This is a genomic window from Paenibacillus rhizosphaerae (assembly GCF_014192015.1).
In the GTDB taxonomy this organism is placed as follows: Bacteria; Bacillota; Bacilli; order Paenibacillales; family Paenibacillaceae; genus Paenibacillus_AQ; species Paenibacillus_AQ rhizosphaerae.
Window position 1 is genome coordinate 1 of sequence record NZ_JACHXJ010000009.1, and the last position, 57,671, is coordinate 57,671.

A 57,671-nucleotide genomic window follows, 5' to 3' on the forward strand; every position below is an offset into this window, starting at 1 on the left:
AGGACGCGCGTCAACATCTACCTCTGTGGCGGGCCGAAGGCACGCTTTTTAAATCGGGATGTTGAGTATTCCCATCACCCGCTCCATACATAAAAAGATAACGCCGAAAGGCGTTTTTTTGTTTTTGAGTGGGTGTGTGGGAGAGAAGCCAGGCAGCGTGGGTACGACCGTCCGTGCTTCCGTGAAGGAACCCGTTCAGGACGCGCGTCAGGATCTCCTTCAGAAGGCTGCGACGATGACCCAGAGCACATCCCTTTGGTTTCATCTAGTTGGCCTTAAAACAGCCTTTCTGCGCCTCTGGCCCTTTAAAGGGGGAGTGTTAATACCCCGCATATTTCATTCTAAAAAAGCCTATCAAGCTTAACTAGCAAGTAAGACACTATACAATGATAGACAGTAAAGTTCCTTCAAGTGTGTTCTATGTTGATCAATGAACGATCATTTGTAAATTAACAAGAGAGCAGAGTTAAATCAGCCGCCGTAATGAGAAAAGTCCAAACGACATTTTCCGGTAACTTGAACTCATATTTAATATTAATCGGATGATTTGTTTAATGAATTAACCTTTGAGGTAAATAGTGGATATACGATCTGCGATATGCATAAATAAACCTAATGCGGTATTTTATTAAGACTGAAAAAGGACATATTATCTATATAACTTCTGGTAAACCATATGTCAGGAATTAGGCATGACTGAATGAAAATACATATTTTACATCGTGTTTTTACGCGAAAATCTGCGCTTTATTTAATAAAAGTGCAGATTTTCGATGTGTTTTATTGTATGATGTTAAGAAAGTATGAACAAAGAGAAAGCAATACAAACGGGATAGAGACGGGAGGAGTAGCATGACTGAACTTACGGTAACCGCAAACAAAAGCAACTCAAACAACTTGCTGCGGCGTGACGTGCGATTCTTGGGGAACATACTCGGGGAAGTGCTTGTCCATCAAGGGGGCAATGAACTCTTAGATATCGTTGAGAAGATCCGTGAAACGAGCAAATCTTTACGATCTGTTTTTTTGCCTGAATTGTATGAAGAATTCAAAAAGATGGTTGAAACCCTTGAGCCGGATATTCGCCATCAGGTGATTCGTGCTTTTGCGATTTACTTCCAGCTTGTGAATATCGCCGAGCAAAATCACCGGATCCGCAGAAAACGGGACTATGAGCGCTCGGCTGGAGAAAGCGTTCAGCCTGATTCGATCGAGATGGCCATCAAGGAACTGAAAGAGCGGAACTTTACGGTCGAAGAAGTTCAGGACATTATTGAGAGCCTGTCCTTGGAACTGGTTATGACCGCCCATCCAACGGAAGCAATGCGCAGAGCGATTCTGGATATTCATAAACGGATTTCCGAAGATGTCATGCTGCTGGACAATCCGACTCTTACGTTCCGCGAGCGCGAACAGCTTCGGGAGAAGCTGCTGAACGAAGTCATTACACTGTGGCAGACGGATGAGCTGAGAGCCCGTAAGCCTACGGTACTGGATGAGGTCCGGAACGGAATGTATTACTTCCATGAGACGCTGTTCCACGTTCTGCCTGATGTCTATCAGGAATTGGAACGCTGCTTGACCAAGTATTATCCGGGACACCTCTGGCACGCTCCTACGTACCTGAAATTTGGCTCATGGATTGGCGGCGACCGTGACGGTAACCCATCGGTGACGGCTGAAATCACTTCGCAGACGCTGCGTATGCAGCGCAGGCTGGCTATTCGGGAATATCAGCGCATTTTAGTTGAATATATGCAGTACTTGAGCTTCAGCACTTCCATAGTAGAAGTTTCCAAAGAACTTCAGGATTCCATTGAACGGGACCGTGCAAATGTAACCGTTACAAAAAGGGATATTTGGAACAATGAGAAGGAACCATACCGTATCAAGCTGGTTTATATGATGGAGAAAATCGCGAACGTTCTGGACGACAGTAAAAAAGGAACTGCCGAGTCCTACGCTACGCCAGCGGAGTTCATCGAGGACCTGAGTATTATTGACCGCAGTCTTCGCTTCCATTTTGCGGACTATGTAGCAGATACTTATATCAAAAAACTGATTCGTCAGGTTGAGCTGTTTGGCTTCCATACGGCGGCGCTGGATATCCGTCAGCACAGCCAAGAGCATGAGAATGCGATGAAAGAGGTCCTGGCGAAGAGCAACATTACGCCGGACTATGCAGCGCTTTCCGAAGAGGAGAAGATTGAGCTGCTCACGAAGCTGCTGAACGAACCGAGACCGATCTCATCGGTATACCAGGACTACAGCCCAAGCACTAAAGAGTGCCTGGACGTATTCCGGGTAGTCAAGGAAGCACAGCAGGATTACGGTAAGGATTGCATTACCAGCTATCTGATCAGTATGGCTGAGGGTGCCAGTGACATTTTGGAAGTCATGGTCTTCGCCAAAGAAGTCGGGCTGTTCCGGCAAATTCCGGACGGTACCGTAGAATGTACATTGCAGGCGGTTCCGTTGTTCGAGACCATAGAGGACCTGCACGCCGCTCCGGAAATTATGGGACGGCTTTTCAAACTGCCGATCTATCGTCAGAGTATTACGGCCCGGAACGACCTTCAAGAAATTATGCTGGGTTACTCCGACAGCAATAAGGACGGCGGCGCGGTTACAGCAAACTGGGAACTGCGAGTTGCTCTGAAAGAGCTGACGGCTGTCGCCAGCGAGTTCGGCATCAAGCTGAAATTTTTCCACGGACGCGGCGGATCGTTGGGACGCGGTGGCATGCCGCTGAACCGCAGCATTTTGGCGCAGCCGGCTTCGACGATCGGCGGAGGCATCAAGATCACCGAGCAGGGTGAGGTCATTTCCTCGCGCTATTCGCTGAAGGGCATTGCTTACCGCAGTTTGGAACAGGCAACATCGGCACTGGTAACTGCAGCGATCAACGCGCGTTCGCCGGAAGAGGATGACGTGAACGAAGCCCAATGGGATGACATCGTGCGCGAGATGTCCGAGGTTTCCCGGAATAAGTACCAGGATCTGATCTTCCGTGATCCGGATTTCCTAGCGTTCTTCAAGGAATCCACGCCGCTTCCTGAAGTGGGAGAGCTGAACATCGGTTCACGTCCTTCCAAGCGGAAGAATACCGACCGTTTTGAGGATCTGCGGGCCATTCCATGGGTGTTCTCATGGACCCAAAGCCGTTACCTGCTTCCTGCGTGGTACGCCGCGGGTACGGGTCTTCAGAGCTTTTATCAGGACAAGGAAGAGAATCTGAAAGTGATGCAGGAGATGTACGAGAAGTTCTCCTTCTTCACTTCGCTGATCGATTCCCTTCAGATGGCGATCGCCAAGGCGGATATGGTCATTGCCAAGGAATATGCCGGCATGGCCCGCAACGATGAAGCACGACGCCGCATCTTTGGACTGATTGAAGAAGAGTTCAAGCTGACGTCAGAGCTGATTTTGAAAATTACAGGACAAAAAGAAATTCTGGATAATGTGCCTGTCATTCAGGAATCGATTCGCCTCCGCAACCCTTATGTGGATCCGCTCAGCTATTTGCAGGTACAGCTGCTCAGCGAGCTCCGCGGACTGCGCGAACAGGATGAGGATAATGCGGAATTGCTGCGTGAGGTTCTGCTCACGATCAACGGCATTGCCTCGGGACTCCGGAACACAGGCTGATGATACAGTTACTTCAATAAGCATCCCTGAAGCCAGAATAGGAAAGCTCAGCGCCTGAACCCCAGGTGCTGCGGCTTTCCTATTGTTCTGTTATACGGCTTGTCTTGCTTTTTAGAGAGACTTCATTTACGATTTGAATGGAAAAATAAATTGTTGTCGTACCCATCAGCAAGTCTGGGGGAATCTTGATGGAAAATATAGAAAACCGGCTGACGAAACTGGCTCTGAAAGGAGACCAGCGGGCGTTTGCCGAAATTGTGGAACTGTACAAGGACAAAATTTATCATCTGGCTTACAGGATGCTGAACAACCGCCACGAAGCGGAGGACGTCGTTCAGGAGACTTTTCTGCGCGTATATAAAAACTTGGACCGGTATGACCAGAATCAGAAATTCTCCACCTGGATTTACCGTATCGGAACCAATCTATGTATCGACCGGCTGAGGAAAAGGAAACCGACCTATTCCCTCGATGCTGAGATGAACGACCAGGAAGGTATGGACGGGTATTCAATGATTCCGAGCGATAACCGGACGCCTGAGAGCGAGACGCTGATCTCCGAAACGCAGCAGATCATTTACGAAGCGATCGAGAGCCTTCCGGCGAAGTATAAGTCGGTCATGGTCCTCCGGTATTTGCAGGATTTGTCGCTGCAGGAAATTAGCGATGTGCTGGGCATGCCCGTAACAACGATTAAAACGAGGGTGCACCGGGGACGCGAATTTCTGCGCAAAAAATTAGAGCCCAAATTGTAGCAAACGAGCTTCGGTTTTGAAACTTCTTCAGAACCTGTACGTATTACAAATGAAACTGACCTATGCCCCTGAAGCGGGAAGATTGAATACATTCATATTAATGAAAGGATTGGCTCAGAATGGATTGCAAATTAGCCGTCTCTTTAATGCATGATTATTTAGATGACGACTTGTCCAAGGAGCAGCAGTTGGAGCTTAAGACCCATATGCTGTCCTGCCCTGACTGTCGGATGCAGTTTAAAGAGCTGGAACAGACGGATATGCTGATGTACTCGCTGACGCACCATACGCCGTCTGCATCTCTTGAGCTGACTGAGCGGATCATGAGTTCTCTCCCGAAGCAGAAGAAGCAGCAGCTATGGCTTACATGGGTCAAGAGACATCCGGCCATTACAGCCGCGGCTATATTTGTCTTGGTGATGCTGTTTAGTACTGTGAGCTTCTGGGATCAGGATACCCAACTAGTGGTTAAAGGCAGTGATCTGGATCAGGTTGTCATTGAAGGGAACACGGTCATCGTGCCTGAAGGCAAGAGTATTGCGGGCAATTTGACGGTGGAAAATGGAAAGACTCAGATCTATGGTGACGTCGAGGGCAATTTGACGGTCATTGATGGATCGCTGTACCAAGCCTCAACCGCCCATATTTCGGGTCAGGTGAAGAGCATTGATCAGGCGATGGACTGGATATGGTATAAAATCACAAACATGTTCTCTGATGTCGCCTATCGTTAGTAAATCTTGATATTTGTGGATATTGGCGCCTCTTTGGGACAAAGCAGGCGTCTTTTTTGTTGGCAATATTTATAAATGGTTCCAATTTGAAACCGCGGCCGCTTGCAACCTGAGGGTGTACGTTATAACCTAGGTAATATAGGGGAAATTAAATGACATAGAGACCCATCATCATGAAGGGGAGTATGGGGGCCTAAGTATGAGTTATTTTGCGGACTTAACATGGAAAGAGTCCATTAAAGATATCATTGACATCGCCATCGTTACATATATCATTTATCAGGTCATTTTGCTTGTCAGGGGGACCCGGGCTGTTCAGCTGTTGAAAGGGATATTGGTCCTGGTCATCATCTGGGCGCTCAGTACATGGTTTGATCTGTACACCCTCAAATGGCTCATGAATCAGATATTTAACTTTGGCATTTTGGCGATCTTTATTATCTTCCAGCCTGAGCTTCGGCGGGCGCTGGAGCAGTTGGGACGGGGCAAGATGTTTGGCCGCTCATCGGCGGAGGATGAACAGCTCAATAAGCTGATCGGTGAAGTCATTAAGGCCGTGAACTATTTGGCTCGAAGAAAGATCGGAGCGTTAATCGTATTTGAACGAGAAACAGGTCTCAATGAATATACGGAGTCCGGGATTCCCATGCAGTCCATGGTGAGCTCCCAGCTGCTCATTAACATTTTTATACCGAATACACCTCTCCACGACGGGGCCGTGATCATTCAGAACCAGCAGATCGCCGCTGCCGCCTGCTATTTACCACTGTCCGAGAATCCTTTTATCAGCAAGGAGCTGGGCACACGGCACCGGGCGGCAATCGGAATCAGTGAAGTAGGGGATGCGGTGTCCATCGTCGTATCGGAGGAAACCGGACAAATATCGCTGGCCATTAACGGTCAGGTCGTTCGTGATATTAAAGAAGAATCCTTAATATCGAAACTGTATGAAGAGCTTCGTCCAAATTCCTCTGCGAAAGAAAAACGCCCTGTTTTCTGGAAGCGGAAGGGAAATGATAATCATGAATAAGTGGATCAATAACAACAATATTTCGAAAGTGCTGGCGCTTGCCGTAAGTATTTTGCTCTGGAGCATGGTTCATTTGAACGATGTAACGCCTACGCCTACCGCTAAAATTGATTCACGGATCATTGATAATGTGAAGGTACAGGCTTTTGGACTGGATGAGAAGAAGTACATCCTGAGCGCCATGGACACGGATCAGGTCCAGCTCGAAGTCAAAGGAAAAAAGTCGGACCTGCTCTCGATGTACTCGGAAGATTATAAAGTGAGGCTGGACCTGAGCAAAGCCATAGTAGGAACCAGCACGCTGCCGCTGAGCGTAGACGTCCCTTCGGGGATTGAGGTGGTCAACGTTCAGCCGCCAACCGTAACCGTCAATATTGAAAAAAGGGACACATCGTCCTTCCCGGTATCGATCGTGACGAGCGGGGAGCCGGCAGCCGGTTATCAGATGGGGAGCATTACCATGGAACCGGCTACGGTGTCGGTTACGCTGCCTGAAAGCGACCTGAAAAGGGTCGATAAGATTCAAGGATCGGTATCCATTGATGGCGAAGACGCAACGATTAAGGAAAAGCGGGTGAAGCTCACCGCGTTGGACAAGCAGGGGAAGGAGATTGAGGGGGCGGTGATTGAACCGTCAACCATCTCCGTGGTCGTACCGATCACGCCGCCGTACAAAGAAGTGCCGATCGAACTGCACTATTCCGGCCAACTGCCTGACGGCCTCGTGATTTCTAAGGCTCAGCCAAGCATAACCACTGTGAAGCTGTACGGTTCTCAAGATGCGCTTGCGGGAATAAAGTCCTATAATGACGTCGATGTGGATTTGGGGCAGATCAAGGAAGCGGGAACAATGGTACTTCCTGTGGACTTGACGCCGCCGCAGGGTTTTGAGAAAATCGAGCCGAGCTCTATGGAGGTTGAAATCACCACGGTGTCCAACTCCCAGCGGGTGATTGACGACATTCCGATTACGATCAGCGGAGCCGGCTCAGACGTGCAGGCCGCGATCAAGAGCCCGGCAAGCGGCACCATGTCGCTTAAGCTGAGCGGCGCCCCTGGACTGCTGAACAGTCTGACAAAGGATGACATTCAGCTCATCGCTAGCGTTGGTAACCTGAAGCCCGGTACGCATCAGGTAAACCTGCAGGTGGTGCTCCCACGTTATGTATCGCGGGTGGATCAGGGAAATGCGCTGACAGCGACCATAGAGATCAAGGATAATGCTGCAGCAACGTCGACCCAGCCGGAGTCAAAGCCCGAGGATAACAACAAGGGAACGACAGACAACAGCAATAAAGGAACAGGCGGCAATTCAGGGTCCGAGACGGATTCGACGAACGTGGATGAAACAGACAACAATGGAACGGCGGGTGACACCACGCCGCCGGAAGGGCAGGAGCCACAGACAGATACCGGCTCACCCTGATATGAACGAACACATATAGTAACTAGAGATGCACTCAAAAAGGAGATCAATTATGGGGAAATATTTTGGAACTGATGGAGTACGCGGTGTTGCCAATAAGGAACTGACGGCCGAAATGGCTTACAGCATTGGACGCTGCGGCGGTTATGTGTTGACCGGGGACGTGGAGAAACCTACGGTTGTCATTGGTATGGATACCCGGATTTCGGGAGTTATGCTGGAATCGGCACTGGTTGCGGGTCTGCTGTCCATCGGGGCGCATGTTATCCGTGTAGGTGTTGTATCTACGCCAGCGGTGGCGTATATTACACGGTTGTTAAAGGCGGACGCCGGCGTTATGATTTCGGCTTCCCACAATCCGGTCGAAGATAACGGCATTAAGTTCTTCGGCGGGGATGGCTTCAAGCTGTCCGACGAGACCGAACTGAAAATCGAAGAGCTGATGGATGCGGCTGAAGATACGCTTCCGCGTCCGATTGGCAAGGATCTGGGCAATGTTATTGTCGATAATGAATCGAAATATAAATATTTGGAGTATTTGAAAACGACGATTTCCCACAGCTTCGACGGGCTGAAGATCGTACTCGACTGCGCCAACGGCGCGGCTTACGAGCTGGCTCCTAAGCTGTTTGAGGAGCTCGGGGCAGAGGTGGTCACGATCGGCACCGAGCCGAACGGGTTGAACATCAACGACCACTGCGGATCCACCCACCCGGAAAAGCTGAGAGAAGAAGTGCTGAAGGCCAAAGCCGACCTGGGACTTGCCTTCGATGGCGACGCGGACCGTCTGATCGCGATTGACGATCAGGGCGAGGAAGTCGACGGCGACTTTATCCTCTGCATTTGCGGTGACGCCATGAACAAGCAGGGTAAGCTGAACAACGGCACGATCGTATCGACCGTTATGAGCAACATCGGTTTTTATAAGGCGACTGAGAAGCTGGCGCTGAAAACGGCCAAAACGGCTGTCGGCGACCGTTATGTTATGGAGGAAATGCGTAAAGGCGGCTATAACCTGGGCGGAGAGCAGTCCGGACATGTTATTTTCCTGGACTACAATACGACCGGTGACGGCATTCTGACTGCGATCCAGCTGGTGGATACGATCCAGGCCGCGGGCAAAAAGCTGAGCGAGCTGAGAACGATGATGCGCAAGTACCCTCAGGTGCTGGTGAACGTGCGGGTAGAGGACAAGAGCAAGTTTGAAGGCAACGCAGCCATTAAGGATGCTATTCAAGCCGTTGAGGGAATCCTTGGGGATAACGGCCGGGTACTGGTTCGTCCTTCAGGCACGGAATCGCTGATCCGCGTCATGGCTGAAGGCCCTAATAAGGAGGACCTGGATCAGTACGTCTCTCAAATCGCTGATGTCGTGAAACGGGAGCTCGTATAACAGGTAAATGTTGGTTTTTCCTATAAAATAAAGCATAAATGCCATAGGCCGGTGAGACTAGAAGTGCTGTTTCATCGGCTTTTTTACAGGGTATATAACGGGGACTCCGATTTGGGGCTATCAGCCTGATTGCAAAACGGAGATGACATGAATATAATTAGTAAATGTCATTACGATACAGAAAGCGAGGGTCGTGAGGTTAGCAACAATAGCGCCAGAACTTGAGCTTGCGCGGGGAAGAATCTGAAGGAGCACGACGCTTCGGATTCACGGCAGCATCAAGTTGACGAGGTGGAGGTGTTCGAAATGTTCGGCGGGGACCTCCCGGTGATACACCACAGCCGTAAACTCGAAACGGAAAATGAACGGGCGACCGTTCACACAACGTTTCCAGTGGGTGTTAGAAAATAGTGATCATTTTTCATGAGTGTGCGGGCAAGCGCATAAGAGATGCGGCGATGCTGGGATGTACATTCGTGAATGCACCTTGTATAACTGAATACAATGTTCGTTTTCCTGTACATTCTGGCACCATGCTGCACCATTATGCTCCCGTACTCTTCTAAAACCCAATTCGAAGAAGTGAACGGAGGATATTAACTATGTGTGGTATTGTCGGATATATTGGTAAAAAGGATACGCAAGCGGTATTGATCGAGGGTCTGAAGAAGTTGGAGTACCGCGGGTACGATTCTGCAGGTATTGCCGTCTTCACCAACCAGGGATTGCAAATCGCCAAGGCTCAAGGCCGTTTGGCTAACCTGGAGTCCAAGCTGGAAGGAACGCCGCTGGTCGGAAGTGCCGGCATCGGGCATACGCGTTGGGCGACGCATGGCAAGCCATCGGACGTGAATTCTCATCCGCATACGGACAACAGCCATAAATTTTCGGTCGTGCATAACGGCATTGTCGAAAATTATCTGGAGCTGAAGGATGAGCTGGTCAGCCAGGGACATCATTTCGTGTCGGAAACCGATACGGAGGTTATTTCCCACCTGATTGCCCGTGAATACGACGGCGATATCGTCAAAGCGGTTCAGAAGGCCACCGGTTATATGCGCGGCGCCTTTGCCCTCGGGGTATTGACCGAGTACGAACCGGATAAGCTTGTGGCTGTGCGTCAAGCGAGCCCGTTGATTATCGGGATTGGTGAAGGAGAGAACTTCATCGGATCGGATATTCCGGCAATTCTTCAATATACGCGTAAAGTATATATTTTGAATGACGGTGAGATGGCCGTATTGACGCAGGATTCTGTCGAATTGATGACCATTGAGGGGAATTTTATTTCTCGGGAAATGATTCATGTCGACTGGGATGCAGTGACGGCGGAAAAAGGCGGCTTTGAGCATTTCATGCTGAAAGAGATCCATGAACAGCCAAAAGCTTATCGTGACACGATGCGTGGACGGATTGACGAGTCGGGTAAAAAGGTAGTTCTGCCGGAGCTGAAGCTGACGGCCGATCAGATCACAAATATCCGCAACATCCAAATCATAGCCTGCGGTACAGCATACCATGCAGGTCTCGTGGGACGCAGCGCGATTGAATCGCTGGTACGCATTCCGGTAGAGACGGACGTAGCGTCGGAATACCGTTACCGTTCTCCAATCGTAACGCCGGAAACGCTGGTCATTGTCGTCAGCCAATCTGGTGAAACGGCGGATACGCTCGCTGCGATGCGTGAAGCCAAGGCGAACGGCGCACACGTATTGGCCATCACCAATGTGGTGGGCAGCTCGATCGCCCGTGACGCCGACGACGTCATCGTGACGCTGGCCGGACCGGAAATCGCCGTAGCTTCCACCAAGGCGTATACGTCGCAGCTGATCGCGTTCTATCTGCTGGGGCTGTATCTCGCCGAGGTTCGCGGCACGCAGACGCCGGAAGCGGTGGCTCAGATCGTAGCCGCTATGCAGGCTCTGCCGGAGCAAGTGGAAAGCATGCTGGCCAAGCCGGATGCCATTAAAGCCTATGCAGAGCATATTTCAAAGCATGAGCACTTATTCTTTATCGGTCGCGGACTGGACTACGCGGTAGCACAGGAAGGTTCGCTGAAATTGAAAGAAATCTCTTATATTCACTCTGAAGCGTACGCAGCGGGTGAACTGAAGCACGGTACGCTGGCGCTGATCGAGGAAGGCATTCCGGTTATTGCCTTGGCCACCCAGGAAGCCGTTCTGGAGAAAACGGTCAGCAACATCAAGGAAGTGAGCGCACGCGGCGCGGACATCATGGCGATTACCCATGAAGAAAATGTCGCAGGTCTGCTGAAGTCGGTAGACCAGGCGTTTGCGATTCCGAAGACGCTGCCGCTGCTGACGCCGGCCCTGTCGGTTGTGCCGCTGCAGCTGCTGTCCTACTACGCATCGCTCGCCAGAGGTAACGACGTCGATAAGCCGCGGAATTTGGCGAAAAGCGTAACGGTGGAGTAAGGGTAGAAAAGGCAACAATACGACGACGATCGATATGAATTGATTACAGCGAAAGGCTTCGTCCTCAAAATGTGGGACGAAGCCTTTCGTTTTTTTAATAGCGGGATAGCTCGTTGTAATGATGGTTGAGATTTTGCTCTAACTCCTAAAGGTGCCAGAGCATGCGACCGAAAGGGGACACTTTGGATGTAGCCTTTGTATCGTGGTCAACGAGGGTACTAACGGCTACTACCCTGAATGCGTTACATAAACCGTTGAATATAGCTGGATTTTTAGGTGTGCAATCGGAAGTACTTTTTTAAACACTATGGTGGAGCTGAGAAACCGTAGAGATCCATGATTGCAAGGAATCAAGTTAAAGGATATGATCTGTAAACGAAGAAATACATAATAAGCTGATCATTGGGATGACAAGAGGAGGAGGCATGCATTTTGAATAAGAAGGATGATAAAAGGGTTCATTTCTACCATATTACATTATCAAACGGTGAACTGCTTGAAAACATTAGAATTGAAGGCTCGCTGGAATGGAACCTTTCAGGCATCGCCGCACATCTGGTTGCAGTGGAAGATCCTGACGGAAGAAAAATTGTATTGAGCAAATACCATATTGTCAAAGCAGAACTGATAAAGGTCGAAGATTGACAAAACTGATAAGTGTTATCTATAAACGGCTCGTTAGTGGTTTACCCATAGATGAAATTCTATCAATCAAAAAATCAGTAAAAGAAACCAAGAGCAGGAATCTGCCCTTGGTTTCTTTTATCCAGCGGACGGAGCTACTTAATATTTATCTGTTCACTACCGGCGAGCGTTTACGAAGGCCGAGGGCGGTGATACCAATTCCGAGAAGGGAAGCGGCAATCGGAACCATCATCGCCGTGCGGTAGCCGTCGAGCAGCGCATGCGGTGATTTGTCGAAACCTGTAGCGCTGATCTGTACAGCGGTTACGACTGCCAAACCGAGTGCGGCGCCAAACTGGAAGGAGGTATTCAATAAACCGCTGGCGAGCCCCTGCTCTTCTTCCGCTATGCCGTCCGTGGCGGCGATGGTTAAAGGTCCGTAAGTCAGCGAAAAGGCGAGGCCCGTCAGGATCATCGTCGGGAACATCGCTGCATAGGTCCAATCCAAACCGATGGGAAGGAATAGGGCGTAAGCTACAGCGGCAAGGCAGAACCCGCCGAAAATCACCGGGATATTGCCGAAACGGTTTACCAGCTTGGGGGTCAGGGTAGGTGCGAGTATGGAATCGACACCGACGGCGAGCAGGGCAAGACCCGTTTCCAGAGATGACCAGCCTCGCAGTTCTTGGAGATAGAGCACTGTCACGAATTGGAACCCGAAAAAAGAGCCGGCAAACAACATGGCACCCAGGTTTGCCCGTACGAGTGAGCTGGCAGAAAATATGCCAAGGCGTACCAAGGGGGCAGCCGAGTGTCGTTCAATGGTTGCGAAGAGACCAAAAAGCAGGGCACTGCAGGCTAGTATTCCGGGGTCCAGCTCCAGTCCAGGTTGGAGGATTCCACGACACCGTAAACCAGAAGCAGCATAGCCGCCGTGACGCTGGTTGCACCGGCCAGATCGAAGCCTTTGGAGGAGGCCTCCGGCCGACCGGAGGCCGGTATGAGGCGAATGGCGGCTAGAAGAATCACGAATGCCAGCAGGACGGGACCAAAGAAAACCCACCGCCAGCTGATCTCGCTTAAGATGCCTCCAACCACAAGACCCAGTGAAAACCCGGCAGCCGCTGTCCCGGCATATACAAGCAAGGCCTTGTTACGTGCAGCACCTTCCGCAAAGCTTGTCGTAATAATGGATAAGCCGGCCGGAGTCATGAACGCTGCACTAATGCCTGTAACGAACCGGGCGGTGATCAACATCCAGCCTTCGGTCGATAATCCTCCTAGCCCGGAGAAAGCAAAGAAAACTGCGAGCCATACCAGAAACATTCTTCTTCGCCCGAACAGGTCGGCTGCCTGGCCTCCCAGCAGCATGAAGCCGCCATACCCCAGGACATAGGCGCTGACTACCCATTGCAGCGAACCGGTCGACATGCCCAGTTCAGCACGGATCGAGGGTAGAGCCACGCCCATCATCGACACGTCGATCCCCTCCAGAAAAATAGCACCGCACAAAACGAACAATAAGCCCCAGGGAAGCTTGCCGGAACTTTGAAACATTTGACCATTTACCTTCATTTGATATGTCCTCCTCCTCATGAATAATCATTCCAAACAGAACCAGTGGATAGGGTCTGCTGATTTCTTATTGGCACAAGGAGATTATGTATCATATAATCGAGGAACAGAAGTACGCACTTTTTTGTGTCATTTTTACCAAAAGGTAATATAGGAACCCAAAAGTACCTATTTTGAGCGGGGGAAAAATGCCATGAAAACGAGTATGCCGCAAACTTTTAATATACCTATAGAAGCGACCCTGGAAGTCATCGGGGGGAAATGGAAAACGCTCATTTTATGCCATTTAACCTATGGAGCGAAACGAACGAGCGAGCTAAAAAAATTGACCCCGGGCATCACGCAAAAAATGCTGACCCAGCAGCTTAGAGAGCTGGAGGAGGATGGGGTGATCATCAGGACGGTATACAACCAGGTCCCGCCGAAAGTTGTGTACGAATTGAGCGAGCTGGGCCAGTCACTTCGGCCGGTCATCGATGTGATGTGCGAATGGGGAGAGCGGTACATTCAGGGATCGACCGAGAAGCAGGCAAGCTCGAACATATGACGTAAGCCGTGGAGAAACTAAAAAAGAGCTCAGCAGCCAAGCTGAACTCTTTTTTTATTCCCATTTTATGATTTGCGGATTTTAAGAATCCGTCCGATAGGTAACTTAGTATTGATAAAAATACAAAATAATGGCGGCGACCACAAGCACGCAGAAAAGGGTGAAGAACGTAATTTTCCATCCGCTGCGCGGGACCTTGCCGCTGATGCTGCCCGTCTCCCCGTTGACCATATACCGATAAGTCTTCTCCTTGTACGTGTAAGAAGCGTTCCAAAGCGGCAGCAGGATATGCTTGTAGGTCCGCTCGGAATATCGGGTATCGATGCTGAGGTTGCGCAGTTCGTCCCCGCCGATTTGCCGGCGTATCGAATCTTCCAGGCTGTCGTCTATCCGCGATACGGCGTCACTCCAACCCTCACGCAGGGGCACGGTATACCTTTCCGCCACAAAGCCGCTTAAATATTCAGGCTTGTATGGTCGAAGGTCCTCCAGGCTGAAATCGTCAAATTGCTCCATGAGGCGGGTGTCGTGTTGTTTGGAAGCAGGAACAAGCACATCGTTGAAAAACCGATCATAAGAGCCGGAAGTCCAGTGCCACACGGTGTAGCGGACCTGTTCCTCGTACGTCTCTGTTTTCCCGTCAACAGTCCGGGTACGCGTCTCCGTGCGATAATGATAGGTTCCCACCTCTGCCGAATAGTCGGAATCGGTCTGGGCATCAAAGGTCCAGAAGGGGACATAAATGCCGGAAACATTCGAGCGGGTTTGCTGCTTTTTGAAGGCATTTGGCACGAACCATTTTTTCTTCTTCCACTTCAGGAACAGGGCGCTCGCCTCATCCTTCGAGATGTGAAAGGGGATGATGGATTCGGGCCTTATGCTGTCCGGATCCCCTTGAGGCAGGACCTTGGGGGATCCGCAAAATGCACATAGAGCCGCCGTCTGCGCGGCAGGCAGGAGCATCTGGGCCCCGCAGTTTTCGCATTGCACGGCCTGCTGCTCGGTCCCCCAGTCTTTCAAAGCCTTATCTTCTTCATCCGCGAAATCCAGCTCGAATTCAATGGGCTCGAACGGGTAACGGGGCTGTTCAATGGGAGCCAGGCTTCCGCAATAAGTGCATTTCATCTGCTGGGTTTCGGTATCAAAAATCATTTGCGCCCCGCAGCCCGAGCAGGGGAAGCGGATCGGTGCTTCGACGGACATAAGCGCTCTCCTCTACACTTTATTGCCGCAGCTCGGACAGAATTTCATCGTGCTGCTCAAGCTGCCCCCACACTCCGCGCAAAATTTTTTCTCCGGCCGCGGCGTACCGCATTCCGGGCAAAACTTCTCGGTGGCTTTGAGTCCTTGGCCGCATTGGGCGCAGGGCTCGGTATCAACGGCTGGCGGATTGGAAGGCGCGGCAGATGGCGTTTCCGCAGCACCTGCCGAAGGCTTCATGGCTTGATTGAACATTTGTCCCATGGCCATGCCCGCCCCGAGGCTTGCCCCGGCGCCTGCCAGCCCGCTGTCGGGATTGTTGGCTGCATCGCGAAGCGATTCGGCGGCCTGAAACTTCATGTACTGATCGAGATTGCCGGCAATATTCATGGATGATTTGCGGTCGATCATTTTTTCGACTTCTTCCGGAAGTGAAATGTTTTCAATAAAAAATCCGGACAGGGACAGACCCATGGCGTTGAAAATCGGCTCCAGCTTGGTTCGGAGCGCGGAGCTCAGCTCGTCGTACTGCAGCGCGAGATCCATGATCGGAATTTTGGCCTCGCCAATCAGGTCGCTCACACCGGACACGATCACCGACTTGAGATAACCGCCGATTTGGTCCGAACCGAATGAGGACTGCGTCCCGAAAATTTCCTTAAGAAACAATGCCGGATCTTGTACACGGAACGCGTAGCTGCCGAATCCCCGTATCCGGATGGCTCCGAATTCGGGATCCCGCATCATGATGGGATTGGTCGTTCCCCATTTCTGGTCTGTGAAAGTACGCGTGTTTACAAAATACACATCAGCCTTAAACGGCGAATTGAATGCATATTTCCATGACTTTAACGCCGTCAGAACCGGCATGTTCTGCGTGCTTAAGGTATACGTGCCAGGGCCGAACACATCGGCGATCTGGCCCTCGTTCAGAAAAATCGCGGCCTGCGATTCCCGTACCGTCAGCCTCGCGCCCATCTTAATCGCTTTATCGTATACCGGAAACTGATGTACGATTTCATTGGTGTTGTCCGTCCATTCAATAACCTCGATAAATTGGCCTTTAATAAAAGAAAACAAACCCATCGTTCAACCTCCATCTTCATTCCATATAGAAGGAACATACAATTATTTTCTATTATACGTGAATCCGGTTTCTCCGTCTCAACGAATCGATGAGGTTTCATCACCATGCGCCACCAAAGGACAAAATCCGCCGGAGAGGGGGAAGTTGTACTTTCTTATCCCTGAAAAAAAGACGACCCGTCATGGCTTCAGCCATACAGGTCGTCTTTAGGTTCGCACCCGGAAGAACCGGATATGTGACTATTCGAGATACATTCGCTTCAGCTTCGCTTGTTCGTCTTTGCTCAGCCCCAGGCCTTTTTCCAGGAAGCCTTGGATCGAGCCGTATTTTTTGGCCATTTCGTCAAAAGCGGCGTTGATATATTCCGGGCGGACGTCCATTAACGCTGTGATGACTTCAATCGCATTTTCGTCCGTCAGGTTAAACTGCTTCACCATGGCGTCCACAGCCGCCTTGTTGTATGCTTCGCGGTACTTGTTGCTGAGCAGGAAGTCCTGTACCACAGTTTCTTTCGGTACGCCGAGTGCCAGCAGCATCAATGCCGATCCGAGGCCGGTGCGGTCTTTACCTGCGGTGCAGTGCTGTACAAGCGCGGCGGATGCCGGATCCAGCATCATGTCGAACAATTTCACGTAAGCCGAAGGGGAGTCGACCATGTCGCGGTTGGCGGCGATCAGTACGTCGCCGGGCTTGCCCATTTTGTCGAATTCCCCGCTCGCCATAAAGCTCATGATGTCGGTGCCGCTTCCGGATTGGCCAAAGATCGGGTTGCGGACATAGGCCGCGCCAGGAATCACCGGATCGGGCTTGGACTTCACTTCATCGTCCGTGCGGTAGTCCACGATAGTTTTCAGGCCGCTCTTCTGCAAATAAGCAATGTCGCTTGCCGTCAGCCCGGCCAGCTCGTCCGAGCGGAACAGCTTGCCCCATTTAACCGTTTTGCCGTCCGTAGTCTTGTAGCCGCCGAGATCGCGGAAGTTGGTGGCGCCTTGGAGCGGCAGCAGGCGCTCGGCGGTTTGGATGACGGCGCCGCTCGCCGCCTTCACTTTAAAGTAAACGCGGCTGCCCGGATTCGGATCCTTCGTTCGCAGGCCGCCAAACGATGCGTAGGTCCGGGCAAGCTCTTTCCAGCCGCTGTCCGGATCTGGGCTCCAGTAAACTTTAACCGGACCCAAATTGGCGGTGGTCTGCCAGCGCAGTGTCAGCGTATCGTCTTTGGCCCGTTCCACAGTAGCCCCGCTAAAGCCGCTCTGTTTGGCCTTGGCTTGAATGCCGGACACGGGTGCTTTGCCCGCAGGTGCAGCGGCGCTGGCCATGGCCGCCGACAGCGGCGTGGCCGAAAGCAGCAGGGCCGTCCCCAGCATAATCGTTTTTTTCATCATGGTGATTGTTCTCCCCTCTGGTCTTGAAAAATACATGTTGTATGCATGTTGTTCTTTTTATTTTGGGGGAGAAGTGTTGGAGACATGTTATCCGAGCATCAATGGAAGGTAAAATCGTGTCCGTAATACATAAATCCCGATGAAGGCGTCAGACCCGGTGATCGAAGTAAGTTCTCTTCGCGGATGCCGCCTGAAGAATATAGGAAATTCGGCATGCGGGCAGGGGGTTCCCGATCGGTGTCGAATAATTAATTTGGAAGTAAAAGGAACAGGGGGATGGAAGTCATGAAGGTAAAGCGGATCGTCACGAACATTTATGCTGAGGATCTTGCGGCCGCCCGGGCTTTTTACGAGGACGTACTCGGTTTGGAGAAATGGATGGACCACGGATGGATCGCCACATACGGGACCGATACCCGAATGGATGTTCAGGTCAGCGTGGCATCGGAAGGGGGCTCGGGTACCCCGGTGCCGGATCTGTCCATCGAAGTGGACGACGTTGACGAAGCCCTGGACCGCATGGTGCAGGCGGGCTTTCGGATCGAATACGGACCGGCGGATGAACCGTGGGGTGTGCGCCGCTTCTATGTAAGAGACCCTTTTGGTAAACTAGTCAATATCCTGGCTCACGCCTAACCGTAAAATAACAACAAGGAAGTGTGATACATCCATGATTCGAAGGTTTTTCGCGTACTACAAGCCGTATAAGGGGCTGTTTATCCTTGATTTCGTGTGCGCGGTATTTGCAGGGCTGCTGGAGCTGGCTTTTCCGCTTGCCGTCAGCCATTTTATCGATAACCTGCTGCCCAGCAAGGACTGGGCGATCATCGTCATCGCCTGTCTGGCGCTGCTGGCCATTTACGGACTTAATATGGTGCTGCAGTATATCGTAACCTATTGGGGTCATATGCTGGGCATCAACATTGAAACGGATATGCGTAAAAAGCTATTCGACCATATCCAGAAGCTCTCATTCCGTTTCTTCGACAATCATAAAACCGGTCATTTGGTGGGGCGGATCACCAATGATCTGAACGACGTCGGCGAGGTGGCCCACCACGGGCCGGAGGATGTTTTCATTGCGGTTATGACGCTGATCGGCTCTTTTGCGCTGATGGCTTCCATTAACATGGAACTGGCGCTGCTGACCTTTATCATTATCCCGGTTATGGCCTGGGTGATCATTCACTTCGGCGGCCGGATGACGACAACGTACCGGCGGCTGTTCGGGAACGTGGGGAATTTCAACGCCCGGATCGAGGACAATGTCGGCGGAATCCGCATCGTGCAGTCCTTCGCCAATGAGGAGCATGAGAAGAAGCTGTTTGACGTCGACAACCAGAACTTCCGCCAGACCAAGCTGATGGCTTATAAGACGATGGCGAAAAGCATGTCGGTCACCTACATGATGATGCGCCTCGTCACCGTGTTCGTGATGCTGTGCGGCGCCTGGTTTTTCCTCAGCGGACGGATCGAGCTGGGCGAGTTCATGGCGTTCCTGCTGCTGTCCAACGTCTTTTTCCGCCCGATTGAAAAGATCAATGCGGTCATCGAAAGCTATCCGAAGGGAATTGCGGGCTTTCGGCGGTATTTGGAAATTATGGATACCGTGCCGGACATTGCGGATGCTCCGGATGCGGTGGCCTTGGATCGGGTTACAGGCAATATCCGTTACGAGGGCGTCACCTTCGGTTATGATCCGGCCAAACCGATCCTGAACAACATCGATCTGTCGATTCGTGCGGGGGAGACCGTCGCGTTCGTCGGTCCTTCCGGAGCGGGGAAAACGACGATCTGCAGCCTGCTGCCGCGCTTCTACGAGCTGGAGGGAGGACGGATTACGATCGATGGCATCGATATCCGGGACATCAAGCTGGATTCGCTGCGGCGGCACATCGGCATCGTGCAGCAGGACGTGTTCCTGTTCTCCGGCACAGTGAAGGAAAATATCGCGTACGGCAATTTGGATGCCACCGATGAGGAGATTTGGAAGGCGGCGGAGCGCGCATCGCTGGCTGAAGTGATCCGTTCCATGCCAGAGGGCATGGATACGGTGATCGGCGAGCGGGGCGTGAAGCTGTCGGGCGGACAAAAGCAGCGCTTGTCGATCGCCCGGATGTTCCTGAAGAATCCGCCGATCCTTATATTGGACGAGGCGACGTCTGCGCTCGATACCGAGACGGAAGCCGCCATCCAGAAGGCGCTCACCGAGCTGTCGCAGGGGCGCACGACGCTGGTCATCGCTCACCGGCTGACGACGATCCGTAATGCAGACCGCATTATGGTCGTGAATGAGCATGGCATTGCCGAGGAGGGCATGCACCAGGAGCTGATTGCGGCAGGCGGCATTTACAGCCGGCTGCACCTGGCCCAGTCGCAGCATTCGTAATATCGGATTGAACCGCATTTAGCGGATGTTTTACTTGCGATGTAAGGAAGCTGAATCTTCGAAGCTGATACCTTCTTGTATCATCAAAAAGGAGCTCCACGATCCTCGTGGGGCTCCTTTGCCTTTACTCATCTTTCTGAGCCAAACTGACCTTGTGCAGCAGAGAGATCAGCTGATCTTGCTCTTCCGGGGTCAGATACTTGGTCAAAATCCGGTTGGAATCATCCAGGATCGCATGCAGCTGCGGGCGCATCTGCTTGGCTTTGGAGGTGGGATACAGCAGCTGGGAACGCCGGTCGTCCGGATCCGGCTTCCGCTCGATATAACCTGAAGCTTCCAACTGCTTGATCGAACGGGCCGTGGTGGCCTTGTCGAATTTCAACTGCTGGGTCAGCTGTTCCTGCGTAATGCCCGGTTGATACAGGATGACCTTCAGGAAGCTGTGCTGTCCGCCGCCGCCGATGCCGTAGGGAGCCAGTTCCTTGGCGAGCCTTTTTTGGTTTTGGCGGTGGATGTACGAGATCAGCTTGCCAATCGGTTCTTTGTTCGGCATGCATCGGCACCTTCTTTCATCATGAAGTGGGGGGACAACGGGAACGATAAACGTAATTCAGGAAATATTTTATCTCAAAATGGTTGCATGCGCAACTAATTTAAGGTACACTGTTACTGCCAATTAGTTGCGCGCGCAACTAATAATTATGAACAGGATCAGGAGGCAGCACATGAGTTCAATGCAGCGAACGTATCAAGAGGATGCGAATATCCAGAAGAAACGCTGGATCATCCTCATTGTTCTGAATTTATTTACATTTATGTCCACGCTGGACGGTAGCATCGTCAACATCGCCCTGCCGGTCCTGTCCAAACAGATGGGACTGCCGATCGCCCAGATCGAATGGGTGACGACGGGGTACCTGATGGCGATCTGCGCGGTCATTCTTTTCTTCGGTAAACTGGGCGATATCGCAGGTAAGATCCGTATTTTTAAAATCGGCACGATCATCTTCATTGTCGGATCACTGCTGTGCGGGTTCAGCACGACGCTGCCGTTCCTGATCGTCTCCCGGGTCATTCAGGCGCTTGGAGCCTCGATGACGATGGCAAACAGCCAGGGGATTCTGACCGATATTTTTCCGGCGAAGGAGCGGGGAAGAGCGCTGGGTCTGATCGGCACGTTCGTCTCCCTCGGAAGCATTGCCGGGCCTTCGCTGGGCGGCATCATCATTTCATCGCTTGGATGGGAGTACATTTTCTGGGTCAACGTACCGATCGGTTTGATCGCGATCATTATGGGGTGGAAGGTGCTGCCGGCCGATTTGATCCGGGTCAAGGCCAAGATCGACGTGCCAGGAAGCTCGCTGTTTGCGGTATTCATCATCACTTTGTTTGCGGGACTGTTGCTTGGGCAGCAGGCTGGATACGGCAACGTCTGGATTCTACTCTCCCTTGCCGTCGCGCTGGTGGCCTTGGTCATCTTCCTTCGCACCGAAGCGGTTCGCAAGGACGCGCTGCTGGATCTGTCGCTGTTTAAAAATCCGCTCTTCTCCATCAGCATTCTGTGCGGCTTTCTCGTCTTTACGGCTAATTTCTGCTTTAACATCATCGCGCCGTTTTATGCCCAGAACATGCTGAATTTATCGCCGTTTGCCGCCGGATTTCTGCTGATGCTCTTTCCGATCTGCATGGTCATCGTGGCACCGGTCAGCGGCGCTCTGTCGGATAAAATCGGCTCGGAGCTCCTCACCTTTGCCGGCCTGGTCGTGATGGTGATCGCCCAATTCGGCCTGGCTTGGCTGCATGAAGGAAGCCAACTCGCGCTGGTCGGGCTTTGGATCGCCATGCTTGGCATCGGCAGCGGCCTGTTCCAGTCACCGAACAACTCGCTCGTCATGTCCCAAGTTCCGCGCACACAGCTCGGCTCGGCCGGAAGCGTCAACTCCTTGGTGCGGAACGTCGGCATGGTCGTCGGCATTACCGTCGCGACGACGATTCTGTTCCACGTCATGAGCCTCCGTGCCGGCCGGCGCGTGACCGGGCTGGTGCCGGGACATCCCGACATTTTCTTAAGCGGCATGCACGCCGTGTTCAGCACGTCGGCCTGCATCTGCCTCGTGGCAGCCGTTCTGACGGGCTGGCGCATGTACCGGGCGAAGGCGGGGAAGCGCCGGGAGCGGGAAGTTAAGGCTTGATTTTCGGCAAAGAATCCCCCTTCAGAAAGATTTAGGGTCTGAACGAACGATGGTTAAGCAGCTTGAACCATTTCACCACCAATAGGCGGCCTGCACCCGGTATGGGGCAGACCGCCTATTTTGTTACTCCTGCACTTTTTTTTGAACAGATTTGTTTAACAATCCGTTACCGGTGACAGGCTTCCTGCTCAAACCCGAACTTAACCCGCATGCATGCCTGAAAGCTCACCGGAAGTCTTTTTAGCCCGGGCGCGTTTTCCAAGCCTGATCCAGATTACAGCCGCGCATGCCGCCCATACCGCAATGGTGATGATCCCGCTTTCCCCGGCCACGTAAGACCAGCCTGTAGCTTTATCAAAGAACAGCTGCTCGAGCCAGCTCCGCGACAAATTGATGACCATATGAATGAGAACAGCCGGCCAGATGCTGCGGCTCCGCCAGCGGACCCAGCCCATATACACGGATAACGGAAAGATCATGACGGTGAACAGCACCAGGCTGATCCACACATTCCCGTCCGTATTGTATTGGTTTAGATAAAATGGATAGTGGAAGCAGGCCCATACGGCGGCGGTGATCAGAATGGACTTCCGAATGCCGTAAGCTTCCGTCAGCTTGGGCTGCAAATAGCCGCGCCAGCCGATTTCTTCGCCGAAGGAAAAGATCAGCATGCTGATCAGCATCTGAGGAGCCCAGGAGCTTTTCGTGATATACCAGGCGTATTCAGAAACGGTAAAACGGGCTGTGCCTTGGCTCAGGAATTCGGCCGACGGAAGTTGGACGATCCCGAAAGCCCACGCGGCAAGAAACCCGATTCCAATCGGGACGATGGACAAGATGGCGGCAAAATACCAGCGGAGACCGCCAAACGTGCCAAGCCCCGACGAACGGAGAGAATCCCTTCTTCCGGATACAAAGATCAGCATCAGAAGCACGGTGATCATGGGAGCAAGCTGGCTGATGGCGACGAGATTCATGCTCCCGGACAGATTGGCCAGCAGGGTAAGCAGCAGCACGGTTATGCTGAATGACGCCGCGGAGCGAACAGATGTTATTTTCATAGATAACTTCCTCTCTTGTTGGGTGTTATTGGTTATAGTAACGGGCAATTATCAAGAATTTATAAAGCTCCGGCGGTAATTTGCGGCCTTTTATAAATACGACATGCAGAGGAAAGACCGGGGTATGCTACAATGGGGTTATGCGACATGCGATAGACTCCAAATAACGGATCGACGATCCTGGTAAGGAGAGGTGACTGGGGTGGAACGGGAAGATCAAAACAAAAAAGCTGAGGATCAAGACGAAAAGACCGAAGCGGAAGACCGTTACCAGAACATGTCCACGCGGTACGGGCTGGTGGAATCGGCTATTGACGATTTTGCGAAGCGGGGCGGGTTTGACGATCTGCCCGGCAAAGGCAAGCCGCATAAGATCGACGATGAAGACGTGTTCAGCAGCATTTTGAAGAAAAACAATTATCAGCCGCCTTGGGCCGAGCTGCGGAAGGAAATCGCCGCGGATCTGAAGCGCCTGGCTGACAATCCCCGCTCGGAGCACGAGCTTCGGGCCGAACTCGAAGCGGTTAACGACAAAATCAGAACGTATAACCGGATCGTGCCGCACCCGATGCTGCAAAAGGGGCTGGTGTCCAGAGCGAATTTGGAGAATGCCTATCCCAAATGGGTTTAATGCTATAAAACGTTCATCCACTTTATGATTAAGGAGATTTATCATTGCAGACACAGACGGAATTGAACGAGTTAAAGACGGCCAAGCCGGCCAGCCGCAACTATATGCTGCAGCTGGCGACCGTTTTTATCGGGTTCATCATTTTTGGGTTTTCGGAAAATATCAAGGGTCCGGCGATTCCCCGCATTCAGGCGGATTTCGGACTCGACGAGCAGCAGCTTGGCACCCTGCTCTCGCTGAATTCGCTCGGGTATCTGCTGGCCTGTTCCTTCACGGGGTATATTACCCGCAAGATCGGCATCAAATGGGTCAGCATGATCTCGTTCGGATCGATGGTTCTCTCGGGCGTCTTCATCTTATTGTCTCGAACGTACCCCCTTTTTTCGGCGTCCTATTTCTTTATGTACATCGGCAACGGCATGCTGGAAATCGGCCTTGCGATTCTGGGAGCGCGGATTTTCGTGCGCAATACCGGGACGATGATGAACCTGTCGCACTTTTTCTACGGGCTCAGTTCGATCGTGGCGCCGATGATCGCCTCAGGGTTAATGTCCGCTTCAATCATGGGCGTGACGCTCGGCTGGCGTGAGATGTATATGGTGATGCTCGCGCTGGCGGTAATTCCGATGATCCCGGCGCTGCTCGGCCGATTTCCGGGCGACGACACTGTCCAGGAGGACCGGATTTCGCTGTGGATGCTGACCAAGGACCGGGCCTTATGGATGATCGTGCTGCTGCTGACCTTCGGGGTCATTTCGGAAATGGCCGTGGGCAGCTGGCTGGTGAATTTTCTGGAGAAAAGCTATCACTGGGACCAGACCGCGGCTTCGGGCATGCTCTCGATCTTTTTCTTGTGTTTCTCGCTTGCCCGCCTTTTCCTGGGCCCGGTAACGGACCGGATCGGCTTTATTCTGTCGCTGATGATCCTCTCCGGCTTCTCGGGACTGTGCACGTTCGCCGCCATTTTCAGCGGGGAAGGGGGCGCGTTCCTGTTTGCGGCCGCAGGCATCGGCATTGCTCCGATTTATCCGACCGTCATGGCGGTGATCGCCAAGCGTTACGTGAAAGGAAGCGATACGGCCATCACCTTCACCGTGACCCTGATGGGGGTCGGCAGCGTGATCGGCAATTATCTGATCGGCGCCATCACGAGCGGCGTGAAGCATATTTTTGGTGCCGGCACCCCCGAAGGCTTGGTCCGGGGACTGCAGGCCGGATATTCGTTTATCGGCTTATGCGCCCTGATCTGCTCGGCGGTCAGCTTCGTGCTGTACCGGTATTTGAAAAAAAGAAACGAACTGCTGTAGGGAAAGCGTGGGGGGTCCCTCACGCTTTTTCCTAACGCTCCTCAGGAGACGATGAACAAACATGAGTGTGAATCAAACCTTAAACGATACACAGTGGCAAGAGCTGATCCGCAGCGTTGCGGAGTATTATGACGACCTGACGATCAAACGCGGATTTCAATATTATAAACAGGGCCGGGTGGCGGAGCTGTCGTTCGGCGGGGATGACGAAATTGAGGCCGTGGTGAAGGGCGGGGAGGCTTACCGTGTCCACCTGAATCCCGAGTCGCCTCAGGACAGCCGCTGCAGCTGCCCGGTCGGGAAACGATGCAAGCATTCGATCGCCGCCCTCCTGGAGTATGTCAGCCGGCAGGGGCGGTCCGTACATGCGATTGTCAATGCGCACACGACCGTCAGGCTGCAGCACCATCTGCCGGAGCCGGAAGCCGAAGAAGACCTTGGCCCTCTGCAGCGCGGAAATGCGGCAGATGCGTTGAGAGAGAAAGCGACCCATTTGGCTGAGATGAGCCTCTCCGAATGGCACGCTTTCTTCAAGCTGTGCATCACTCCGCTGGAATTTAGTAGCCAGAACTCGCACTATGCCCGGAACGCTATCCATGCGATCAATGCCGTCAAGCCGAACCTGTCTCCGGCCTTGGAGCAGCTGTATCAGCTCCATGCCAGGCTGTATATGCTGATCAAGCTGATCAAGCCGATGGCGCCAGGCGGACGGGCTGCGGCATTTTTGGGGTACCATGTGCAAGTGGCCGCGGACGAATTACGGGTTGGCATGCTGCAGCTGCTGGGTGAAGGGATCGATCTGGCCGCCGAGCCGGATCAGTGGCCGCGCGTGACCAAAACGCTGAACTATCTACGCCGGCAGATGCTGACCGAAACAGGGCAGCAAGGGTATCTGTTCGATATTTATGACCGGTTCTGGTTGAAATGGATCCATCCGAACGTCCAAGACACCCATCAGCATGAGGAAGAGATGCGAAAGCTGCAAAGCGCCGAAGAGGAGCTTGGTGAGACGCTCACGCGCCTGCCGTGGATGCTCGCCCAGGCGAAGATTGCTTTCCTGATGGGGGAAGACCGGCAGGCCTGGTCCTGGCTGCAGGCGGCGGACAAGGCCTCCATCATTCCGCAGGGATTCCTGACCTCCTTTCTGGATGAGCTGTCCGCTTCGGAGGATTGGGCCCGCCTGCAGGAATGGCTGGTGCGGCTGGCGCCTCTGTTCAGCAATCACCGGAAGGAGCCGCTGCACGAGTATGCCGGCTATTGGAATACCTTTGTCCAGCATGTACCCGAAGCTGAGGAGACGATGTGGCATACCCTCGCCGGGATGCTGCCCTATTCCAAGGAAGTTTATGAAGATACCCTGCTGGCCCACGAAAAATGGCGCTTGTGGATGGACGTGCAGCTCAGCTCCGGCAAGGACCCGCTGGAGTTCCGGGTCAGCGTGCTTGCGCCGATCGAGAAGCAGGCGCCGGAATTGCTGCTTCCCTTCTACCATCAGGGTGTGGAGCGGCATGTCCTCCTGAAGAACCGTTCCGGCTACAAAGCCGCGGTCAAGCTGCTCAAGCGTCTGGCCAAGCTGTACAAAAAATTGAAGCGGGAGGAGCGCTGGGAGGAATTCATCATCGTGTTTTCCAGCCGCCACAGCCGGCTGCGTGCGCTTCAGGAAGAGCTTCGGAAAGGAAAGTTGATCCCATGATTCCATACACCGACACCATCACGATCCATACCCGGCTCAGCGGGTACGGCGATGCGCTCATTTACGGCTCGACGCCAACGCGCCGGACCGTGCCAGGCATCGACCTGAAGCACAGGCTGTTCGCCTGGCATGAAGAGACTCTGTACGGCACGCAGCTGGACGTTCAGCAGGTGCAGGAGATCGAGCTGGTCATCCTGCCGGCCGAATACGTCATCGCGTTCTTCGCTCAGCTGGACCTGCTTGCCCATATCCAGTGGGCGGGGGATGAAGGGACGGAGACGCTGATCCGGCTCGCTCCTGCGCTGTTGTCCTGCGTTCGTGATAAACGGTACAACCCGAGCCTGGCCGCATTTCAGTCCGGGAAGCTTCAGTGGAACTGGGATGAATCCCGGCTGGATGCCGAAGCGCGGGAAGAGATCAGGGATCTGGGGCCGGAGTTTGCCGAAGGACTGCGCGCCGCGTTCTCTTCGCTGGTGTTCAGCGAATGCTATGGAACGGAAGCGACGGCTTCCGACCTGCGACGCGAGTACCCGATGCTCTTCACGAAAGAGGGGGCCGTCGCCGGCTTGACCGAGCAGGCGTGGCTCATCTCGATCGGCTGGAAAGCAGACGCGGCGCCGTTCCGGCCCGTGCTGCAGCTGCTGGAGCCGGACGAAGCCGAGCCCGTCTGGCGCCTCCAGCTTGTGCTGCAGGACAAGCTGGATCCGTCGGTGCTGGTGCCTGTCCGTCTGGATGCGGACGGAGAGGCTTCCGGCGTGTGGCCGGACGTCTGGACGGCCCACATCCGCGAGCGCTCCGCCGGGTGGGCGGAGCATCTGCGTGCCAGCCTGCCGGCAAGCGTGCGGGCTGCGGAGCGCAGCGACGTGCTGGGCCAGCCGCTGTCCGACGCGGCGGCGTGGCAGTTTTTGACGGCGGACAGCCGCCGTCTGCTGGACGCGGGCTGGCAGGTGCTGCTGCCCGCGTGGTGGGAGGCCGCCAGCCGGCGGAAGCCGAAGCTGCGGGCCAAGGTCAAGGCCGGCGAGGGCGAGGAAGCTGCCGCCAAAGGGCAGGGCAGCTCGCTGTTCGGCCTGGACTCGATCATTCAGTTCGACTGGCGGGTGTCGATCGGCGACCTCCAGATCACGGAGGACGAATTCAAGGAGCTGGTCGCCCGCAACGAGCGGCTGGTTCGCTTCCGCGGCGAATGGATTACGCTCGACCCCAGCCTGATCAAGCAGATCGGCCAGATGATGGAAGGAGTCGACAGCTCGCAGGGCTTGTCCCTTCAGGACGTTCTGCATCTGCATCTCCAGCGGAAGGACGAGGATGCCGGTGGTGCCCGGAAGCGGGAGGAAGGCGAAGAAGAAGAGGCGGATGAAGATCCGGACGAAGCGGCTCGGATCGAGCTCGAAGTAGAGCTGAACGAGCATCTTCTGACGCTGATGAATCAGCTCAGCCAGAAGTCGGCCTGGCCGAAGCTGGACGTTCCATCCGGGCTGCAGGCCGAGCTGCGTTCTTACCAGTACGACGGTTTTTCCTGGCTGGCGTTTCTGCGCCGGTTTGGGCTGGGCGCCTGCCTGGCCGACGATATGGGCCTGGGGAAAACCATCCAGTTTATCACGTATTTGCTGCACCTGAAGGAGACGGCGGACGACGCTGGAGAGCGGCACCTGCCTTCGCTGCTGATCTGCCCGACCTCGGTGCTGGGCAACTGGCAGAAGGAGATCAGCCGCTTTGCGCCTTCGCTGAAGGTGCTGCTGCATTACGGCAGCCGCCGGTCAGGCGAGGCGGCGCTCCGCGAAGAACTACGCGAGGCCGATGTGGTCCTGACCTCGTACGCGACCGCGACGCTGGACCAGGACCTGCTGAAGGAGTTCACTTGGGAATCGCTCTGCCTGGACGAGGCGCAGAACATCAAGAACGCCCAGACGAAGCAGTCGGGCGCTGTCCGCAGCTTTCCGGCGAGACACCGGATCGCGCTGACCGGAACGCCGATCGAAAATCGGCTTTCCGAGCTGTGGTCGCTGTACGATTTTATGAACCCGGGATTTTTGGGCAGCCTGCGGAGCTTCCAGGTCCGCTTCATCCAGCCGATCGAGCGGGATCAGGACGAGCAGCGGACGGCGCAGCTGCAAAAGCTGGTGAAGCCGTTTATGCTGCGGCGGAAGAAAAAGGACCCGCACATTCAGCTGGAGCTGCCGGAAAAGAACGAGATGAAAACCTATATCCACCTGACCGCCGAGCAGAGCGCTCTCTACGATCAGACGGTCAACGACCTGATGAACCGGGTGCAGAAGCTCGAAGGCATTCAGCGGAAAGGGGCTATTCTGTCGGCCCTGACCCAGCTCAAGCAGGTCTGCGACCATCCGGTGCTCCTGACCGGGGAATCGGTCGACAACTTTGTGGATCCCGCGGATATTGCCGCGGTCTCTGGCACGGCGGGTGCGGTTGACTCAGGTATCCTGAGTGAATCGACCGCTTCAGGAGTTTCGGGTGATTTGGAACCTGCCGGAAAGCATGAAGCTGAGGGCAACGAAGCTGCTAAAAGCGATCGACGGGCTTCGGCCGGCACAGTTGATGCAGTAGACTTGGCTGCGGAAACTTCAGCCGAAGCAAGGGTGCCAGAGCACGAGGCTGCTGCATGGACTGCAGCTGAATCCTCAGGAGGTCAGCTCGACACGGAACGCCTTATCAGCCGCTCGGCCAAGCTGGAACGGCTGCTGGCCATGGTCAAGGAGCTGCGGGAAGAGGGCGACCGCTGCCTGATTTTTACGCAGTATATCGGCATGGGCGAGATGCTTAAGCGGGTGCTGGGGCAGGAGCTGCAAGAGCCGGTGCTGTATCTGAACGGCAGCACGTCCAAGACCGCTCGGGACCGGATGATCGAACAGTTCCAGTCCCAGTCGCTGCCGGCAGCCGAGCAGCCGGGTGTGTTCATCCTGTCGATCAAGGCGGGGGGCGTCGGTCTGAACCTGACTGCGGCCAACCATGTCTTCCACTTCGACCGCTGGTGGAATCCGGCCGTGGAGAACCAGGCGACGGACCGGGCCTACCGGATGGGACAGACCAAGGACGTGCAGGTGCACAAGTTCATCTCACTCGGCACGCTTGAGGAGCGGATCGACGAGATGCTGGAGAGCAAGCAGCAGCTCAGCGATAATGTCATTTCCAGTACGGAAAGCTGGATTACCGAGCTGTCGACCGAAGCGCTGAAGGACCTGTTTACGCTGCGGCGCGACTGGTAGGATTAGCTGAGGGGGAAGCTGGAGGCATGTATCATGAATTAGGGTGTGAGAACAGCGCAATCATCGTTCAGAAAAATGAAACCATCCGTATTGAAAAACAGCTGCAGGATTTGCAGCTGTTTTTTTGCTGTTAGAACACATAAGATGCATCATCCTTTGGAGCTCCCGAGCTGCTTGTTCTGATCCGCCTGTCCGCCCGGGCGCCGCTTCAGGTTCACACCCATTACGCCGCCGATAATCAGGACAGCTCCCACCCAGTGGTACCAGTCCAGACGCTCGTTCAGCAGCAGCACGCCGCCGGCGATCGTCACGACGGTGGAGAGGCTGCCGAAGACGCTGACGCGGGAAGCCTCCATGCGGGACAGAGCATAGTTGGTCAGAAACGAAGTCACCAGGGAGGACAACACACCCAGGTACAGCACGGCCAGAAGAAATTTAGGCTCCAGGAACGGCGTGAAATACTGGCTGAGCGTCCCTTGAGATACATGTTTAATCACCGATATGGCGTTGAAAAACACAAAGCCGAAGAAGGTGATAATGTAGGTCATATCCTTTGGACGCCAGGTTTTGGTCATCCTCCGGGCGCCTGTATTATATCCCGCCATGGACAGGGCGGACAGGAGAATCAGCAGAACACCGCCAAGGCTGGCGGAGGAGATGCGGATCCCGGGCACGGCGAAGATCAGAATGACACCGGCCACCGAAACCAGGGTGAACATTTTTTGGGCAAACGTCGTGTGCTCCTTAAGGAAGATCGCGGCCAGAATCATCGTAAATACCGGCACGACCGCCTGGACGATCCCGGCTACCGAAGACGAGGCGTAGAGCAGTCCAAATGCCTGTAAGGCAAAGAACAGCGAAGGGTAAAGAAGAGCCAGCGGAAGCAGTGAGGCTGTCCGCGGGATGGCTTCTTTCAGCCGGGCCCGTCCGGGAAAGGCGAACAGCGATGCCGCCAGAAAGGACAGCGTGAACCGATGGGCGAGCGTGTCGAGCGGATCCGATACGCTGAGTGCGATTTTGACGAAAATAAAAGACAATCCGATGATCAATGCGTTGATGAGCGCGGCCGCGACCGCTTTTTTATTCGAAGAACTATTCATAAAGTCAGACCTCCCTAATCACTGCGCGCGCTTCATGGACCGGTCCTGTCGATGGTTTCATTTTACGGGGGGCGCGGCTGTGCTACAATATCATTATTCATCATCTGTACCGGTACAAAAGAGCGGGAAGGGAGGCGTTAAGATGTATAAATACGCCGAGCTGATCAACGATTTGGAACTCCAAATCGCCGGAGACGGCTATAGGGAGGGGGATAGGCTACCGTCCATCCGGGAGCTGTCGAAGCGTTATGATTGCAGCAAAAGCACGGTAATCCGCGCGCTGGAGGAGCTGCAGGACAAGCATTTGATTTATGCCGCCCCCAAGAGCGGTTATTACGTGATGAAGCGGTCCGGAAAAAAGCAGAATACGGGAAACCGGTGGATCGATTTTACGGCAGCCGCGCCGGATCCGGATATTTTTCCGTACCTGGATTTTCAGCACTGCATCAATAAAGCGATCGATATGTACCGCAACGACCTGTTCATTTACGGCACCCCTCAGGGGCTGCCGTCCTTGATTCGCGAGATGCAGCGCCAGTTGGCCTCTTACCAGGTGTTTGCCGATCAGCGCGGCATCTTCATCACGTCCGGGGTACAGCAGTCGTTGGGACTGCTGACGCGTATTCCATTTCCGAACGGCAGGCATCGGGTATTGGTGGAACAGCCGTGTTATCCGCTGCTGATGGAGTACCTGAAGACGTACGGTATTGATGCGGAGGGAATCCGGCGGTCGGGCGAAGGGATCGATCTGGAAGAGCTGGAACGGATGTTTAAGACCAGGGAGATCAAGTGGTTCTATACGGTGCCACGCTTTCACAATCCACTGGGAGGATCCTATACCCGGTCGCAGAAGAAAGCGATCGCTCGTCTGGCGGCCCAGTACGACGTCTACATTATCGAGGACGACTACATGGCCGACCTGGAGCAGGATGCCAAAGAGGATCCGATCTATGCGTATGACGACTCCTCGCATGTCGTCTATTTAAAGAGTTATTCCAAAATCATATTCCCGGGCCTGCGGATCGGCGTGGCCGTGCTCCCGGAGACACTGCGGAACGATTTCAACCAATTTAAGAAACTGTCGGACATCGACAGCTCGATGCTCTCCCAGGCGGCCCTGGAGCTGTACCTCAAGAGCGGCATGTTCGAGCGCCACCGCAAAAAAATGCGCAGCTGCTACGGGTGCAGATCCGCCCTGCTGCATGAAACGATCATGATACATGCAGGAAGTACGCAATCGTCTCACTTTACTTACCAGCCGGCCCGGCAGCGGGGTGTCCACACCTATCTGAAGCTGGAGGATGCTGCCCGTGCCCGTCAGGTGATCGAGCGGCTGCAGAAAAAGTTTATTCGGGTCGAAACGGCAGACACGGGTTACCTTGATTCGTTTGTGAAAGAGCCGTTTCTTAAGCTGAATGTGTCCAGCGTCAAGGAGCCGGATATCCAATCCGGCATTGAGCAGGTGATTCGGGAGATCGGGTAAGACGATCCATGAAGAAGGGAGGAGACCAATGTTTTTACGAAGCTTGACCATTCTGCGCAATGAACATACCAAGAGAAACGAGTACCCCTTTTCCATCCCGGCGCTGCGGAACTTGGAGTCGTTGTCGTTTCGGGGGAACGTTACCTTTTTTGTCGGGGAAAACGGATCGGGCAAATCCACGCTACTGGAAGGGATCGCCGATCGATGCGGATTCAACACGGCAGGCGGGAGCAGAAACAACGCGTACGAGGTGGATGCTTCGCAATCAGCGCTTGGCGACCATATCCGGCTGTCCTGGATGCCCAAAGTGACAAACGGGTTTTTCCTGCGCGCGGAGACGTTTTACCATTTTGCCAGCCATCTGGACACCATGCCCGCCAGCTTAAGCTATTACGGAGGCCGGTCGCTGCATGAGCAGTCGCATGGGGAGGCCTTTCTGTCGCTGTTTAAGCACCGGTTCGGAAAAAGGGCCATCTACCTGCTGGACGAGCCTGAAGCGGCTTTATCCCCTGCGAGGCAGCTGGCACTGCTGAGGGTGATTAAGGATTTGGAGAAAGAGGCCCAGTTTATCATCGCGACCCATTCGCCGATCCTTCTGGGCTACCCGGATGCGGATATCATCAATTTTGACGTCCATCCTCCCCAAGAGGTCCAATATGAAGATACGATGCACTATATCATCACCCGCCGTTTTCTTGAAAACCGCAAGCGTGTGCTAAGCGAGCTGTTTGAAGAGGAGGACGGGGACGGAAGCGGATGATTCCATGTTAAAAGCCCATTTCGAGGAAATGGGCTTTTGGGCGTGGGCTCGATTGTTGTCATGGATAAAATTTACGCATTCCGCCGGACTGCTTCGGAGGATTCACCTGCTCCTGCCTGCGGCAGCTCCCGCTTCAGTGCCTCATAAAGCCTGGAGGCGGCCAGGCGGGGCGGATACTCAGCCGACCGGCACACCATCCCGCAGGTGATGTTGACGGCATTGCCTTTAAACGGACGGATCACCGTTCCGGCAGGTGCAGGCTGCAGGACGATCAGCGGCACGAGGGCTGCGCCCAATCCGCTCTGCACGTAAAATTTCAGCGCGGCCATGCTGCCGATTTCCATCGTATCCATTGGCGGACCCCCAGGCTCCTGCATGATCATTTCAAGCTTCCGGCGGTAAGGGCAGTCGGCTTGCGTAATCAGCAGGCGATGCCCTCTAAGATCGGCGGGCATGACGAGCTCCCTGGAAGCCAGCGGATGATCTTCCGGCATGAGGACGACAAAATTTTCGGTCAGCAGCGGTTCATAATAAAGCCCGGCACCAAGCTGTGGAGGAGAACAAATCGCCATGTCCAGTTCTCCCCGCAGCACCTGTTCGTTCAGCTGGGGCGAGCTGGCAATCGTTACGGATACCCGGATATTGGGGTAATCGCGCAGAAAAGAAGCGAGGATCTCAGGCAGCCGGTAGCTGGCAATGGGCTCTACGACGCCAAGACGGAGATGGCCCGCTTCCCCCGACAGCAGCTCCTTCATGGTGCCTTGAAGCCGCTCCACTTCCTTGACGATATGTGCGCTCTGCTCGTGAAAAAGGCGTCCCGCTTCCGTGAGCTGAAAGGTTTTCCCCCGTTCGATCAGCCGGACGCCGAGCTCCGACTCGAGCTTTTGGATTTGCATCGTGACGGTGGACTGGGCGTAATTCAGCTCTTCGGCCGCCCGGTTAAAGCCGCAAAGGGCGACGATCCGGTGAAAGGTTCTGACAGCTTTCAGGTCCATGATATTTTTGCCTCCTGCTCTATAGTTCAATATTTTTGAATTCAAAGTTTGTTTAATTCAATTATACAAATATGTACCCTGGGATTACAATAACATTGCCGGCAAAAAGAGAAAACGGAAGCCACAGGAGGTTATGGAACATGCCATTTGTACGCATTGACATAGGGCAGGGGCCCTCGGAGAAGGAACTGGCGGTCATCAGCCGCACCATTCATCAAGCGATGGTCGACACGATCGACGTCCCGGAGGATGACTATTTCCAGGTCATTACCCGGCATGGGGCTGGTGAACTGCTGTACGATCGCAGTTACTTAAACGTAGAACGGTCCGACCGGCAGATGTTTATACAGATTACGCTGAAGCAGGGGCGCACGCTCGCGAAGAAAAAGGCACTGTACGCCGCCATCGCGGAAGGGCTGCAGCAGACGGCGGGCATCCGGCCGCAGGACGTCATGATCATTTTAACGGAAAATACGGCGGAGAATTGGTCGTTCGGCAACGGCTTCGCGCAGATGGTCCCGTGATTGGATTTGGGAAAAGTTTAAAGAGCCTGAAAGGAGAACTGATCACATGAACATTCAACAGAGAACGGCGATCGTCACGGGCGGGGGAACCGGGATCGGGAGAGCGGTATCAATCGAGTTGGCGAAGCGGGGGGCACGCGTGGTCGTCAATTACTCCCGGTCGCGGGAAGACGCGGAGGAGACGGTCCGGACCATTCAAGAGGTCGGCGGCACGGCTATTGCGGTCCAAGCAAACGTAGCGAAGGAGGCAGAGGTTCAGACCATGGTAACTAGAGCCGCCAGGGAATTCGGTTCGGTCGATATTTTGATTAATAACGCCAGTATTACCCGGTACATTGCCATGAATGACCTGGAATCCGTCACCGACGAGGCGTGGGATGAGCTCTACCAGGTCAACGTGAAAGGGATGTTCTACTGCGCCAGGGCGGCAGTTCCTGAGATGAAAAAGCAAAAACAAGGCGTTATCGTGAACTTGGGGAGCATCGCCGGTATTACGGGCAGCGGCTCTTCACTGCCGTATGCCGTGTCCAAGGCCGCGGTGCATGGACTCACCCGCTCGCTCGCCCGGGCGCTGGCCCCGGAGATTCGCGTGAGCAGTGTCGCGCCGGGGGCGGTGGCCACCCGATGGTGGGCCGGGCGCGAGCAGCAGATGGAGCAGCTGGCAGGCTCCTTGCTGCTGAACCGGATTTCTTCGCCTGAGGATATTGCCCATATGATCTGTGCCGTGGTCGAACAGGACTCGCTGACCGGGCAGGTGATTACGGTGGATGCAGGGCAGACGATGTAAAAAGGACATCGGGCGAAAGAGACGGCAGACGTCGTAAAAGTGGCGTACGGCAGGCCATGCGGAGCGAAAACAAGGGAGTTTCGGGATCATAGATGCAAAATCATCTGTACGTCCGAAGCATTTCACAGCATATTCTGAGCATCTCTGCATCATATCCGTTGCGCGAAGGACTCCAAACGAGGTAACCTGATCTTAGCGGAACTTGGAAAAGGCGGATTACACCAGCCGCGGAATGAATCCGCGGGGTCAGGAGGGATAGCCCTATGCGCGAATGGATCGGCAAATGCCGCGATTGCGGCAAGGACATTTATTGCGAGAATGGCTTTTTGAATGGCGTAGTGCTGGATGACCAGTCGTTGAAATGCTTTGCGTGTGCGGAGCAGGAGGATGCGGGAACTGATGGTTCGGAGCAGAAAAATGCGGAGACCGGTGATTCGGAACAGCATTCGGAGACCGAATTGGATTAACAAAGGGGATACTTGCAAACCAGGAGAAAATTCCATGTGGCAGCCTGCAGAGGCTGCCTTTTGCCTTTGCATCCTCTGCATCCTTTGCATCGTCAAAAATACCCGCCCGGGTCCGAAGTTTCTTTCAGTCGATCTCAGTTGATCTCATTTCCCCGGCTTGAGTTCAACGCAAGAGGCAATCCAGAGTTATCTCCGGAACATGCACCGCTAGGCGATTGTGTCTCTATGGCTGATAGTGGTAGGATGAAGAAAATAAGGGTGATACCTCATATGGGGATATCCGATAAGGAGGATGAGCAAGTGGCGGCAGAAGAGTACGATCCGACGCTGATCGAGCGGCTGGAGAGTCCGGAACGCCTGGAGAAGCTTCCCCCGGAGAAGGTGCTGGACCTGCTGGAGTTAGCCGGGCACGAGGACCTGCTCGATGTGGGGGCGGGCAGCGGTTACTTCACGTTTCCGGCGGCGGCAAGAACCTCCGGAACGATCTATGCACTGGATACCTATCCGCAGATGCTGGACATGCTGAAGACCCGTTCGGAAGAGCGGGGCGTTACAAATATTCGGCTGATCCAGGGAACCGCAGAGCAGATTCCGCTCGGGGATGAAAGCGTGGACATGATGATCCTGTCCCTCGTCCTGCATATTGCCGAGCCGCATGAGCAGGGATTGAAGGAAGTGCAGCGCGTTCTGAAAAAAGGCGGCAAGGCGCTCTGCGTCGAATGGGCTTATCCGGACAGCGAACCGTTGTCGGATCACCGCATCTCCTCATCGGACATGGCCCGCATGGGAGAGGAGCTTGGCCTCAAGGTGCTCAGCAGGCAGCCGTGGTCGGAGAAGTATTACAGCATCGTTTTTCAGAAATAACATAAGTAACGTCCAGCGGAAGCTGTGCAGGCCAAAAACGCAAACCAATTCATAGAGAGAGGTGTTTTCAGAATGAAATACAGACGGCTAGGAAAAACGGATTTGAAGGTATCGGTGGTCGGTGTAGGAACATGGCAGTTTGGAGGAGACTGGGGCAAGGATTTTAGCCAGCAGGAGGCGGACGCCATACTGCACAAGGCGAAGGATCTCGGCATCAACCTGATCGACACGGCGGAATGCTATGGTCCGCATCACCTGTCCGAGAGCCTCATCGGAAACTATTTGAAGCGGGACCGCCGCGAGGACTGGATCGTGGCTTCGAAATTCGGCCACCGCTGGCATGATCACTGGGAGAACGCCTGGTCCGCAGATGAGGTTCTCAACCAGCTGGACGAATCCCTGAAAGCGCTGCAAACGGATTATATCGATCTGTACCAGTTCCACTCGGGTTCGGATGAAGTGTTTAACAATGACGATCTGTGGACGCTGCTGGACAAGCAGGTGCGGGCAGGGAAAATCCGCAACCTCGGCATTTCCATCGGCAGCAACGATAACCTGGAGCAGACTTCCCGGGCGACCGAGCTGAACGCCAAAGCGATTCAGGTCGTGTACAACCGGCTGGACCGGAAACCGGAAGAGCGCGTCTTTCCGTCCTGCACCGAGCAGGATCTGGGCGTGCTTGCGAGAGTGCCGCTGGCCAGCGGTTATCTAAGCGGCAAGTACAAGCCCGGCGCCGTGTTCCAGGATAACGTGCGCAAAGGTCATGAGCGCGATAACATCGATGCCCGTCTCCGCGAGGTGGAGGAAATCCAGCGGACCGAGGTGCCCGAAGGCGTTGGCATGGCGCAGTGGGCCTTGGCCTGGTGCCTGCAGAACCCCGCCGTGGACTGCGTAATCCCGGGCTGCAAGAGCCCGGAGCAGGTCGAAGCCAACGCGGCCGCTGCGGACCTCGATATGGTCCAGGACACGCATCCGCGGGCGTGGAAATAAGCAGGGAAGCAGGCGCCCGGCAAATTCCTGATTAAAGGAGGAGCAGACCGACTTATGTCCAGTAAAACAGGCGGCGGGCGGGAAGAACTGCCCGTGATCTTTTTTGAGAGTCAGCAGGTGTGGGAGGAGTGGCTTCAAGCGCATCATGCCGAGTCACGCGGCATTCGGCTGCAGATGGCCAAGAAGGGGTCCGGCATTCCGTCTATCACGTATGATGAAGCGTTAGAGGCTGCTCTCTGCTATGGCTGGATCGACAGCCGCAAGGAGCCCTGGGACGATACGTATTGGATTCAGCGGTTCGGCCCGCGCGGGCCGAGGAGCATCTGGTCTAGGATCAACAAGGGGAAGGCCGAGCGCCTTATCACCGAAGGGCGGATGAAGCCGGCGGGTCTTGCGGCGATCGAGGAAGCCAAACAAAAAGGCCAGTGGGAGCAGGCCTATGCCTCCCAGAGCCGGTCGCAAATTCCCGAGGATCTGGAGCAGAAGTTCGAGGAGCATCCGGATGCGGCGGCCTTTTTTGCGACGCTGGACAGCCGGAACAAATATGCCGTCGTATTCCGGGTTCAAAGCGCCAAAAAGCCGGAAACGAGGGCAAAACGGATCGACCAGTTTATCGACATGCTGAAAAAAGGAGAAAAAATATATCCTTGATGGGGCATCCGCCCTCCGACGCAATGGTCAGCCAAAGCCTCCGTCATTGACGGAGGCTTTGCTCGTTCTATGACGGGTTGCAGCGCTTCCTTCCTGAATATTACGATGCTCTTCCGAATAGGCTGTTTATAGCTGAGACATCGGAAAAAGGCGTTGGGAAGGCGGGTTTTGCTTCATGCTGTTAAATATTAGCGTGGTGATGGTTTTGGTGTATACGGCGGTATGTATCGGATATGTCCAAATTCACCGGAAGCATCTTTTGAACATGACCGGCAACATGGTGGCGATGACGACAGGGCTGATCTCCAATTTGACGATCGGGGTCATCCTGGGCATGATGTTTGCCGGCGACCTGGTGCTGTCCACCGGCCTGTCGGTGCTGTTCTGCTTCGCCATCGGCTACTTGGTCGGCAAGCCGCTCCATCTCCTGGCGGTCATTGAGGGCATCGGCGGGGGGATCATGGGCGGGCTGCACGGAGCCATGCTCGGCGAGATGATTCCCCGGGCAAGGTGGGACGTCATGCTGTTTATTATGGATGCGCTGTTTATTGCGATGACCGCCATGGTCATGTATTTAATTCATAACCAGAAATACAAGGCCCGGGAGACTGCGGACGAAGAAGAGCGGACGGAGGGAGCTGCACAGGTGCCCGGGCTGATGCCGATCCGGTTGTCCTTTTGGATGCTCTATATTATCCTGCCGGTCGTGACCCTCTGCGCTGCAGCTATATTCAGCCATTCCGTCCCTGCCGGAGAAGTTCCGGTAACGGGACATGAGATGCATTCCATGTAAGTCCTTTGCAAAATCGTTCATAAACGGATACAATACAGGTAACGGCTGAATTGTAATGATTTTGGTTACACTTACAACGCCGGGTGTCCGGCAACTGCCGGACCGCTGTATACCGACTAATGGACAAAGGGGATAGGGATATGGAACGCATTCAAACGGAAGCCCAATATAACGAACTGATTCAAGGGGATGGCATCACGGTGATCAAGTACGATGCAACCTGGTGCCCGGACTGCAAAACGCTCGATAAATTTATGCCGGACATTATGGCCAAACATCCGGATAAGAAATTTTTTGCACTGGACGTAGAGCAGCTGGAGGACGTATCTTCCCAGAACGACGTGCGCGGCATCCCAAGTCTGCTCGTGTATAAGGACGGGAAGAAAATCGCCCATCTCCACAGCAAATTCGCCAAAACGCCTGGTGAAGTATCGGAATACCTTCAAACGCTGGAGTCCAAACAATAATTTGCATGGAACTGAAGCCATCGGCAAGCACCCCCGATTCACGATAAAACGTGAAGACGGAGGGTGCTTTTTCTTTGTGGAAAAGCCCGCCCCCGCGGGTTATTTGTCATACGCTCGGCACGGGATTTTTTACAAACATGAAATGAAATGGAAAGCAATACACATAGGGTGAGAACACGATGCCAAGAGAAGGATGTGCAGCCATGGCAACGACAGACGAGATTCTGCAAATGATGGATGAGCACAGCGCCAACAATTACTATCCGCTGCCGATCGTCATTCACAAGGCAGAGGGCGTATGGGTTGAGGATTTGAACGGACATCGTTATATGGATATGCTCAGCGCATATTCCGCCCTCAATCACGGTCACAGGCATCCCAAAATCATGCAGGCGCTGCAGGAACAAGCCGGCAAGGTTACCCTTACATCGCGGGCGTTTCAGAGCGAGGCGTTCGGCATCTTCGTGAGCAAGCTGGCGGCATATACCGGCAAGGACAAAATTCTGGCGATGAACACGGGCGCCGAAGCGGTGGAAACCGCGCTGAAAATGGCAAGGCGGTGGGGCTACCGGAACAAGGGCATTCCGGAGAATCAAGCCGAGATCATCGTCTGTACCGGAAATTTTCACGGCCGTACGCTGAGCGTCACCTCGTTCTCTTCCGAAGCGGCGTATAAACGGGATTTCGGGCCGTTCACACCCGGCTTCCGGATCATCCCTTACGGCGATGCTACCGCGCTGGAGCAGGCGATTACGCCGAATACGGCGGCTTTTCTCGTGGAGCCGATTCAGGGCGAAGCCGGGATCCTCATGCCGCCTGAAGGCTATTTAACCCAAGTGCAGGAACTGTGCCACCGTCATCAGGTGCTGCTGATGGCCGACGAAATTCAGACGGGGCTCGGCAGGACGGGACGCCGTTTTGCCTGCGATTGGGAGGGCGTCGTTCCGGACGTGTACATCCTGGGCAAAGCTCTCGGCGGGGGCGTGCTGCCCGTTTCGGCCGTCGCGGCAGACCGGGAGATCATGGACGTGTTTGAACCGGGGTCGCACGGCTCGACTTTTGGCGGCAATCCGCTGGCTTCCACGGTGGCGGCCGCTGCGCTGGATGTGTTGGAGGAGGAGAAGCTGGCGGAGCGTGCCGACACGCTGGGGCGCCTGTTTATGAAAAAGCTTACAACGATCTCCCATCCCGATATCGTCTCGGTCCGCGGGCGCGGCCTGCTGATCGGGCTGCAGCTGTCCGTGCCGGCCAGACCTTACTGCGAGGCACTGGCCCGCATCGGCCTGTTATGCAAGGAAACCCATGATACCACGATCCGGTTTGCGCCGCCGCTCATCCTGTCCGAAGAAGAACTTGAATTTGCGCTCAGCCGAATTGGGGAGGTATTCACTGGTCAAGGAAGGGCGTGAAAACGTATGGGGCAACCAACCATTTCTATTATCAGCGTACCGTTCGGTTACGGGGCGGGACGACCGGGGAGTGAGCAAGGGCCGGACAGCATCCTGAAGTTCGGTCTGGTCAAAAAGCTGGAGCAGCTTGGCTACGATGTGGACGCCGGACGAAGGATCCAGCTGCCCACAAGCTTAACACCCTATCCCACTACGCGTATGAAGCATGTGGACCAGGTCATGGCGGTCTGCTCACAGCTGGCACGGGAGGCTGCTTCGGCCGCGTCAACCGGCAGTATCCCCCTCACGCTTGGGGGCGACCACAGCATCGCCATGGGCTCGCTGGCCGGGCTCAGCCGGCATTACCCCAACATGGGCGTCATCTGGGTGGATGCCCATTCGGACCTGAACACCGAGATCACCAGCCCATCCGGGAACATGCACGGCATTCCCCTGGCGACCGCCCTCGGCCTGACGCAGCTAAAGCTGACGCAGATTCTGCCCGGCGCCGTTCAACTGAAGCCGGAGAACTGCGTCATCATCGGTGCCCGTGATCTGGACCGGGACGAGAAGACGCTCATTCGCTCGCGGGGCATCACCTGCTTCACGATGTACGAGATCGACCGGCTGGGCATCGAGCATGTCGTGCAGGAGGCGCTGCGGATCGCCGGGACCGGCACGGACGGCCTGCACGTCAGCTTCGACATCGACAGCGTCGATCCGTTTGAGGCGCCCGGGACGGGCACGCCGGTCCGCGGCGGGCTCAGCTACCGCGAGGCCCACTTGGCCATGGAGCTGATGAGCGAATCCGGCCTCATCACGTCCGCGGATATGGTGGAGGTCAATCCCAGCCTTGACCGGAACAGCCAGACGTCGAAGCTGGCGGTGGAGCTGATCGGCTCCTTGTTCGGCAGCCGGATTTTGTAGGCGAAAGGAGGCGTCTCCTTGGAGAAAGCCATGAAGTCTTTGTTTTTGACGCTGGCCAAAAACCGGGCGGCGAACCGCTGGGCCAAACGGTACGGACTCCGGCTCGGGGCCAGGCGCTTCGTTGCGGGCGAGTCGATCGATCATGCGATCGACGCCGTCCGCAAGCTGAACGCCAGCGGGCGGATGGCCACCCTCGATTACCTGGGGGAGTTCACGAGCAGCGAGGAGGAAGTGCGCGAGACGGCCGACATGTGCCTCAAGACGCTGGATGCGATCCACCGGTCCAAGGTGCAGGCCAACCTGTCGCTCAAGCTGACGTCGCTCGGCCTGGATCTGAGCCCGGATCTGTGCTTTGAGCTGATGCGGAAAATTTTGGCCAGGGCGCAGAGCTACCGGCTGTTTGTGCGGATCGACATGGAGGACCATGCCCACTGCCAGCCGGCGATCGACATGCTGAAGAAGCTGCGGGGCGGGTATGACAATGTGGGCATCGTCATCCAGTCGTATTTATACCGGTCGGAGGAGGATGTGAAGGAACTGGGCGCCCAAGGGGTCAATCTACGCCTGGTGAAAGGGGCGTACAAGGAGCCCGCAAGCGTCGCGTATCCCCGAAAGGAAGACGTGGACGACAATTTGATTCGCCTGATCAAGATGCATCTGCAGTCCGGCAGCTACACGGCGATCGCCAGCCATGACGAGCGGATCCTCAGCGAGGCCAAGCGGTTCATCGAAGAGGAGGGCATTCCGCGCTCCCGCTTCGAGTTTCAGATGCTGTACGGCATCTGCGAGGAACTGCAGCTGAAGCTTGTCGAGGAGGGCTACCGGTTCCGGGTATACGTCCCGTTCGGCGTGGACTGGTTCGGATATTTCATGCGCAGGCTGGCGGAACGGCCGGCCAATGTCTGGTTTGTGCTCAAAAATACTTTTAAGTAAAAAGGGAGTGAGGCAGCCATGAACTCGTTTGCCCGCAGCGCGGCATTTCAAAACGAGCCCTTCACTGATTTTAACCAGCCCGAGCACCGCGAAGCTTTTCTGAAAGCTTTGGCCGCCGTAAAAGGGCAGCTGGGACAGCGTTATCCTGTCGTGATCGGCGGAAGGGAGGTATACACGGAGCAGGAGCTGGTCTCGCGGAATCCCGGCCATGTGCGGGAGGTGGTTGGCCGGATGAGCCAGGCCGGTACCGATCTGGCGGAACAGGCGATGCAGCAGGCGCAAAAGTCTTTTGCCACCTGGAAAAGAACGACGGCCACCGAGCGGGCGGCGCTGCTGCTCAAGGCGGCTTCCCTGCTGCGCCAGCGCAAGCATGAGTTCTCCGCCTGGATGGTGGTCGAGGCCGGTAAAAATTGGGCCGAGGCCGACGCGGATACGGCGGAAGCGATCGATTTTATGGAGTATTACGCCAGGGAGGCCGTCCGGCTCAGCGAGACGTCGCTGCACCAGCCGCTGCCGCGGGTGCCGGGAGAAGAGAACCGGCTGCAGTACATCCCGCTGGGCGTCGGCATGATTATCCCGCCGTGGAATTTTCCGCTGGCCATATGCGCCGGCATGACGACGGCCGCGGTGGTGACCGGCAACACGGTCCTGCTAAAGCCGGCATCGAACACGTCCGTCATCGCCTACCAGTTCTTCAAGCTGATGAAGGAGGCAGGATTCCCGGACGGGGTTATCAACTTTGTGCCGGGGAGCGGGGCCATCATCGGCGATTACCTGACGACGCATCCACAGACCCGGTTCATCAGCTTCACGGGATCAAAGGAGGTCGGCCTCCGGATCAACAAGCTGGCTGCAGAGCAGGCCGAAGGGCAGATCTGGATCAAGCGGGTCGTCGCCGAGATGGGCGGCAAAGACGGCATCGTGGTGGACGAGACGGCGGACCTGGAAGCAGCCGCGAAGGCCATCGTCGTTTCGGCCTTTGGCTATCAGGGGCAGAAGTGCTCCGCCGGGTCGAGGGCGATCATCGTCGAGTCGGTCTACGATCAGGTGCTTGCCCGTGTGACGGAGCTGACCAACCTGCTGGAGGTGGGACCTGCGGAGGATAATGCGCCGGTCGGACCGGTCATTGATGAGAAGTCGCGGGACAAAATTTTGGAGTACATTGGGATCGGCAGGGAAGAAGGGCGTCTCGTGACCGGCGGGGAACAGGTCGGGGAAGCCGGGTACTATATCCGGCCGGCCATCTTTACCGATGTGCCCGTCAAAGGACGGATCATGCAGGAGGAGATCTTCGGACCGGTGCTGGCGGTCGTGCCGGCACGGGATTGGGAGGAAGCGATCGAGATTTATAATGATACCGAGTTCGGATTGACCGGCGCGTTCTTTTCGACGGACGAGAGCCGGATCTCGGCTGCGCTGGAACGCATGCACTGCGGCAATTTGTACGTCAACCGCAAGTGTACCGGCGCGCTCGTGGGCGGCCAGCCGTTCGGCGGCTTCAACATGTCCGGGACCGACTCCAAAGCGGGCGGGCATGATTACCTGCTGCTGTTCACCCAGGCGAAGGTGACCTCCCGCAAGCTGCCTTGAGCATGCACCCGGCGTGGCAGAATCATGCCCGGATAAACGACAAAGCACCCTGTCTTGCCGACAATTGGCCGGAATACAGGGTGCTTTATTCGGTTTATTTTCGAAAGGCATAGCCATAGCGCTGCTGGAACCCTTTCACTTCGGTTCGAACTCGTCAATTCGGATCCACAGGATGAGGGCGATCACTGTGCCTGCCGCTCATCTCGCTGCAGCTGAATGAGCTCGCCAAGCTGACGAATGGTGTCCAGCAGATGATCGGTTTCTTCGTCCGTCAAATTCCCCAGCGTCTCGACGATGCGGACGGCGCTCATTTCCGCCAGCTTTTTCAGCAGCGCAGAACCTTTGTCCGTAATCGAGATGTTAACGAACCGGCGGTCCTGCTCGCTGCGGCTGCGCACAATGAGCTCCTCCTGCTCCAGCTTGTCGCAGATTTGCGTAATGGCGCTTGTGGTCAGGCCGGTGACCTTGACGATGTCCGTTCCGCGCTGGCTTCCGCTATTTTGCAAATATTGAAGTATGAACGATTCTGTCGTGCTTAGCTTTACCTGGCGAACCAGACCGGCATAATCTATGATTCTTGGAAGTCTGTCCATCAATTCAAAGTATCGGGTCGCGAGTTCTGTAGATGTAGAATGCAAATTAATCTCCCTCCTGGAGGCAACGGACAAGCCGGATCGGCTCGAAACGTCCGTACATGCATTTAATAGGTCCTAATGACATGTTAGTTTGATTTTAAGATACCGTCAACTTCCGCCGGGACGGTTATGTGGAGCGGGATGTGCTTGACAAACCGCTTGTGGAAGATATATACTTTTTCATGCACTTATTAAAAGTAAGCTTATTTCCAATAAGCTCTTACTTATCAATCGATAGGATTATGTGATCCGAATGTGCAACCATTCATTCGCTTAATTCGACATCGATTACTCTCTTTATAACTCTCAGGATTCCTTTTTTATGGCAGTCGCGACGCGGCTGCTCTTTTTTTTGCCTGCCAGCTCCTTTAAGCGGCCAGGGAAAAGACTTGAAAGGGTACTAAAAAAGGGTGAAAAAAGGATTGACTTAAAAGTAACCATTGGTTATATTTGTGTCATGCAGATAAAGTAACCATTGGTTATTTAAAAAGAGCGAAAGGAATAAACATCCAGATGCCCAGAAAAAAGCAAGTTCGATCCGAACAAACCAAGCAGGACATTTTGAATGCGGCAGGCCGTCTTTTCGCCGCCAAGGGGTATGATGCCGTCACCATGAGGGAGGTGGCCAAGGAAGCCGGCTGCTCCCATACGGCGATCTACATTTATTTTGGAGATAAGGAGGCGCTGCTTCACGAGCTGTCCATACCGGCGCTAACGGAATTGCAGCTTCAGATCGAGGAAAAGGTGTCCGGGAAGCTGGAGCCGGAAGAAGCATTGAGGCGCATCAGTCTGGACTTTATCCGCTTTTGCCTGATTCACCGCAATATGCACCATATCTTTTTCGAGGCGCGCTCCATACGGGTGGACGAAGCGGAGCCCGAACTTGAGATTAACCGCGTCCGTAACGGGATGTTCCGTCTGTTGATGCAGGCTGTCCAGCAGTGTCTGAATTTGCCGGAGGGAAGCGGGCGGCTGCTATCGGCCACCCGGATTTATTTTTACCTGCTTCATGGCATTGTGGGCACCTATCAGCTGTCCGAAGAATCGGCCGAGGATTTGATGGATCGTCTGCTTCTTACGTTTCGTGAAGCGATCGAGGTTTTGCTGCTGGGCTTCCGCGCACAACATGCGCCGGATAAATAAAGATCCGCAAAGGAGATGTTCTGGGATGAGCTTCATCATTCTGATGCTTTTGTTTACGGTGGTTTGCGGCTGGCTTGATTCCCGAATCGGCCGGACGACGAAAGAGGAGGGGAAGTAAGATGTTCGCAGGTCATTTTGGACTCGCCGCAGCGGCCAAAGCCGCAAGCCCCAAAACTCCGTTGTGGGCGATCATGCTGGGCACACAGCTGCTGGACGTTATTTTTGTGCCGCTGCTGCTTGCGGGAATTGAAACATCCGTAGAAACGGATGGCGGAGGATACGGCGGGGCTGTTATCCATGCGGACTATACACATTCCCTGGTTGGTGCACTGATCATCGCCCTGCTTGCCGGCCTTGGAGCCTGGAAGCTGTGGGGAAAGCGGAGTGCGGGGGTTACCGGCGGCGTGGTCTTCAGCCACTGGCTGCTCGATCTGCTGGTGCACCGGAGCGACATGCCGATCCTGCCGGGAAATCTGGGCTCATTGCCTCTGATGGGGTTCGGCATATGGAAATGGCCTTTCATCAGCGGCGCTTTGGAGGTTCTTCTTATTATCGTGGGTGCGGTCATGTATTATCGGTCAGTGCGATTAAGAGCACGGAACGCGACGGAAATCGCCGGAAGCGCCTATCCTGCCAAAGCGGTATGGGCTGCTGCGGTAATGACCGTCCTGCTGATGGGTTCATTTGTATCCGATCTGATCGGCATTTGATCTCCCGGGGTTTTGCTGAATATTAGATTTTCTCGTTCGGCCAGTCCATGCGTTTGTTTTTGAGCCTCTGTTTCTCGGACATATAATTCCAATAAACTTTATCGGATTTATAATAATTTCCTTCTTTTCAAACCTCACAAAGTATGAGAAAATATGAAAAAATTCGCACGTGGAATCATTTTCCACAGTCACATGAAGGAGGATCCACCTATGTCCGAGAAACGCTCATTATCCATTGAAACGCTCGCCGTCCATGCAGGCCAGGAAATCGATCCTGCGACTTTTTCGCGTGCCGTACCGCTCTATCAAACGACGTCTTACGGATTCAAGGACAGCGATCATGCCGCCAACCTGTTTGCCCTGAAGGAGTTCGGCAACATTTATACCCGCATTATGAACCCGACCACCGACGTATTTGAACAGCGCGTTGCAGCCCTGGAAGGCGGTGCCGGAGCGCTGGCGGTTTCCTCCGGACAGGCGGCGATCACCTTCTCCATCCTGAATATTGCCGGCGCGGGGGATGAGATTGTCTCGTCCTCGACGCTGTACGGCGGAACCTATAATTTATTTGCCAACACGCTGGCGAAGCTTGGCATTAAGGTGCACTTTGTCGATGCCAGCAACCCGGAGAATTTCCGCGCGGCCATTACGGATAAGACGAAAGCGCTGTACGCCGAAACGATCGGCAACCCGAAGGGGGACGTGCTTGATGTGGAAGCCGTTGCCGCCATCGCCCATGAGAACGGGGTTCCGCTGATCGTGGACAATACATTCCCGAGCCCTTATTTGCTGCGTCCGATCGAGCATGGTGCCGACGTCGTCGTTCACTCGGCAACGAAGTTCATCGGCGGCCATGGCACGTCCATCGGCGGCGTTATCGTCGACAGCGGCAAGTTTGACTGGGCGGCCAGCGGGAAGTTCCCGGGACTGACCGAACCGGATCCGAGCTACCACGGCGTCGTTTATACGGAAGCTGTCGGCCCGATCGCCTATATTATCAAGGCGCGCGTACAGCTGCTCCGGGATATGGGATCGGCGATTTCCCCGTTCAACTCTTGGCTGCTGCTTCAAGGTCTGGAAACGCTGCACTTGCGGATGGAGCGGCACAGCGAAAATGCGCTGAAAGTCGCGCAGTTCCTGGAAAGCCACGATACAGTAGAGTGGGTCAGTTATCCCGGGCTCGCAAGCCATCCTTCGCATGAACTGGCGAAGAAGTATCTGCCGAAGGGACAGGGAGCGATTCTGACGTTCGGTATCAAGGGCGGCACGGAAGCAGGCCGCAAGGTGATCGAGAACGTGAAGCTGTTCTCCCACTTGGCCAATGTCGGCGATTCGAAGTCGCTGATCATCCACCCGGCCAGCACCACGCACCAGCAGCTGTCGGAAGAGGATCAGGTGGCCGCCGGAGTGAACCCGGAAATGCTGCGGCTGTCGATCGGTACGGAAGCGATTGACGATATTTTGCACGATTTGGAGCAGGCCATTGCGGCCAGCCAGCAAGCTTAGGCCATCCAAAGCTATACAAATCTATACAAGTAAATCCCGTCCTTATCCTGATCAGCCGTCTCGTTTGAGGCGGCTTTTTGTGTTGGGAGTCGCAGGCTTGACCAAATGGGGCTCTCCGCCTGCAGGCTTTCCTTGGGAAACCGCGCAAATTCCGTATATTTCGCCCTTTCGGCTAATATTCTGTAGGGTATAGATTGAATTCAAGTTTCGAATTAAGCCCCCCGTTGTAACGGCTTATCCAAGCCCTTCAACATGAATTTCTTGAGTTCATTCTATGTAGCACTTTACGCAAGTGGAAGCTCATTTATCTCTGAAGAGAGGGTGGACAGCCAAAAATGAAGGGTGAACGGTGTCAGAACAGCTTCTGCCAATTCGGCTCCTGCCCCGCACCTTGCGGTGTGGAAGCGGTTCACCAGCCGGCATGCGGACAAATGGGCGGGACCGCTCGTGACCGGCGTTCCGGCAGGGAAGAGGAGAACGGCCGCCAGGAATCGGATGCCCCCCACTTGGAAGATGCCGGAGACTATGCAAGGGCAGGCTCCCTTCCCGAGATCGCATCCCTGGTAGAGCTCGCCTCCATCGGCTCGATTACAAGGGAGAAGGCGCTTCTGTCCGCGGATTCCGAGCGGATTGGGGAGATCCTTCAGGAAGCGGAGGAATACCGGTCCAAGCCAGAGGAAGGCACGACCCCGGAAATGCTGCTGGATTGGAGTGATTCCATGCGCAGTTTACGGGTATATACGGAAGAAGCTCCTTACCTGTACCGGCAAAACGAACGCCTGGATGGAGCGGCCGGTCTGGTGCTGCTTCGGGAAGAAGAGTGGCTGAGAACCGGCCATCTGAAGGAAATTTATACGGAGTGGCTCAATCGGGACCCGGGAGATGACGGCCGCGACCGGGAGATTCAGGAGCGGCTGATGAACCGGTGGAAGGGACATCTGGTGAATCTCCTGCACAGCCTGCAGGGAGCGCCGCTGACAGTGGCTCTTGTGTCCGGACGCCTGAAGGACTACCGTAAGCTGAAAGGCGACGCGGCGCTGGACATTGACATGCTCCGGGATATTCAGCTGGAAGCCCTGTTTCGGGCCGCCCAGTCCTGCCAAATGCAAAGGATCGACTGCAGTCTGGAACTGGTGGTTCCTTATCCGGAGGACGGGGAGGCTTTTCATAGGATTCATGAATTTATCGATCGGGTAGGCGAAGAAACCCTTTGTCACCAGCGCAGATCCTTAAAATACCGGGTCGGAGCGATGCTGGATTGGGACGTTCGCGAAACGGCGGCTGCGGAAATCGCCAGGTTCGCGGATTTCATCGTGATCAACGGGAAGCATGAAGGGGCTTGGCTGATGGAATACCTGGTCAGCGAAGAGGAGAGGGGAAAAGTGCTCAGCGCGGGCATTCCGTACAGCGTGCTGGAGGAGCTGGTGCACAGCTTCCGCCGGACGAAGCCGGCCATTCGAATCTGCCTCTCCGGGGCGGTAAAACCGTCGGATCTCGTTTATGTGTATCGTTTGGGGCTGAACGCGGTCAGCACGGTTCCCTCTGAGCTGCCGGGCGTGCGGCTCGCCGCAGCGCAGTGGGAGCTCTTGGAAAGGCAGCACGAACAAAGGCGCAGGTCTGCGCAGGGAAGAACGTAAGATCGCACTTTATAGGATAAATGATCAATAGGCTTAATGATTGCTGGAGCAGGAAGGTTTGCTTCGGATTCATTAAAGCCTATTTTTTTCGTGAAAAGGAGCATATCCGTTTACTTTTTATGGGAAAGCGCGTATACTGTAATTAATAAAAGTTTCCTTGACACAAAATTATTGTATTGATGCAAAAATGATTATCATTCTCAATTGAAAACAAGAAACGCGAAGGAAGAACGGCTCGTCAGAGGCGGCCGGTTTCCATCCGCATACCATGCTGCTCCGGCTTGTCCGGAGCAGCATGTGCCATTTTAAGGGGACTAATAATGCTATTCATTCTCATTAGGAAGGTGATTCTCATGGAAAACATACGAAATGCTCCTGCTCAATCGATCCAGCGTCCGGCCAATTTGAACCGTCCCGGTCCCGGAAAGAAGGGACGCTTTGACTTGCGTTCGCTGATCCGCAATCAGGAAATGCAGGCGGCGCTGGCGAGCGGCCTGCTTATGTTGGGCGGCTGGGCAGCGAGCTGGCTGTCCGCTCCGGCCGTCGTATCGATCGTATTGTATATTCTGTCTTATGCCGCAGGCGGCTGGCTGAAAGCGAAAGAAGGGGTCGAAACGCTGATTCATGAGCGCGATCTGGATGTCAATCTGCTGATGGTAGCTGCCGCGCTGGGCGCCGCAAGCATCGGCTACTGGAACGAAGGCGCGATGCTCATCTTTGTTTTCGCCCTGAGCGGAGCATTGGAAAGCTACACTACCGAACGAAGCAAAAAGGATATTTCGTCGCTGATGGCTCTGAAACCGGAAACCGCGCTGCGGATTCAGGATGGGCAGATGAAACTCGTTCCGATCGGGGAGCTGGCCATCGGCGACCTGGTCCTGGTCAAACCGGGAGAATTGATCCCGGCGGATGGAATCATCCAAAAGGGGAATTCCTCGGTAAACCAATCGTCCATCACCGGTGAATCGGTCCCGGCCGACAAAGCCGCGGGCGACGAGGTGTTTGCCGGAACGCTGAACGGGGAAGGCGTGCTTTACGTGGAGGTGACGCGTTCGGCGGAATCCACCGTCTTCGCCAAAATCGTAAAACTCGTAGAGGAAGCTGAGACCGAGGTTCCGGATTCGCAGCGTTTCATGAAGCGGTTTGAAGCGATTTATGCGCGTATTGTGGTTGCGGTGACGCTGGTCCTCATTTTTCTGACTCCATTTGTGCTGGGCTGGAGCTTTGGGACCTCCTTTTATAAAGCGATGGTGTTTCTGGTAGTGGCTTCGCCGTGCGCGCTGGTGTCTTCCATTATGCCGGCGATGCTGTCCGTCATATCCAACCGGGCACGCCGGGGCATTCTGTTCAAGGGTGGCGCGCATGTTGAGAACATGGCGCTGACGTCCGTGGTCGCTTTTGACAAAACGGGAACCCTGACGCTGGGAACGCCGCAGGTAACGGACTTTATTCCGGCGGACGGATACGACCACCTGGAGCTTCTGGGCATTTGCGCATCCGTGGAACAGCTGTCCGAGCATCCGCTGGCCAAGGCTATCGTGGTGAAAGCCGAGGAGGAGGGAGCGATGCTGCCTTCGGCCGAATCGGTCACTTCGCTGACCGGCTGGGGCATGGAAGGCTGGGTTCAGGGCAGACGCTGGCGCATCGGGAAGGCGGATATGCTGGACCAGGCCGATCCGTCCGGCATGAATGCAGCGTGGCTGCGGCAGCGTCAGGAGCTGAACGCGGCTGGCAAAACCGTGTCTGTGATCCTGGACGGAGAGCGGATTGCCGGGTTGGTCGCACTCGCTGATGTGATCCGTCCCCAGGCTGCCGCTGCCGTGAAGCAGCTGCAGTCGATCGGTGTCAAGGTCGCGATGCTGACGGGCGATCACAGTCTGACGGCGAATGCCATCGGCAGCAGCATTGGCGTTGATTACGTCTTTGCCGATTTGCTGCCTGAAGAGAAGGTAAACCATGTGAGACGGCTGCGCGAGCAATACGGCCACGTAATCATGGTCGGGGACGGCGTGAATGACGCGCCAGCACTGGCCACGGCTACTGTAGGCATGGGTATGGGGATGAACGGCAGCGGCACGGCGCTCGAGGTGGCGGATGTCGTTCTGATGAACGACAACATTGAGGAGATCGCCTCGACGATTACGCTCGCCCGCCGCGCCCGGCGCATCGTGAAGCAGAACATGGTGTTCGCCGTGTCGGTGATTTTGCTGCTGATGGTCAGCAACTTTGCCGCCGGCATCGCTCTTCCGTTCGGCGTGGTCGGCCACGAGGGAAGCACGATTCTCGTCATTTTGAACGGACTCCGTCTGCTGCGGTAAGTGCAGTGAAGAGACCACAACGGCTCAGAAATGAAGGAACCTCCGAAGGAGAATCGGAGGTTCCTTTTTAGCGCGGCAGGAAATCGTTAAACGATTTGTAAAAATTAAATTGTTCACAATTCAGGTGAAAGGCATGTATACTTAATCTATTGACATCTTATGAAAAATATATGATAATTATTATCATATAATAATTATTTTAAATTAAATGATAAATAGATCCCGGACGAACCCGCTAAGGGACGATGCACCGGGAACGGGAAGCTTGGAGGGAGATCCTATGTATAAATCCGTAATTATCGGGACAGGACCTGCCGGATTGACGGCAGCGATTTATTTGGCACGGGCCAATATGAGTCCGCTGATTATTGAAGGGCCGCAGCCGGGCGGCCAGCTTACCACGACGACGGAAGTTGAGAACTTTCCGGGATTCCCCGAAGGCGTTATGGGACCGGAACTGATGGATAATATGCGCAAGCAGGCGGAGCGTTTCGGCGCTGAATTCCGCACGGGCTGGGTGAACAACGTGGAGCTGGGCGCGCGTCCGTTCAAGCTTGACGTGGAAGGCATCGGCCAGATCGAAACCGAGACGCTGATCCTGTCCACAGGCGCTACCGCCAAATACCTGGGCATTCCCGGGGAGCAGGAGAATGTCGGACGTGGCGTAAGTACCTGCGCGACCTGCGACGGATTTTTCTTCCGCGGTAAAGAAATTATCGTAGTCGGCGGCGGCGATTCTGCGCTCGAAGAAGCCGGCTTCCTGACACGCTTTGCGTCCAAAGTGACGCTGGTACACCGCCGCACTGAGCTGCGCGGCTCCAAGATCATGCAGGATCGCGTGCGTGCCAACGAGAAGGTGGAATGGGCACTTAACCGTACTCCGCTCGAAGTTGTGGCTGACGAACGCGGCGTGAAAGGCCTCAAAGTGCTGAACAATGAGACAGGTGAAGAGGAACTGATCGAAGCAAGCGGCGTGTTCGTTGCCATCGGTCACCACCCGAATACCGGATTTTTGGGCGGCCAAATTACGCTCGACGAGAACGGCTACATCGTGGTGCAGCCGGGAACGACCGAAACGAACATCCCTGGCGTCTTCGCCTGCGGCGACGTTCAGGACAACCGCTACAGACAAGCCATTACGGCAGCCGGCAGCGGATGTATGGCCGCGATCGATTGCGAGAAGTATATTGAAAGTCTGGAGCACAGCGCAGTCGCTCTGTAATGGATGAATGATTTGGACGGATCAGGCCGGCGCAAGAGCCTGTTGACATACACGACATTTTTACAATACGAGGTGACCTCTAGCCATGGATAAAGTGATTGTATATACCAGCACCAACTGCCCGCATTGCCGTCAGGTGAAAGGATACCTGGCCGACAAGGGCGTTGAGTTCGAAGAACGCAACATCGAGACAAACGATGAGTATGCACAGCAGGTCTGGGACATGGGCGTTCGCGCCGTTCCTTTGACCGTCATTGGCGAGAACCGCGTGCTGGGCATGAACACGACCCAGTTCGAGAAGTTTTTGAATCAACAATAATCGTTCTGTTCATTTCTATAACCGCTGATTGAAAGGTCGTCCCGGAAGCAGAGATGCTGCCGCCGGGGCGGCCTTTTTTCATAGGGCGGCCAAAAAATAAGGGATGACCGTCAAAGTCCGGCCGCGATTCGCCGCTCTTTGGGGTATCCCTTGGGCAGTTCCATTTAAAAAGCTGTCAGAAGAACAGTTTCCCGATCAGCTGCAGCACGAAGTAGATGATAATGCCCGTAGCGATGAGCGTGAATCCAGCCTTGGGACGGCCCTGAAAAAAGCGCAGAATGGCCAGGCTGAACAGCGGGGCGATAATCAGCAGAAACAGCAGCACGGTCACGAATACCTCGACCGATATATTGGAAATATCCACGTAAGTCACGGACAATCTCTCCATTCCTAAGGTAAAGTCATCGGGTTTACCAACGTCCAAAAATAATCAGCATTTCTATTATATACGAAACCGGCCCAGCATTTCCGTAGATTCGGTGGGAAAATACGTCGATTTTTCGTCAAATCCTGTGCTAAGGACGAAAAAAACGGAAGCATGAGAGATCCTGCCGAATTGACATGTCAGGGAAGGAAAACGCTTGTAAAGTCCGAATATACTTAAAAAAAGATTCGGAGGGAATCAAACCGATGCATACATCACAAGCAATGCAGGAACTGCTGTCCGCAAGAATGGTTGCGATCGTCCGGGGGATCACCCGGGATCAGGCCAGGACGGCAGGTGAGGGACTGATCGCCGGAGGCGTCCGGCTCATGGAAGTCACGCTGAATACGGATGGGGCGCTGCACATGATCGAAGACTGGCGCTCGGCATACGACGGGCGGGCTTATGTAGGCGCCGGAACCGTATTAAAGCTGGCTATGGCCAAAGAGGCGGTTCAGGCTGGAGCACAGTTTCTGATCTCGCCCAATGTCGATCAAGCCGTCATCTCCTATGCTTTGGAGCAGGGCATCGACGTATGGCCTGGCGCCATGACGCCCACGGAGATTGTGGCCGCTTACGAGGCCGGTGCGAGCGCGGTGAAGCTGTTCCCGATGGGCAGCCTGGGAATCGGCTATTTGAAAGAGATCCGCGCGCCGCTGAATCATATTCCCCTGATGGCTACAGGCGGGGTGACGATCGGCAATATTGCCGATTATTTCGAAGCAGGGGCGTGCGCAGTCGGGATCGGCAGCTCGCTGCTGCCGAAGGCAGAGCTGGAGTCGGGAAATGTTGATGGCGTCCGGGAACGGGCTGCGGCGTTTGTTCAGGCGGCTGCCCGAACGTAGACGGACAAGTAATGGAGCGGCAAGTGCTGCTGTAAGCCCGTGAGAAGTCTGCCGGCGTGCTGCCTGGAATCGTTTTTCGTAAGCCGGTCACCAGCCGCCGCCAACCGCCGCAAGCAGCGTAGAAGCTGGTTGTGTCATATCTTGCCCATGGACGGAATAGAGTCATTTGGAAGGGCCATTTTCATGTGCGGATGGGCTCGTACGGCCATAGGATGACGGAAGTGGTAAAAGGTGTGGACCGGCATGATGGTCAGGAAGGGAGGGGGCCATATGATTGTAAAGCGCTTCTCGCTCGTCTCGGTGCTGCTCCTTGGAACGGTGGTTGCCGCCGCCGTTACCCCGAGCATCGATTGGCAAAGGGTATATGCGGCCGCGACCTCTCCGGGGAACGTTGTCACCACCGTGGACGCGATTCAGGCGAAGCTGCTGGCCGCTATGAATCAGCGCCTGGAGAAGATTCAGTTTGTGTACCAGGGCAAGACGTCAGCCCTCAAGAGCCAGCTGAAGAGCGCCCTCGAACAGGCGCTGGAGAGCGATCCCTACATCAATTACACCATCGAAAGCTATGGCTACTCCTACAGTGGCAGCTCGAAATCGGCCACGGTGAGCGTGCAGCTGCGCTACCGGGAAACGGCCGCGCAGACGGCTTATGTCGACCAGCGGGTGAAGACGGTGCTCAGCAGCCTGATCCGGCCCGGCATGAACGATCATGAGAAGATCAAAGCGATTCATGACTGGGTGGTGCTCCATTTGAAATACGATATGACCCTTCAGAAGTACACCGCTTATGACGGACTCAGCTCGGGCAGCACGGTCTGCCAGGGGTATTCGCTGCTGACTTACAAGATGCTGAAGGAAGCCGGAATTCCGAATAAGATTGTAGAAGGTACCGCCGCTCCAAGGGATACGGGTGTGAGCCAGCTGCACGCCTGGAATCTGGTGCTTCTTGACGGCAAATGGTACCACTTGGACACGACCTGGGATGATCCCGCTCCGGACAAGGCCGGTGAGGTCGGTACGGGCTATTACCTGCGCACGGACGCGCAGATGAGGAAGGACCATGCATGGACCAAAACCTATCCTGCTGCCTTGACCTTGTATCGCGATACGCTGTCCGGCTTGATTCGGCAAGGGGGAAGCCATCTGGCGTTTTACCAGAAGCTGCAGGAACAGCTTGAGTACCCACTGTATGATCCGGCACAGATCGTATCGACTTCCGCCCAGCTCAGCGCCAGGGCTAAACCGGTCGTCGCCGCAGGAGGGAACTCGCTGCTCTTCCGGTTCCATGGGAACAAGGAGCAGCTGCTCGGCGCCCTGCAGGATTTGTATCGGCTTGGGGTGAGCTCGATCTCTTACACGCAAATCCCGCTGGATGAGACGGAGGATTTGAGAATTTACGTCACTTGGAAATAGGCAGAGCGTGTACTGACGGGCAAATATCACCGGAATGCGGCAGAAGGGAAGGCCCCCTCACTGCGAAGCCCAGGAGCTTGCAGGAGGGGGCTTTTTGCCTTCTGGGTGGGGATTTTTTTTATACCTTACTCCACTCGGCGTCCAGCATATCCAATTGAATCGCCGCAGCCGTTGTAGCTCCACTCGATGCGGCAGATATTAACTGGAATGGAACACCGGATGCATCACCTGCCGAGTACACGCCAGGAACATTCGTCCTTCCCATTGGATCTGTATTAATCTTCATGACGGGCCCGTTGACCGACAACACGCACCCCAATTGTTCTGGGATATCCGTGCTTTGCATTAAAGTGGGAGTAAAGAATATTCCCTCACATTCCACGGAACGGGCGCTGGACAAGGTTATTTGATTCACGTACCCCTGCAGCGATTCGATCCGCTTTATTT

The 57,671-nt window shown here is 54.6% G+C and carries 51 protein-coding genes (1 of these 51 running past the window's edge); 39 read left to right on the top strand and 12 right to left on the bottom strand.

Features of this window, described 5'->3' with window-relative positions; genetic code table 11:
- The first annotated feature begins 852 nt into the window (after positions 1-852).
- From ppc to FHS19_RS32265, 8 genes are all read left to right on the top strand, one after another.
- A complete protein-coding gene (gene ppc / locus FHS19_RS32230) occupies positions 853-3,648 on the top strand; it encodes a phosphoenolpyruvate carboxylase (RefSeq protein WP_183587271.1) in 2,796 nt (931 codons plus the stop codon).
- 188 nt (positions 3,649-3,836) lie between these two features.
- The gene (gene sigW, locus FHS19_RS32235; protein ID WP_076176256.1) at positions 3,837-4,403 is read left to right on the top strand and encodes an RNA polymerase sigma factor SigW; all 567 of its coding nucleotides are present in this window, start codon (positions 3,837-3,839) and stop codon (positions 4,401-4,403) included.
- A 119-nt stretch (positions 4,404-4,522) separates the two neighbouring features.
- On the top strand, positions 4,523-5,137 hold the full coding sequence (locus FHS19_RS32240) for a zf-HC2 domain-containing protein (protein WP_183587273.1): 615 nt from the start codon (positions 4,523-4,525) through the stop codon (positions 5,135-5,137).
- Between the two features lie 199 nt (positions 5,138-5,336).
- Positions 5,337-6,167, top strand: a complete 831-nt coding sequence (cdaA, locus tag FHS19_RS32245) for a diadenylate cyclase CdaA (protein ID WP_183587275.1) — start codon at positions 5,337-5,339, stop codon at positions 6,165-6,167.
- Positions 6,160-7,593, top strand: coding sequence for a CdaR family protein (locus tag FHS19_RS32250; protein ID WP_183587277.1), 1,434 nt, complete (start codon positions 6,160-6,162; stop codon positions 7,591-7,593). Before cdaA ends, FHS19_RS32250 begins: the two co-directional genes overlap by 8 nt.
- A gap of 52 nt (positions 7,594-7,645) precedes the next feature.
- Entirely contained in the window at positions 7,646-8,986 is a 1,341-nt protein-coding gene (glmM, locus tag FHS19_RS32255) for a phosphoglucosamine mutase (RefSeq protein WP_183587279.1), read from the top strand.
- A gap of 602 nt (positions 8,987-9,588) precedes the next feature.
- Positions 9,589-11,421 (top strand): glutamine--fructose-6-phosphate transaminase (isomerizing), encoded by a 1,833-nt coding sequence (gene glmS / locus FHS19_RS32260; protein WP_183587281.1) that lies wholly within the window; start codon positions 9,589-9,591, stop codon positions 11,419-11,421.
- A gap of 432 nt (positions 11,422-11,853) precedes the next feature.
- The gene (locus FHS19_RS32265) at positions 11,854-12,066 is read left to right on the top strand and encodes a hypothetical protein (protein ID WP_183587283.1); all 213 of its coding nucleotides are present in this window, start codon (positions 11,854-11,856) and stop codon (positions 12,064-12,066) included.
- Between the two features lie 145 nt (positions 12,067-12,211).
- Here FHS19_RS32265 and FHS19_RS34670 read toward each other — a convergent pair whose 3' ends face one another.
- Positions 12,212-12,787, bottom strand: coding sequence for an MFS transporter (locus FHS19_RS34670; RefSeq protein ID WP_204797585.1), 576 nt, complete (start codon positions 12,785-12,787; stop codon positions 12,212-12,214).
- Positions 12,788-12,903: 116 nt separating this feature from the next.
- The gene (locus FHS19_RS34675; protein ID WP_204797583.1) at positions 12,904-13,620 is read right to left on the bottom strand and encodes an MFS transporter; all 717 of its coding nucleotides are present in this window, start codon (positions 13,618-13,620) and stop codon (positions 12,904-12,906) included.
- A 193-nt stretch (positions 13,621-13,813) separates the two neighbouring features.
- On the opposite strand from FHS19_RS34675, the gene FHS19_RS32275 reads away from it, so the two are divergent.
- On the top strand, positions 13,814-14,167 hold the full coding sequence (locus FHS19_RS32275) for a winged helix-turn-helix transcriptional regulator (RefSeq protein ID WP_183587285.1): 354 nt from the start codon (positions 13,814-13,816) through the stop codon (positions 14,165-14,167).
- A 105-nt stretch (positions 14,168-14,272) separates the two neighbouring features.
- On the opposite strand, the gene FHS19_RS32280 is transcribed toward FHS19_RS32275, so the two are convergent.
- The 3 genes from FHS19_RS32280 to FHS19_RS32290 all read right to left on the bottom strand — a co-directional run bounded on the left by FHS19_RS32280 (position 14,273) and on the right by FHS19_RS32290 (position 17,836).
- A complete protein-coding gene (locus tag FHS19_RS32280; RefSeq protein WP_183587287.1) occupies positions 14,273-15,370 on the bottom strand; it encodes a TFIIB-type zinc ribbon-containing protein in 1,098 nt (365 codons plus the stop codon).
- Positions 15,371-15,382: 12 nt separating this feature from the next.
- Positions 15,383-16,453 carry an SPFH domain-containing protein gene (locus tag FHS19_RS32285; protein WP_183587288.1) on the bottom strand — a complete coding sequence of 357 codons (1,071 nt, stop codon included), beginning with the start codon at positions 16,451-16,453 and terminating at the stop codon, positions 15,383-15,385.
- Positions 16,454-16,693: 240 nt separating this feature from the next.
- Entirely contained in the window at positions 16,694-17,836 is a 1,143-nt protein-coding gene (locus FHS19_RS32290) for a tyrosine-protein phosphatase (RefSeq protein WP_246426948.1), read from the bottom strand.
- Between the two features lie 285 nt (positions 17,837-18,121).
- Here FHS19_RS32290 and FHS19_RS32295 point away from each other — a divergent pair, with 285 nt between their 5' ends.
- Complete coding sequence (locus FHS19_RS32295) at positions 18,122-18,472, top strand: VOC family protein (RefSeq protein WP_183587290.1); 351 nt, start codon at positions 18,122-18,124, stop codon at positions 18,470-18,472.
- A gap of 34 nt (positions 18,473-18,506) precedes the next feature.
- The gene (locus FHS19_RS32300) at positions 18,507-20,225 is read left to right on the top strand and encodes an ABC transporter ATP-binding protein (protein WP_183587292.1); all 1,719 of its coding nucleotides are present in this window, start codon (positions 18,507-18,509) and stop codon (positions 20,223-20,225) included.
- Between the two features lie 124 nt (positions 20,226-20,349).
- On the opposite strand, the gene FHS19_RS32305 is transcribed toward FHS19_RS32300, so the two are convergent.
- On the bottom strand, positions 20,350-20,778 hold the full coding sequence (locus FHS19_RS32305) for a MarR family winged helix-turn-helix transcriptional regulator (RefSeq protein ID WP_183587294.1): 429 nt from the start codon (positions 20,776-20,778) through the stop codon (positions 20,350-20,352).
- Positions 20,779-20,950: 172 nt separating this feature from the next.
- Between FHS19_RS32305 and FHS19_RS32310 the strand changes: the two genes are divergently transcribed.
- The gene (locus FHS19_RS32310) at positions 20,951-22,417 is read left to right on the top strand and encodes an MFS transporter (RefSeq protein WP_183587296.1); all 1,467 of its coding nucleotides are present in this window, start codon (positions 20,951-20,953) and stop codon (positions 22,415-22,417) included.
- Positions 22,418-22,617: 200 nt separating this feature from the next.
- Here the strand turns inward: FHS19_RS32310 and FHS19_RS32315 are convergent, their stop codons facing one another.
- The gene (locus FHS19_RS32315; protein WP_183587298.1) at positions 22,618-23,478 is read right to left on the bottom strand and encodes a CPBP family intramembrane glutamic endopeptidase; all 861 of its coding nucleotides are present in this window, start codon (positions 23,476-23,478) and stop codon (positions 22,618-22,620) included.
- Between the two features lie 202 nt (positions 23,479-23,680).
- On the opposite strand from FHS19_RS32315, the gene FHS19_RS32320 reads away from it, so the two are divergent.
- The 4 genes from FHS19_RS32320 (at position 23,681) to FHS19_RS32335 (ending at position 30,333) form a co-directional block, all read left to right on the top strand.
- Entirely contained in the window at positions 23,681-24,109 is a 429-nt protein-coding gene (locus FHS19_RS32320; protein WP_312887402.1) for a DnaJ family domain-containing protein, read from the top strand.
- Positions 24,110-24,213: 104 nt separating this feature from the next.
- Complete coding sequence (locus FHS19_RS32325) at positions 24,214-25,416, top strand: MFS transporter (protein ID WP_183587450.1); 1,203 nt, start codon at positions 24,214-24,216, stop codon at positions 25,414-25,416.
- 61 nt (positions 25,417-25,477) lie between these two features.
- Positions 25,478-27,109 carry an SWIM zinc finger family protein gene (locus FHS19_RS32330; RefSeq protein ID WP_183587300.1) on the top strand — a complete coding sequence of 544 codons (1,632 nt, stop codon included), beginning with the start codon at positions 25,478-25,480 and terminating at the stop codon, positions 27,107-27,109.
- Positions 27,106-30,333 (top strand): DEAD/DEAH box helicase, encoded by a 3,228-nt coding sequence (locus FHS19_RS32335; RefSeq protein WP_246426949.1) that lies wholly within the window; start codon positions 27,106-27,108, stop codon positions 30,331-30,333. The genes FHS19_RS32330 and FHS19_RS32335 overlap by 4 nt, the downstream gene beginning before the upstream one ends.
- A gap of 149 nt (positions 30,334-30,482) precedes the next feature.
- On the opposite strand, the gene FHS19_RS32345 is transcribed toward FHS19_RS32335, so the two are convergent.
- A complete protein-coding gene (locus tag FHS19_RS32345; RefSeq protein ID WP_183587302.1) occupies positions 30,483-31,433 on the bottom strand; it encodes a DMT family transporter in 951 nt (316 codons plus the stop codon).
- Between the two features lie 142 nt (positions 31,434-31,575).
- Between FHS19_RS32345 and FHS19_RS32350 the strand changes: the two genes are divergently transcribed.
- Together FHS19_RS32350 and FHS19_RS32355 are read left to right on the top strand one after the other, a co-directional pair.
- Positions 31,576-32,916 (top strand): aminotransferase-like domain-containing protein, encoded by a 1,341-nt coding sequence (locus tag FHS19_RS32350; protein WP_183587304.1) that lies wholly within the window; start codon positions 31,576-31,578, stop codon positions 32,914-32,916.
- A gap of 28 nt (positions 32,917-32,944) precedes the next feature.
- Positions 32,945-33,676: an AAA family ATPase gene (locus FHS19_RS32355; protein WP_183587306.1), complete on the top strand. Its 732-nt coding sequence runs from the start codon at positions 32,945-32,947 to the stop codon at positions 33,674-33,676.
- Between the two features lie 71 nt (positions 33,677-33,747).
- On the opposite strand, the gene FHS19_RS32360 is transcribed toward FHS19_RS32355, so the two are convergent.
- A complete protein-coding gene (locus FHS19_RS32360) occupies positions 33,748-34,671 on the bottom strand; it encodes a LysR family transcriptional regulator (RefSeq protein WP_183587308.1) in 924 nt (307 codons plus the stop codon).
- 140 nt (positions 34,672-34,811) lie between these two features.
- Between FHS19_RS32360 and FHS19_RS32365 the strand changes: the two genes are divergently transcribed.
- The 12 genes from FHS19_RS32365 (at position 34,812) to pruA (ending at position 45,052) form a co-directional block, all read left to right on the top strand.
- On the top strand, positions 34,812-35,195 hold the full coding sequence (locus FHS19_RS32365) for a tautomerase family protein (protein ID WP_183587309.1): 384 nt from the start codon (positions 34,812-34,814) through the stop codon (positions 35,193-35,195).
- Positions 35,196-35,241: 46 nt separating this feature from the next.
- Positions 35,242-35,982, top strand: a complete 741-nt coding sequence (locus tag FHS19_RS32370; protein WP_183587311.1) for an SDR family NAD(P)-dependent oxidoreductase — start codon at positions 35,242-35,244, stop codon at positions 35,980-35,982.
- Positions 35,983-36,245: 263 nt separating this feature from the next.
- On the top strand, positions 36,246-36,449 hold the full coding sequence (locus FHS19_RS32375) for a hypothetical protein (RefSeq protein WP_183587456.1): 204 nt from the start codon (positions 36,246-36,248) through the stop codon (positions 36,447-36,449).
- Positions 36,450-36,719: 270 nt separating this feature from the next.
- Entirely contained in the window at positions 36,720-37,313 is a 594-nt protein-coding gene (locus tag FHS19_RS32380; RefSeq protein WP_183587313.1) for a class I SAM-dependent methyltransferase, read from the top strand.
- 72 nt (positions 37,314-37,385) lie between these two features.
- The gene (locus FHS19_RS32385; protein WP_183587315.1) at positions 37,386-38,303 is read left to right on the top strand and encodes an aldo/keto reductase; all 918 of its coding nucleotides are present in this window, start codon (positions 37,386-37,388) and stop codon (positions 38,301-38,303) included.
- Positions 38,304-38,357: 54 nt separating this feature from the next.
- A complete protein-coding gene (locus FHS19_RS32390; RefSeq protein ID WP_183587317.1) occupies positions 38,358-38,954 on the top strand; it encodes a YdeI/OmpD-associated family protein in 597 nt (198 codons plus the stop codon).
- Between the two features lie 175 nt (positions 38,955-39,129).
- Positions 39,130-39,747, top strand: a complete 618-nt coding sequence (locus tag FHS19_RS32395; RefSeq protein ID WP_183587319.1) for a hypothetical protein — start codon at positions 39,130-39,132, stop codon at positions 39,745-39,747.
- A 140-nt stretch (positions 39,748-39,887) separates the two neighbouring features.
- A complete protein-coding gene (locus FHS19_RS32400) occupies positions 39,888-40,214 on the top strand; it encodes a thioredoxin family protein (protein ID WP_183587321.1) in 327 nt (108 codons plus the stop codon).
- Positions 40,215-40,417: 203 nt separating this feature from the next.
- A complete protein-coding gene (gene rocD / locus FHS19_RS32405; protein WP_183587323.1) occupies positions 40,418-41,623 on the top strand; it encodes an ornithine--oxo-acid transaminase in 1,206 nt (401 codons plus the stop codon).
- Between the two features lie 6 nt (positions 41,624-41,629).
- Positions 41,630-42,529 (top strand): arginase, encoded by a 900-nt coding sequence (rocF, locus tag FHS19_RS32410; protein ID WP_183587325.1) that lies wholly within the window; start codon positions 41,630-41,632, stop codon positions 42,527-42,529.
- Between the two features lie 18 nt (positions 42,530-42,547).
- Entirely contained in the window at positions 42,548-43,462 is a 915-nt protein-coding gene (locus FHS19_RS32415; protein ID WP_183587327.1) for a proline dehydrogenase family protein, read from the top strand.
- Between the two features lie 18 nt (positions 43,463-43,480).
- Complete coding sequence (pruA, locus tag FHS19_RS32420; protein ID WP_183587329.1) at positions 43,481-45,052, top strand: L-glutamate gamma-semialdehyde dehydrogenase; 1,572 nt, start codon at positions 43,481-43,483, stop codon at positions 45,050-45,052.
- A 182-nt stretch (positions 45,053-45,234) separates the two neighbouring features.
- Here pruA and FHS19_RS32425 read toward each other — a convergent pair whose 3' ends face one another.
- Positions 45,235-45,690, bottom strand: coding sequence for a MarR family winged helix-turn-helix transcriptional regulator (locus tag FHS19_RS32425; protein WP_183587331.1), 456 nt, complete (start codon positions 45,688-45,690; stop codon positions 45,235-45,237).
- 510 nt (positions 45,691-46,200) lie between these two features.
- Here FHS19_RS32425 and FHS19_RS32430 point away from each other — a divergent pair.
- The 7 genes from FHS19_RS32430 (at position 46,201) to FHS19_RS32460 (ending at position 54,542) form a co-directional block, all read left to right on the top strand.
- Positions 46,201-46,830 (top strand): TetR/AcrR family transcriptional regulator, encoded by a 630-nt coding sequence (locus FHS19_RS32430; RefSeq protein ID WP_183587333.1) that lies wholly within the window; start codon positions 46,201-46,203, stop codon positions 46,828-46,830.
- A gap of 119 nt (positions 46,831-46,949) precedes the next feature.
- Positions 46,950-47,540, top strand: a complete 591-nt coding sequence (locus FHS19_RS32435; RefSeq protein ID WP_183587335.1) for a permease — start codon at positions 46,950-46,952, stop codon at positions 47,538-47,540.
- A gap of 210 nt (positions 47,541-47,750) precedes the next feature.
- Positions 47,751-49,046, top strand: a complete 1,296-nt coding sequence (locus FHS19_RS32440; RefSeq protein ID WP_183587337.1) for a homocysteine synthase — start codon at positions 47,751-47,753, stop codon at positions 49,044-49,046.
- Positions 49,047-49,381: 335 nt separating this feature from the next.
- A complete protein-coding gene (locus FHS19_RS32445; RefSeq protein WP_183587339.1) occupies positions 49,382-50,683 on the top strand; it encodes a hypothetical protein in 1,302 nt (433 codons plus the stop codon).
- 353 nt (positions 50,684-51,036) lie between these two features.
- Positions 51,037-53,001 (top strand): heavy metal translocating P-type ATPase, encoded by a 1,965-nt coding sequence (locus FHS19_RS32450; RefSeq protein ID WP_183587341.1) that lies wholly within the window; start codon positions 51,037-51,039, stop codon positions 52,999-53,001.
- A gap of 280 nt (positions 53,002-53,281) precedes the next feature.
- Positions 53,282-54,223 (top strand): thioredoxin-disulfide reductase, encoded by a 942-nt coding sequence (gene trxB, locus FHS19_RS32455; RefSeq protein WP_183587344.1) that lies wholly within the window; start codon positions 53,282-53,284, stop codon positions 54,221-54,223.
- A gap of 85 nt (positions 54,224-54,308) precedes the next feature.
- Positions 54,309-54,542 (top strand): glutaredoxin family protein, encoded by a 234-nt coding sequence (locus FHS19_RS32460; RefSeq protein WP_183587346.1) that lies wholly within the window; start codon positions 54,309-54,311, stop codon positions 54,540-54,542.
- Positions 54,543-54,717: 175 nt separating this feature from the next.
- Here the strand turns inward: FHS19_RS32460 and FHS19_RS32465 are convergent, their stop codons facing one another.
- A complete protein-coding gene (locus FHS19_RS32465; protein ID WP_094599985.1) occupies positions 54,718-54,915 on the bottom strand; it encodes a hypothetical protein in 198 nt (65 codons plus the stop codon).
- A 257-nt stretch (positions 54,916-55,172) separates the two neighbouring features.
- Here FHS19_RS32465 and FHS19_RS32470 point away from each other — a divergent pair, with 257 nt between their 5' ends.
- Together FHS19_RS32470 and FHS19_RS32475 are read left to right on the top strand one after the other, a co-directional pair.
- Complete coding sequence (locus FHS19_RS32470) at positions 55,173-55,811, top strand: bifunctional 4-hydroxy-2-oxoglutarate aldolase/2-dehydro-3-deoxy-phosphogluconate aldolase (protein WP_183587348.1); 639 nt, start codon at positions 55,173-55,175, stop codon at positions 55,809-55,811.
- 270 nt (positions 55,812-56,081) lie between these two features.
- Positions 56,082-57,224, top strand: a complete 1,143-nt coding sequence (locus tag FHS19_RS32475) for a transglutaminase domain-containing protein (protein ID WP_183587350.1) — start codon at positions 56,082-56,084, stop codon at positions 57,222-57,224.
- A gap of 118 nt (positions 57,225-57,342) precedes the next feature.
- Here FHS19_RS32475 and FHS19_RS35565 read toward each other — a convergent pair whose 3' ends face one another.
- A protein-coding gene (locus FHS19_RS35565) for an FAD-dependent oxidoreductase (protein ID WP_312887403.1) crosses the window boundary here: on the bottom strand, positions 57,343-57,671 show its 3' portion. The gene runs 259 nt beyond the window's last position; 329 of the gene's 588 nt are visible here — the last part of the coding sequence; its start codon lies off the right edge, out of view; its stop codon occupies positions 57,343-57,345.

Bases quoted from the DNA above. Each gene is read 5' to 3' on its own strand.
- ppc (WP_183587271.1), top strand. From the start codon at position 853: ATGACTGAACTTACGGTAACCGCAAACAAAAGCAACTCAAACAACTTG.
- sigW (WP_076176256.1), top strand. From the start codon at position 3,837: ATGGAAAATATAGAAAACCGGCTGACGAAACTGGCTCTGAAAGGAGAC.
- FHS19_RS32240 (WP_183587273.1), top strand. From the start codon at position 4,523: ATGGATTGCAAATTAGCCGTCTCTTTAATGCATGATTATTTAGATGAC.
- cdaA (WP_183587275.1), top strand. From the start codon at position 5,337: ATGAGTTATTTTGCGGACTTAACATGGAAAGAGTCCATTAAAGATATC.
- FHS19_RS32250 (WP_183587277.1), top strand. From the start codon at position 6,160: ATGAATAAGTGGATCAATAACAACAATATTTCGAAAGTGCTGGCGCTT.
- glmM (WP_183587279.1), top strand. From the start codon at position 7,646: ATGGGGAAATATTTTGGAACTGATGGAGTACGCGGTGTTGCCAATAAG.
- glmS (WP_183587281.1), top strand. From the start codon at position 9,589: ATGTGTGGTATTGTCGGATATATTGGTAAAAAGGATACGCAAGCGGTA.
- FHS19_RS34670 (WP_204797585.1), bottom strand. From the start codon at position 12,787: ATGTTGTTTGCCGGCTCTTTTTTCGGGTTCCAATTCGTGACAGTGCTC.
- FHS19_RS34675 (WP_204797583.1), bottom strand. From the start codon at position 13,620: ATGAAGGTAAATGGTCAAATGTTTCAAAGTTCCGGCAAGCTTCCCTGG.
- FHS19_RS32275 (WP_183587285.1), top strand. From the start codon at position 13,814: ATGAAAACGAGTATGCCGCAAACTTTTAATATACCTATAGAAGCGACC.
- FHS19_RS32280 (WP_183587287.1), bottom strand. From the start codon at position 15,370: ATGTCCGTCGAAGCACCGATCCGCTTCCCCTGCTCGGGCTGCGGGGCG.
- FHS19_RS32285 (WP_183587288.1), bottom strand. From the start codon at position 16,453: ATGGGTTTGTTTTCTTTTATTAAAGGCCAATTTATCGAGGTTATTGAA.
- FHS19_RS32290 (WP_246426948.1), bottom strand. From the start codon at position 17,836: ATGATGAAAAAAACGATTATGCTGGGGACGGCCCTGCTGCTTTCGGCC.
- FHS19_RS32295 (WP_183587290.1), top strand. From the start codon at position 18,122: ATGAAGGTAAAGCGGATCGTCACGAACATTTATGCTGAGGATCTTGCG.
- FHS19_RS32300 (WP_183587292.1), top strand. From the start codon at position 18,507: ATGATTCGAAGGTTTTTCGCGTACTACAAGCCGTATAAGGGGCTGTTT.
- FHS19_RS32305 (WP_183587294.1), bottom strand. From the start codon at position 20,778: ATGCCGAACAAAGAACCGATTGGCAAGCTGATCTCGTACATCCACCGC.
- FHS19_RS32310 (WP_183587296.1), top strand. From the start codon at position 20,951: ATGAGTTCAATGCAGCGAACGTATCAAGAGGATGCGAATATCCAGAAG.
- FHS19_RS32315 (WP_183587298.1), bottom strand. From the start codon at position 23,478: ATGAAAATAACATCTGTTCGCTCCGCGGCGTCATTCAGCATAACCGTG.
- FHS19_RS32325 (WP_183587450.1), top strand. From the start codon at position 24,214: ATGCTGCAGCTGGCGACCGTTTTTATCGGGTTCATCATTTTTGGGTTT.
- FHS19_RS32330 (WP_183587300.1), top strand. From the start codon at position 25,478: ATGAGTGTGAATCAAACCTTAAACGATACACAGTGGCAAGAGCTGATC.
- FHS19_RS32335 (WP_246426949.1), top strand. From the start codon at position 27,106: ATGATTCCATACACCGACACCATCACGATCCATACCCGGCTCAGCGGG.
- FHS19_RS32345 (WP_183587302.1), bottom strand. From the start codon at position 31,433: ATGAATAGTTCTTCGAATAAAAAAGCGGTCGCGGCCGCGCTCATCAAC.
- FHS19_RS32350 (WP_183587304.1), top strand. From the start codon at position 31,576: ATGTATAAATACGCCGAGCTGATCAACGATTTGGAACTCCAAATCGCC.
- FHS19_RS32355 (WP_183587306.1), top strand. From the start codon at position 32,945: ATGTTTTTACGAAGCTTGACCATTCTGCGCAATGAACATACCAAGAGA.
- FHS19_RS32360 (WP_183587308.1), bottom strand. From the start codon at position 34,671: ATGGACCTGAAAGCTGTCAGAACCTTTCACCGGATCGTCGCCCTTTGC.
- FHS19_RS32365 (WP_183587309.1), top strand. From the start codon at position 34,812: ATGCCATTTGTACGCATTGACATAGGGCAGGGGCCCTCGGAGAAGGAA.
- FHS19_RS32370 (WP_183587311.1), top strand. From the start codon at position 35,242: ATGAACATTCAACAGAGAACGGCGATCGTCACGGGCGGGGGAACCGGG.
- FHS19_RS32375 (WP_183587456.1), top strand. From the start codon at position 36,246: ATGCGCGAATGGATCGGCAAATGCCGCGATTGCGGCAAGGACATTTAT.
- FHS19_RS32380 (WP_183587313.1), top strand. From the start codon at position 36,720: ATGGGGATATCCGATAAGGAGGATGAGCAAGTGGCGGCAGAAGAGTAC.
- FHS19_RS32385 (WP_183587315.1), top strand. From the start codon at position 37,386: ATGAAATACAGACGGCTAGGAAAAACGGATTTGAAGGTATCGGTGGTC.
- FHS19_RS32390 (WP_183587317.1), top strand. From the start codon at position 38,358: ATGTCCAGTAAAACAGGCGGCGGGCGGGAAGAACTGCCCGTGATCTTT.
- FHS19_RS32395 (WP_183587319.1), top strand. From the start codon at position 39,130: ATGCTGTTAAATATTAGCGTGGTGATGGTTTTGGTGTATACGGCGGTA.
- FHS19_RS32400 (WP_183587321.1), top strand. From the start codon at position 39,888: ATGGAACGCATTCAAACGGAAGCCCAATATAACGAACTGATTCAAGGG.
- rocD (WP_183587323.1), top strand. From the start codon at position 40,418: ATGGCAACGACAGACGAGATTCTGCAAATGATGGATGAGCACAGCGCC.
- rocF (WP_183587325.1), top strand. From the start codon at position 41,630: ATGGGGCAACCAACCATTTCTATTATCAGCGTACCGTTCGGTTACGGG.
- pruA (WP_183587329.1), top strand. From the start codon at position 43,481: ATGAACTCGTTTGCCCGCAGCGCGGCATTTCAAAACGAGCCCTTCACT.
- FHS19_RS32430 (WP_183587333.1), top strand. From the start codon at position 46,201: ATGCCCAGAAAAAAGCAAGTTCGATCCGAACAAACCAAGCAGGACATT.
- FHS19_RS32435 (WP_183587335.1), top strand. From the start codon at position 46,950: ATGTTCGCAGGTCATTTTGGACTCGCCGCAGCGGCCAAAGCCGCAAGC.
- FHS19_RS32440 (WP_183587337.1), top strand. From the start codon at position 47,751: ATGTCCGAGAAACGCTCATTATCCATTGAAACGCTCGCCGTCCATGCA.
- FHS19_RS32445 (WP_183587339.1), top strand. From the start codon at position 49,382: ATGAAGGGTGAACGGTGTCAGAACAGCTTCTGCCAATTCGGCTCCTGC.
- FHS19_RS32450 (WP_183587341.1), top strand. From the start codon at position 51,037: ATGGAAAACATACGAAATGCTCCTGCTCAATCGATCCAGCGTCCGGCC.
- trxB (WP_183587344.1), top strand. From the start codon at position 53,282: ATGTATAAATCCGTAATTATCGGGACAGGACCTGCCGGATTGACGGCA.
- FHS19_RS32460 (WP_183587346.1), top strand. From the start codon at position 54,309: ATGGATAAAGTGATTGTATATACCAGCACCAACTGCCCGCATTGCCGT.
- FHS19_RS32470 (WP_183587348.1), top strand. From the start codon at position 55,173: ATGCATACATCACAAGCAATGCAGGAACTGCTGTCCGCAAGAATGGTT.
- FHS19_RS32475 (WP_183587350.1), top strand. From the start codon at position 56,082: ATGATTGTAAAGCGCTTCTCGCTCGTCTCGGTGCTGCTCCTTGGAACG.